Origin of the sequence: Microbacterium testaceum (assembly GCF_001476285.1) — a bacterium.
GTDB classification, from domain to species: Bacteria; Actinomycetota; Actinomycetes; order Actinomycetales; family Microbacteriaceae; genus Microbacterium; species Microbacterium testaceum_B.
The window spans coordinates 1-55,770 of the sequence record NZ_LDRU01000060.1; the positions used below are offsets into that span (position 1 = coordinate 1).

The window sequence follows — 55,770 nt, forward strand, 5'->3', positions numbered from 1 at the left end:
TGAGTGTCCAAAACACGCCGTAACTCGGGTCGAGGTTGCGGCGTGTTTTGGACACTCAACGGGGTGGCGCGTCTCAGGGGTGCCAGCCGGCCGTGCGGAGTGCGGCCGCGACCGGGGCCACGATGTCGCGTTCGGGGAACGCGAGGTGGTGAGCGACCACACGGACCAGCGTCCACCCCTGCGCAGCGATAGCGCGCCAGCGATCGGCATCTTTCCGAAACTGCTCAGCGTCCGCATGCTGTCGTCCGTCGTACTCGACCGCCACGCGGTGGTTTGGGTACGCCATGTCGAGCCGAGCGACGAATGTGCCAGACGGATCGCGGAGCGTCCAGTTCAGGTCGGGTTCGGGGAGCCCCGCCTGGACGAGGATGAGTCGAACGTGCGACTCGCGTGGCAATTCCGAGCCAGGGCGGGCGAGGCCCGCGGCCGACCGTAGCGCGACGATACCCCGGTGGCGGTGCTTGCCCGCGGCCACCGCAAGGGCGGATGAGGGAACGTCGTGGGCGAGGAGCCAGTCCCCGATCGCCACGAGGTCGGCCTCGCTGACCGCCGAGGCAAGGTGAGTCCAGGTTGCGACTTTCGCTGTGACGGGTAGGCCATCGAGTGTCACGATCTCGTCGGGAAGGAGGGCCAAGCGGTGACCCACGACGCCCTTCGTTCGGGGCTCTCTCGCGGGAGAGATGGCGCTGACGTGGATGACCTCGTCGTGCCCATAGGCCAACGGCATCCCCCAGAGGCGTGCTGCTGTCACGTGGCTGAAGAACTGGCCCGGGCGCAGCCTCGGGAGATAGGCGCGACAGCGTTCGAGAACGGAATCCCGGGGCGTATCCGCCGATGCGCGCACGCCATGGAAAGGTGCCTTCAGATCACGTGCGATCAGTCGACGACGAGGGACCTGGAGTCCATCGGCATCCTGCACATGGAACGCCGCGCCGAGGTTTGCGGGCAAGGGCCGGGGTGGTCGCATCGCGCCATCTCACCGGACTTCCGTCCGGCGTTTCGCTGTCCCCTCTCGCATGTGGATAGGACGCCGCCCTGTGCAGAAGGAGTCGCTGCGTCTGCTCCGATCGCGCCGTGGACGGCTGCCCCCCCGTCGAGTGTCCAAGACACGCCGTTATGGAAGGGGTAGTTACGGCGTGTTTTGGACACTCAATGAAGGAGAGGGGACGCGGCGCCGCGCGCCTACGCCGCGGCGAGCACCGCGGCGGCGCGCGCAGACGTCGTGCGGCGCCGGACGACCACCAGCGTCGTCACGATCAGCGCGAGCACGCCCCAGACCGCCAGCCCGGCGACACCGGCCCCGACGCCGCCTGCCGACGACAGGGCGCCGAGCATGGCGTCGTACGCGGGGGAGGTGGGCAGGAGCGACGCGACGCCGGCGAGCACGGGCGGAACCGTCGAGACGATCGTCGCGGCGAGGGCGAGGCTGCCGATGATCGCGGCGATCCATCGCCCGGCTCCGCCGAACAGCGCGATGAGCGCCTGGTGCACCGCGGCGAAGGCGACACCCGCGGCGACGCAGACGAGCGCGAACAAAGCCCAGTCGCCCCAGTCGTACTTGGATGCCACCTGCACCACTCCCGCGACCAGCAGACCCTGCACGGCGCCGACGAGCGCCGCGGGCGCGAAGCCGCGGAGGGCGACGAGCGCCGACGGGCGACGGCTGGTGAGCGCGCGGGCCGAGACGGCCTGGAACGCGACGAACGACGCCAGCCCACCGAACCACAGCACCGCCATCGCGAGCAGGGGGACGGCCGCGGCTCCGAAGAGCGAGTCGCTCGTCCCGGTCGCCGAGACCGGGTCGGCGACCACGTCGGCGAGGGTCGTCGCCTGCGCGTCGGAGTACTTCGGCAGCTGCGCCACGGCGCTGTCGAGGCCCGAAGCCAGCGACGAGGTTCCGGATGCCACCTGGCTCACGCCGTCGGCGAGCTGACCTGCGCCGGTCTCGGCGTCGGAGGCTCCGGATGCCAGCTGCGACGCGCCCGAGCTGAGAGCCGACGCGCCCGTCCCGAACTGCCGCGCGCCGTCGGCGAGCTGGTTCGCACCACCGGACAGCCCGTCGATGCCGCCGGCGATCGTGTTGAGACCCGATTCCGCGTCGCGCGCGCCGCCGGCCAGGCCGGTTGCGCCGTCCGCGAGCTTCTGGTTCGCATCCGCGATGGTGCGAATACCGGCGGGCAGCTGTGCCGCTTGCCCGGCGAGTTGCCCGATCTTCGTCACGGTCTCCGTCGCCTGCGGAAGAGCCTTGTTGGCGTCGTCGGACGCCTGTCGCAGCGCGGCGCACTGCTCGGCGGTGCCGGTGCACTCATCGGCGGCCTTCTGCAGAGCCGCGGCGGCGTCGACGAGAGCGGTGTTCACCTGCGGGGCCGCCTCCGACAGCTTGGTCGCCGCGTCCGCGAATCCCGGCGGGATCTGATCAGCGATCCCATTGATCTCCGTCGCGAGCTGCTGATTGCCCGCGGCGATGCCATCGGCTCCGGATGCCAGCTTCCCCACGCCACTCGCCGCGTCGCGCGTTCCGCCCGCGAGGGCGGTCGCGCCGCTGGCGATCTGCGACGCACCGTCCGCGAGGGGACCGGCTCCGGCCGCGAGCTGTCCGGCACCGTCGGCGAGCTGATCCGCACCGCTCGAGAGCTGCCCCAGGCCGTCTCGCAGGCCGTTCGCGCCGGTCGCGGCCTGGCCCGCGCCGTCGGCGAGCTGGTGCGCGCCGCTCGCGGCGCTGCCGAGCTGGTCGCTGAGGGTCGTGAAGCCGAGGAAGACGTTCTTCAGGTACTGCGACGACAGTTCGGTGCCGAAGACCGAAGAGGCGGTGGATGCCAGGGTCGCGGTGATCGCGCCGTCCACGACGCGCGCGTTGGGCGCGGTGGCGACGTCGATCGTGGCCTTCTCGGGCGTCTCGCCGGGGCGGGTCGACAGCGAGGCGGCCGTGAAGTTCTCGGGGATCGTGACGACCGCCGTGTAGGTGCCGTCCTTCAGACCCGCCGCCGCGTCCTCGTCGTTCGAGATGACCCAGTCGATGTTGCTCGCCTGGTCATCGGCTCCCTTGACGAGTCCGCCGGTGAGCTGACGACCGAGCGGCACCAGCTGGCCGTTGAGCTCGACGGCCTTGTCGTCGTTGACGACCGCGGCGGTGATGTTCTCGAGCCGGTCGGTCGGATTGTACAGCGCGCCGACCAGGATGCCGCCGATGACGGCGGGCAACAGAAGCACGCCGACGAGGGTGCGCCAGGTCACGGGGCGGCGTGAGCGCGAGCGCTCGACGGGGAGAGTCATGCGAACACCTCGGAGAGATCGGCGAAGGTTTCGGGTTCGGTGCGGTGCCGGCGCGGCGTCGGCAGGGCGAGGGATGCCACGTCGGGGCGCAGCGCCTCGGACAGGAGCGCGAGGGCACGGCGTTCGTCGCGCGCCGAGACGATGAGCGTGAACGGCGACGACGCGTCGCCCGAGCGTTCGCGTGCCTCGGTGGCGGCGCGCCGCAGCACATGCGCCACCTCGTCGCGGGCGTCGTCGTCGAGACGGTCGACGTCCGAGACGACCACGATGCGCGTGCCGCGACCCACGGCGTCGGCCACGGCGCGAGCCGCGTCGGCCGTGTCATCGAGCAGGGCAACTCCGACACGGGCTCGGACGGCCCCCGCGCGCTCGGGGACGAGCAGACCGTCGACGCGCAACCGCCCCTCGATACCGGCGAGGCGTCCCGACAGGGCGAGCAGGAGCGTGCGGGTCGTCCGACTCTCGCCGGTGACCAGCAGGGTTCCGCCGTATCCGAGGCGCAGGGAGATGTCGCGGAACACCGGCTGCTCGGCATCCGAGGATCCGACGGCGCTCAGCTCGTCGGCGGCGACGGCGATGGCGGGCTCGCTCGGCCAGTCGGCCAGGCGCACCTCGCGCTCGACCGCCTCGCCCTCGACGTCGAGCTTCGGCAGCAGACGGTCGAGCCAGCGCGGCATCCACCAGGCCTTGTCGCCCAGCAGGGCGAGCACGGCCGGGACGAGCGTCATGCGGACGAGGAACGCGTCGACGGCGACGCCGACGGCGAGGCCCAGGGCGATCGGTTTGAGGCTCGAATCCCCCTCGGGGACGAACGCGACGAAGACGGCGAACATGATGACGGCGGCGGCGACGACCACGCGAGCCGAGCCCACGAACCCGCTGCGGACGGCACCGAGCGCGACCTCGCGCGGCGTGCGACCCTCGCGGTTCGCGTGGACGTAGTCCTCTCTCATGCGCGAGACGAGGAACACCTGATAGTCCATGGCGAGGCCGAACAGCACGCCCATCACGACGATCGGCATGAAGCTGATGATCGGGCCGACCTTCGCGACGTGCAGGGCGTCGGCGAACCAGCCCCACTCGAAGACCGCGGCGACCACGCCGAACGACGCGGCGACCGAGAGCAGGTATCCGCCCGCGGCGGTCAAGGGGACCCAGATCGAGCGGAAGACGATCATCAGCAGGATCAGTGAGAGGCCGACGACGAAGATGCCGAACGGGAGGAGGGCGGCGCCGAGCTGGTCGGAGATGTCGATCGTGACGGCGGTGTAGCCGGTGACGAGCAGGCGCACGCCGAACTCGTCGTACAGCCGCTGCTCCTGCGAGCGCAGCTCGCGAACGAGGTCGGCGGTGCGCGGGTCGTCGGGTGCCGTCTCGGGGATGATCTGCACGATGCCCGTGTCGGCGGTCTGGTTCGGCGTGGCCAGGGCGACCTCGGCGACGCCGGGGATCTTCGCGATCTCGTCGCCGATGTTCTTCATGAGGTTCAGCGGGTCGTTCGAGGTGACGATCGTGCCGGTCATGATGAGCGGGCCGTTGGCGCCCGGACCGAAGTACTCGTCGGTCAGCTCGTAGGCGACGCGCGCGGGGTTGCCCGGGGGCAGCTGCCCCGCGTTGGGCAGAGTGAGGGCGAGGCTCGTGGCGGGGATCGCGGTGACCCCGAGCAGGCCGATGACCGCCACGGTGGTGACCAGCGGATGCCGGGTGACCAGGCCCACCCAGCGACGGGCGGGGCCGTTGCGCTGGGCGCGGATGGCCGCGGTCTCCGCCTTCTTCTCGCGCTCGGCGGCGGCCTCGGCCAGAGCATCGCTGTCTTCCTGCGCCGACATGCCCCGACGGCGCCGGGCGGATCGCGGCTTCTTGAAGCCCCACCCGACCACACGGTGCCCGGCGAAGCCGAGGAAGGCCGGGGTGAGCGTGAGCCCGACGCACACGGCGATCGCCACGGCGACGGATGCCGCGATGCCCATCGTGGTCAGGAACGGGATGTTCGCGAAGCCCAGACCGATGAGGGCGATGAGAACGGTGATCCCGGCGAACACGACGGCCGAGCCGGCGGTGCCGACCGCGCGGGCGGTCGACTCCTCGGGGTCCATCCCCGCCCGTGTCTGGTCTTGATGTCGCGACACGATGAACAGCGCGTAGTCGATGCCGACCGCGAGCCCCAGCATGACCGCCAGCAGCGGGGTCGTCGACGAGACGGTCGCGAAACCTGTCGCGATGAAGATCAGAGCCACCGAGAGGGCGACGCCGAGCAGGGCGGTGGCCAGCGGCATCCCGGCCACGAGGAACGAACGGAACGTCACCATCAACACGAGGGCGGCGATCACGACGCCCAGGGCCTCGGTGAGGGACGCTCCGGGGATCTCGGTGGCGAAGAGTTGTCCGCCGAGGATGGCCTGCGCGCCGGACGGGAGCGCGGAACCGAGCGCCGTCGTCGCCTCGTGCAGGGCGTCTTCCGTCGCCTGCGGCACGGAGGATGCCTCGCCCGCGAACTGGATGCGCACGATCGCGGCGCGGTTGTCGTCGGCAATGCTGCCGGAGATGTTCGCGTCGTAGGGGTCGGTGACGGCCTCGACGAAGTCGAGCTCGCCGATGTCGGTTGTCGTCTTCTGGATGGCGTCCTGGTACGCCTGGTCGCGCACGCTCCCACCGTCCGCCGCGACGACGATGATCTCGGCGCTGGCCCCGCTGACCTGGGGGAAGGTGCGGTCGAGCATCTCGAGACCGGCCTGCGACTCGGTGCCCGGGATGGTGAAGGTGTTGTCGGTTCCTTTCGCGAGCAGCGCGACGCCGCCGCCGGCGAGCACGAGGATGAGTAGCCACGCGCTGAGGACCCGCCACGGGTGACGGAACGACCAGCGGCCCAGGGTGTACAGGAAAGTTGACACGGTGGCGGCTCCCACGATCGGCGGACAGTCGATACATCGCCGTATCGGATACAACACTGTATCGTAGTCGCGAGAAGCGGACTCCAACCTGAGTCTCGCGTGTGAAGCAGGAGGACGCGGATGACCGATACGGCCCCGGCGCCGTCACGGCGACGAGAGAACACCCGTACGCGTCTCATGGATGCCGCGGCCGAGATGTTTGCGGAGGTCGGCATCGAGGCCGCCTCGGTCGAGGCGATCTGCGAGCGTGCGGGATTCACACGCGGCGCCTTCTACTCGAACTTCGCCTCGAAGGAGGAGCTGTTCCTCGCGCTGTGCGCGCGCTCCGCCCAGACGACCATCGCGTCGGTCCGCGCGCGCGTGACGTCGATCGAGGATCGGGGACTGGACGGGGCGGGCGATGTCATGCAGCTCGTCCAGGAGGTGCTCGAGGCGACCGGCGAGGACCGCCTGGATGTGCTCCTCGGGGCCGAGACACGTCTGCAGGCGCTGCGCAATCCCGAGTTCGCCGAGGCCTACCTGACGCTGAACCAGGGGCTCGGCGAGAGCGTCACACAGCTCGTACGCGACATCGCCGACGCGCGTGGGCTGGCTTTGCGGGTCCCCGCCGAGGTGGCGACGGAACTCCTGCTCGCGGTGTGGATCTCGACGTCCGAGACCGCTCTGCTGACCAACCAGGCGGCGACCGTGTCGCGCGTCCAGCTGGCCGAGCGGCTGTCCCAGGTGGTCGGTCTCATCCTCGAGTGAGCTCGAGCGCGGCGTGGCAGCGCCGCAGCCGGTCCAGCCACCAATCGCGACGATCGTCGTCCGCCGCGACGCGATCAAGATCGGCGGTCGTCGGGCGGGGGCGCTCGACGGGCAGGACTCCGCCCCGGGCGCGGAGCGGGGATGCCACCACGTCAGCCGTGAAGAGCGACGCGGTGCCGAGCCCGCAGTCGTAGTCGAGCACGGGGAGCGCCGCGGCCAGGGCGGCGCCCATCGAGAGGCCGATCGACGTGTCGAGAGCGCTCGAGACCACCGCGGGGAGTCCCGCCTGCGCGACGATGTCGAGCGCCGCATGCAGGCCGCCGAGCGGTTGCGCCTTGACGACGAGGAGGTCGGCCGCTCCCATCCGCGCCACCCGCAGGGGATCGTCGGCCTTGCGCACGCTCTCGTCGGCGGCGATCGGGATGTCGAGGTAGGCGATGCGCTCGCGCAGCTGCGCGAGCTCGTCGACCTCGGCGCAGGGCTGTTCGACGTACTCCAGGTCGAACTCGGCGAGGGCGTGCACGGCCCGTTCCGCCTCGTCGACGTTCCAGGCGCCGTTCGCATCGATGCGCACGCGACCCTCGGGACCCATCGCCGCACGGACCGCCCGCACCCGCGCGACGTCGTCGTCGAGCACCTGCCCCGCCTCGGCGACCTTGACCTTGACCGTTCGGCATCCGTCGTACCGAGCCAGGATCGACGGGACCTCGGATGCCGCCACGGCGGGCATCGTGGCGTTGACGGGGACCGCATCGCGCCGCGCCGTCGGTGCGGGGTTCCAGCCGAAGTCGAGGGCGGCCGCGAGCCACGTCACCGCCTCGGCGTCGGAGTACTCCACGAACGGCGAGAACTCCGTCCACCCCTCGGGCCCCTCGAACACGACCGCCTCGCGCGTCTCGATATTGCGGAAGCGAGCGGCCAGCGGCAGGGCGACGACCCGCGCCGTGGCGAGGACGTCGTCGAGCGGGGGGAGGGCAGCGGTGCTCATCCCTCCATCCTGGCCCCCGGGTCGGCGGCCGGGAATAGGCTGGCGCCATGCTCTTCGACACTCCGGTCCGCCTCGGCGTCCAGATCCAGCCGCAGCACGTCCAGTACTCCGACATCCGCGACGCCGTCTTCCGTCTGGAAGAGATGGGCGTCGACATCCTCTTCAACTGGGATCACTTCTTCCCCCTCTACGGCGACCCCGACGGCGAGCACTTCGAGTCGTGGACCATGCTCGCGGCGTGGGCCGATCAGACCGAGCGCGTCGAGTTCGGCGCGCTGGTGAACTGCAACAGCTACCGGAACGCCGACCTGCAGGCCGACATGGCCCGCACCGTCGACCACATCAGCAAGAAGGGCGGCGACGCCGGCCGCTTCATCTTCGGCACCGGCTCGGGCTGGTTCGAGCGCGACTACGACGAGTACGGCTACGAGTTCGGAACGGCCGGCTCGCGCCTGAACGCGCTCGCGACCGACCTCGACCGCATCGTCGATCGTTGGGGCAAGCTGAACCCCGCCCCCACTCGCAAGATCCCCGTGATGATCGGCGGCAAGGGCGAGCAGAAGACGCTGCGCATCGTCGCGAAGCACGCCGACATCTGGCACAGCTTCGTCACGCCCGACGAGCTGCCCCACAAGCTCGGCGTCATCGAGAAATGGGCCGAGACCGAGGGGCGCGACCTCTCGGGCCTCATCGTCTCGAACGAGCTCAAGGACCGCGACGAAGAGGTGGCGGATTCCCTCTTCGACGCGGGCACCCGCCTGTTCACGCTCGGGTTCTCTGGCCCCGAGTGGGACTACTCGCTCGTCGAGCGCTGGTTGGCCTGGCGCGACGGCAAGAACGCCTGAGCATCCCGCGCCCATAAACACGATTCGCTCGCGGAAACGCGTGCTCCCCGTGTTTATGGGCGCGGATCGCGTTTATGCGTGAGGCCGCGGCTCGCGCGCGTCGCCCGGAGCTCGGAGCGCTGAGCCCGGAGTGCGGAGTCCGGCGCGCGTCGCCCGGAGCCCGGAGCCCGGCTCCTCCGCGCGCCGCCGGTCTTAGGCTGGAACGGTGACCGTCTCCGAGCTGTTCGACCCCGCCGAGTGGACACTCGCGCCGGGTGCCGAGCGATACACCGACATCACCGCGCACGTCACCCACGACGGGAGGATCGCGCGCATCGCGTTCGACCGACCCGAGGTGCGAAACGCCTTCCGCCCGCACACCGTCGACGAGCTGTACACGGCCCTCGACATCGCGCGGCAGGACCACCGCATCGGCGTCGTCCTGCTCACCGGCAACGGCCCGAGCCCGAAGGACGGCGGCTGGGCCTTCTGCTCGGGCGGTGACCAGCGGATCCGCGGGCGAGACGGCTACAAGTACTCGCACGAGGAGCACGTCGTCCACGACCCCGGTCGCGCCGGACGCCTGCACATCCTCGAGGTGCAGCGTCTCATCCGCTTCATGCCGAAGGTCGTCATCGCCGTGGTGCCCGGGTGGGCGGCGGGCGGCGGGCACTCGCTCAACGTCGTGTGCGACCTCTCGATCGCCAGCGCCGAGCACGGTCGCTTCAAGCAGACGGATGCCGATGTCGGCTCGTTCGACGCCGGTTACGGCTCCGCCTACTTCGCGCGTCAGATCGGGCAGAAGTTCGCGCGCGAGGTCTTCTTCCTCGCGGAGGAGTACTCGGCGCAGCGCGCGTACGAGCTGGGGGCGGTCAACCGCGTCGTGCCCCACGCCGACCTCGAGCGCGAGGCCATCGCGATGGCCCGCACGATCCTGACCAAGTCGCCGACGGCGATCCGCATGCTGAAGTTCGCGTTCAACGCGGTCGACGATGGGCTCGTCGGGCAGCAGGTGTTCGCCGGGGAGGCGACGCGCCTCGCCTACGGCACCGACGAGGCGGCCGAGGGGCGCGACTCCTTCCTCGAGAAGCGCGACCCCGACTGGTCCGACGTTCCGTGGCACTACTGAGCGCCGGAGCCCGGGCGTGAGGCTCGAGGCCCCGGCATCCGCGGATCCTCGCGACGTCGTGCGAGCCCTCCGCGCGGCCGTGCTCGGTGCGGGTCCCGCCGTCGCGCTCGGCGGTGGGGACCTGGCCGGCGAGGCACCGGCGGGGACCGCGGCCGTCGTGACCACCTCGGGCTCGACCGGCGTGCCGAAATCGGTGGTGATCTCTCGCAACGCCCTGATCAGCAGCGCTTACGCGACGGCTGCGCGCATCGGCGAGGGGGCGTGGCTGCTCGCCGTGCCCGCGACCTACGTCGCCGGCGTCCAGGTGATCGTGCGAGCCCTCCTGGCCGATCGTGAGCCCGCCGTCGTCGCGGGTCCCTTCCGCCCCGAGCCGTTCGCGGCTGCGGCCCTCGGTATGGCTTCCCACATCGACGGCGCGCGCGTTCCGAGTTACACCTCGCTCGTCCCCGCGCAGTTGCAGAGACTCCTGGATGCCGCGGACCACGACGACACCGTCGCGCAGGCGCTGCGCTCGTTCGAGGCCATCCTCATCGGCGGCCAGGCGCTCGCCCCCGCGGTTCGCGAGCGCGCGGCGGCGGCCGGGGCGCGGATCGTGCGTACCTACGGCTCGACCGAGACCAGCGGTGGCTGCGTGTACGACGGGGTGCCGCTCGACGGCGTCGACGTCGCGATCGTAGAGGGGGAGGTGCGCCTGTCGGGCCCGACGCTCGCCGAAGGTTACCTCGGCGACCCCGAGCGCACGGCATCCGTCTTCCCGACCGACGAAGCCGGCCGGCGGTGGTACCGCACCGGCGACGGGGGAGAGCTCGTCGACGGCGTGCTGCGGGTGACCGGTCGTCTCGACAACGTCATCGTCTCGGGCGGGGTCAACGTGTCGCTCGACCGGGTCGAGGCGGCGGTGCGCGGCATCCGGGGTCTGGAATCGGCGGTGGTCATCGCGATCCCGGATGCCACCTGGGGGCAGGGGTCCGCGGTGATCGTCCCGGGACTCGCGCCCGACGCCGCCGCCGAGACGCTCGCGCGCGTGCGCGACGCCGTGGCCGAGCAGGTCGGGCCGGTGGCGCGCCCAGCGCGCGTGATCGCTGTCGACGAGCTGCCGACCCTGTCGTCGGGCAAGCCCGACCGGGCGGCGTTGGCGCGGCGGTTCGGCGGCGCGGGCTTAGGATGACCCTCCGTGGCAGCACAGTCTCGTAAGCGCTCGCGTCCCGCCCCGAAGCGTCGTCCGCACGGCAATCCGCAGAAGCCCCAAGGCGGGGCGCCGCAGGCCGTGGCCCCCGCGACCGCGCGCGACTGGATCGCCGCCGCCCGGCTTCGGACGCTGCCGCTCGCGATCACCCCGGTGCTGATCGGTACGGGGGCCGCGACCCTCGTCGACGATCAATTGCACTGGGTTCTCGCGCTCGCGTGCCTCGCTGTGGCGTTCGCGCTGCAGATCGGCGTGAACTACGCCAACGACTACAGCGACGGCATCCGCGGGACGGACGACGTCCGCGTGGGTCCGGGGCGTCTGACCGGCGGCAAGAAGGCGAAGCCGCGCACCGTGCTGATCGTCGCGCTCGCGTTCTTCGCGCTCGCCGCGCTCGTGGGGCTCGCGATCGTCGTGCGCACGGGCCAGTGGTGGCTGATCGCGGTCGGCGCGGTGTGCATCGTGGCTGCCTGGTTCTACACGGGAGGAAAGCGCCCGTACGGGTACAACGCGATGGGCGAGCTGTTCGTCTTCGTGTTCTTCGGCCTCGTCGCGACCCTCGGCACCACGTGGGTGCAGGTGCAGGAGATCCCGCAGGAGGCCTGGTTCGGGGCGGTGGCCGCGGGGCTCCTCGCGTGCGCGGTACTGCTGGCCAACAACCTGCGTGACATCGATCAGGACCGCCTCGCCGGCAAGCGCACGCTCTCGGTGCTGATCGGTCGCCGCGCGACCCAGGTGCTCTTCACGCTGTTCGTGCTCGTCCCGTTCGGGATCTCGGCGTTCCTCGCCCTGTTCTACCCCGTCGCCTGGCTGACGCTGATCGCCCTTCTCGGCGCGCTGTCGTCCGTGCTGATCGTGTGGACCTACCGCACGCCGCGCGAACTCATCACGGCGCTGCAGGTCACGAGCTTCACCTCGGTGGCATATGGCGCGCTTCTGTTCTGGGCGTTCGTCGCCTGAGTCGAGGAGCGGGGACCGGGCTCATCGGCCGGACGCGTCGGGCTTCGTGCGAGCAGCGGAGCCGGGCGGGGCTCAGCGCTCGGGCGCGTCGGGCTTCGTCGGTTCTGCCGCCGCGTCGACCACCGCGTCTTCCGCATCGGCGTCTGCCTCAGCACCCGAGCGGCGACCCGTCGTCGCGCGAGCGGCGCGACGCTCGGCGAGTCCGCCGGTCACGTCGTCGAGCGGGCGGCGGAGGAAGAGCAGCGAGAGGCTGAGCCCGATCAACGCGGCGAAGACGGCGGCGAGCCAGGGGAGTTCTTGGAACACCGGGAACAGCAGCAGGATGCCGAGCGGCACGAGGAACGCGAGCAATCGCAGGACCGTGTAGACGAGGGCCGAGCGAGCACGCATTGTCCCATTCTACGGCGGGGCGCGGGCTCGGCGGCGCCCGGCCCGCGTCCAGCCGACGCACGTAGAATCGGTTCATGGCACGGCTGCTTCTGGTACTGGCGCTCGTGGCGACCGCCTTCTGGGTCTACACGATCGTCGACTGCGCGGTGCAGCCCTCGACGCGACACCGCGGGGTCAGTAAGGGCGCCTGGATGGTCATCGTCATCCTGCTGCCCGTTCTCGGCGGCATCCTGTGGTTCCTCGTCGGCCGTGGTCGTGCGGGTGCCCCGGCGCTCCGCCGCGCGCCCGATGACGACCCCGAGTTCTTGGGACGCCTCTCGCCCGCAGCCCGAGCCGACCAGGACGAGCGCATCCGACGCCTCGAAGAAGAGCTCGCGCAGCTCGACTCCGAGGCTGACGACCCGCGCGATGCACGCCCTGAGACCCGGGACGACCCCGGCGACGACGATGCCCGCGGACAGCGCGGCGCCGTCAGCTGACCCGTGAGCACGCCCATCGAGCGCGCCGCGGCGCCCGCGACCGACGCCGCATCCGCCCTTCTCGCCGGCCTCGTCGCCCGCGGGGTCCGTCACGTGGTCGTCAGCCCCGGCTCGCGATCGCAGGCCCTGGCCCTCGTGGCAGCAGACCTCGAGCGGGCGGGCCTCGTGCACCTGCACGTGCGCATCGACGAACGCGTGGCCGGATTCACCGCGCTCGGCATCGGTCGCGAGACCGGCATGCCCGCCGTCGTCGTCTGCACCTCGGGCACCGCCGTCGCCAACCTGCTGCCCGCCGCCCTCGAAGCCCATCACGCCGGTGTGCCTCTGCTTCTGCTCACGGCCGACCGTCCCCCTGAGCTCCGCGGCGTCGGCGCGAACCAGACGACCCGCCAGCCCGGGCTGTTCCGCGCGGCCGCGCGCTTCGAGGCCGACCTTCCCGTTCCCGAGGCCGTCGACCACGACGGCACCGCCGAGCAGACCGCCGAGTTCGACGCGGTCGCCGCGACGGCGCTCGCCGCGTCCCTCGGCGAAGGGGCGCGAGCGGCGGGTCCGGTCCACCTCAACGTTCCGTTGCGTGAACCGCTGGCGGGCGCCGCGCCGGAGTGGCTGCTCGAGCGCGCCATCGCGCGGCCGGTCGCTCCGCCCGTCGACCTCGAGAGCGACGGCGAGGCCGAGGCATCCGGTGCTCTCTACCAGGGCGGAGGCGGAATCGGGGTTGCGGACGTCGCACCCGAGACCGAGGCCGCCTTCCCACTCGAGCTCGGACCGCGCACGGTCGTCGTCGCCGGCGCCGACGCGGGTCCGGCAGCCGAAGAGCTCGCCCACCGCGGCGGTTTCCCGCTCGTGGCCGAGATCGTCAGCGGGGCACGGTTCGGGCGTCAGGTCGTGCACGGGTACCGCGCCCTGTTGCGTGACCCCGAGCTCGGCGGCCGCATCGAGCGCGCGGTGGTGCTCGGCCATCCGACCCTCAGCCGTGAGGTCGCGATACTCCTGGGACGCGAAGACGTCGAGGTGATCGCGGTGCGCGGGCCCGGCGAGCCGGTCAACCTCAACGGCGCGACCCAGGGGGTGGATGCCATCCGCGTCGCGGGTGGCGAGATCGACCGCGCGTGGCTCGGCGCGTGGATGCGGGCGTCGCGCGAGGCGGCGGTCGATCTGTCTCCGCCCGCCCCGGATGCCGACGGTCTCGCCTCGGCCGTGCCGCACGAACGCCTCGGTGCGATCAACGCCGAAGTCGAGGTCATCCGCGCCCCCCTCGACCGCGCCGCTCTCGTCGACGCGCTGTGGCGGGCGACGTGGCCGCACGACCGCCTGATGTTCGGCTCGTCCCGCCTAGTGCGCGTCGCCGACGAGCTGCTGGGCGGCAAGAAGGTGTCGGTGCACGCGAACCGGGGGCTCGCCGGCATCGACGGCACGGTCGCCACGGCCACCGGGATCGCGCTCGCGAGTCAGATCGAGGAGCGCCCCGGCGTGACCCGCGTGCTGCTGGGCGACCTCGCGTTCCTCCACGATCTCGGCGCCCTCCTGCTGCCCCCGGGTGAGGAGGAGCCGCGCCTGCAGGTCGTCGTCGGCAACGACGGCGGAGGGACGATCTTCGACGGCCTCGAGGTTGCCGCCGTGGCCGGCGCCGACGCGATGGAGCGCGTCCAGTACACACCGCAGACGGCACGCCTCGAACAGCTCGCCCTCGCGTTCGGCTGGGAATACCACCGCGTCACCACGCGCGTCGCCCTCGACCAGGTGCTCACGGCCCCGGGTGGCGGTCGGCAACTCATCGAGGTCCCGCTGCCGCGCTGAGCTTATGCCGCGCTGCCCCCTCGCGGGATCACCCTCCGCGTCAAGGCGTGGCGCGATGTCGGTGGTTCGCGCCACGATGGCGCGATGAGCACGAGCGAAAGATGGTCCGTTCCCGCGTCCGAGGCGCTGAGCGTCGTCCCGGGATTCCGCCTCGCCGACATCGACACCCGGGCCACCCCCGGGTACGACGGGAAGAAGGCCGACGGCCAAGCCGATCTCGAGGCGGGGATCGCTCCGCTCTCGGGTCTGCAGGAGCGCCTGTTCGCCCAGAGTGTGGCCGGCACGGCGACCGGGTCCGTCCTGCTCGTGCTGCAGGCCATGGACACCGCCGGCAAGGGCGGCATCGTGCGCCACGTCGTCGGCTCCGTCGACCCCCAGGGCGTCGAGCTCGCGTCGTTCAAGAAACCGACCGCCGAAGAGCTCTCGCACGATTTCCTCTGGCGCATCCGCAAGCGGCTCCCGGATGCCGGCCGGATCGGCGTCTTCGACCGCTCCCACTACGAAGACGTGCTGATCGGTCGTGTCCGCCAGCTCGCCCCGGCGGACGAGATCGAACGCCGGTACGGAGCGATCGTCGGATTCGAGGCCGAGGCGGCGGATCTCGGCATCCGGCTCGTGAAGGTCATGCTGCACATCTCGAAGGACGAGCAGCGCGCACGACTCGCCGAGCGCCTGGAGCGGCCCGACAAGCACTGGAAGTACAACCCGTCCGACGTCGACGAGCGCGAGCTCTGGGACGACTACATGGACGCCTACCAGGCGGCGATCGAGCGCACATCGACGCCGCTCGCGCCGTGGCACGTCATCCCCGCCGATCGCAAGTGGTACGCGCGCCTCGCCGTGCAGCGCCTGCTCATCGACGCTCTCACCGACATCGACCCGCGATGGCCGACGGCCGATTACGACGTCAAAGAAGAGAAGCGTCGGCTCGCGGCATCCTGACCCGAAGAGGGATCAGGCGAGCGCGTCCACGATGGGCCGGAACTTCACGCGCGTCTCGAGCAGTTCCGACTCCGGAACGCTGTCCGCGACGATCCCCGCACCGGCGTAGGCGGTGATCGGCGCGGTCGGCGACGACGGGGCGGCCCGGTCGATCTGGGCGCAGCGCAGGGCGATCGCCCACTCGCCGTCGCCCGAGGCGCCGATCCAGCCGACGGCACCGGCGTAGCGCCCACGGTCGAACGGCTCGAGTCGGCGGATGACGTCGATCGCGACGTCGGTCGGCGTCCCGGCCACGGCCGCGGTGGGGTGGAGCACGCCCACGAGGTCCAGCGAGGATGCGGCCTCGCTGAGCACGCCCTCGACGTCGGTGGCGAGGTGCCACACGTTGGGCAGCTTGAGGGTGAAGGGCTGCTCCGCCGCCGCGAGCGCCGACGTGTGCGGGCGGAGCGCCGTGAGCACGCTCTGCACGGCGAATCGGTGCTCCTCCTGGTCCTTCGTGCTCTCGGACAGAGCGAGGGATGCCGCGGCATCGGTGTCGGCGTCGGCTCCGCGGGCCACGGTCCCGGCGAGGACTCGCGCGGTCACCGTCCCGCCCGACACGGTCACGAGGGTCTCGGGACTCGCGCCGATCAGCCCGTCGACCGCGAAGACCCAGCAGTCCGGGTACCCCTCGTGCAGCGACCGCACGAGACGGCGGAGGTCGGAGCCTGCGGGAATCGTGCCGGTGATGTCGCGCGCGAGGACGACCTTTCCCACCTCGCCGGCGTGGATCGCCTCAACGCCGAGGCGGACGGCATCCTGGTACGCCTCAGCGGTCTGGCGGCCAGGGCCGAGGGTCGCCGACCAGTGCGGTCCGAACGGGGAGCGGGGCGGCAGCTCGGGTTCCGGCTCGTCCGGGGTGTCGTCGAACGCGAGACGCGTGACCCACGCGCGTCCGCTGTGGCGGCCGACGATCGTTCCGGGCACGCGCAGGACGCTCTCGCGCTCGGAGCGGGGGTCGAAGACGAACGATCCGAACGCCACGAGTCCCGTGCCGGGGAGCTGCACGGGGTCGTCGACCTCGGCGGCCGCCGCGATCGCGCGCCACCGGTCGGCGACGCTCGCGTCGCCCGGACGTGCGCCCCGATAGCGCAGGGTGAGCAGGTCACCGAACGCGGCGAGGGACTCTCCGCGACGACTCCAGAAGAGCGGGTCGTAGGGGGTGGTGTACGCGAGCACATCGTCCATCGGGGGCAGCTCGCGCGTCACCACGCGCAGGCGCGGCACGGCGTCATCCGCGGGTTCGATCACGTTCTCGAGCGTAGACCCGCTCTCGGCGGGGCTCTCGGCAACCGTTCGCCGTCGACATAACGCCGTGCATCCGTGTCCGTGACCGTTTCGGGCATGCGTGTCGGTGCAGGTGCCACCGGCGCGTCGGGCGCGCGGCGCCGCGGGATGCGCCCGGCTGTCGGTGGCCCGTTTTAGACTCGCGACATGTCCTCCCGTCCCGCTCCCGGCACGCGCCTGATGTTCCGCTGGCGCAAGTGGGACGGCTCACCCCACTGGGTACAGGACAGCGTCTACCTCGGATCCGACGACTGGGGTGATTGGTTCGGCCAGCAGGTGGGCTGGCGCAGCGCGCGCCCCGGGGCCGAGTTCGTGTGTCGCCAGCCCAACGTCACGCTGGTTCCCGCGAGCGGCGACTGGGCCTTCACCCACAACGCCGCCCCGCACCCGGTGGCCGTGTACATCGACCTCGCGTGGGACATCCGGTGGAGCGACGACGGGGTGCCCGGCGGCATCGACATGGATCTCGACGTCGTCCGCCGCACCGACGGTCGCGGCACGTGGATCGACGATCGCGACGAGTGGGACGAGCACCGCGTGCAATACGGCTACCCCGGCGACATCGTCGCGCACCTCGAGGCCACCGCCGTCGAACTCGAGCACCGCGTGCGCGAGGGCATCGCGCCGTTCTCCGACGCCGTGACCGGGCCGTGGCTCACGCGTCTGGCCGAGCTCGCAAGCCCCGAAGACCCGCCGCGCCCGCCCGCCTAGACTCGACGGGTGAGCAGCGACCCCAACCGCGCCGACCTCGGCAAGGACCCGCAGCGTGTCAGCGGCATGTTCGACCAGGTGGCCCCCGCCTACGACCGCACCAACACCGTGCTGAGCCTCGGCAACGACCGCTTCTGGCGCGCCGCGACCCTGCGAGCGGTCGCCCCGAAACGGGGCGAGCGCATCCTCGATCTCGCCGCGGGCACCGGGACCTCGTCGATGGCGTTCGTCCCCAGCGGTGCGCACGTCGTCGCGGCGGACTTCTCGAGAGGGATGATCGCCGAGGGACGCCGTCGCCACGGAAACGTTCCGAACCTCGAGTTCGTGCAGGCGGATGCCACCGACCTGCCGTTCCACGATGAGGAGTTCGACGCGGTCACGATGTCGTTCGGGCTGCGCAACGTCAACGATCCGCGGCGCGCTCTGCGCGAGTTGCTCCGCGTGACCCGTCCCGGCGGCCGGATCGTGGTGTGCGAGTTCTCGCACCCGCCGTCCCGCGCGTTCAACGGCCTTTACCGCTTCTACAACGACCGCGTCCTGCCGATCGCCGCGCGCGCTGTCAGCTCGAACGCCGAGGCGTACGACTACCTCAACGAGTCCATCCGCGACTGGCCCGATCAGCCGACGCTCGCCAGCTGGATGCGTGACGCGGGCTGGGATGCCGTGGCCTACCGCAACCTGTCGTTCGGCATCGTCGCTCTGCATCGCGGCATCCGTCCCGCGTGATGCGCGCGACGCGACCGACCGCCGCACGTCCGACCTCGCTCCGCCGAAGCCTGTCAACCGTCGAGATAGCCGAGGGACGGCGCGAGCGCGCCAGGATAGGCTGAAACCGTGACCCCGAGACTGCCCGCGGCCAGCACTCGCCTGTCGGGCAAGCTGGGCCTGAGTGACCGCATCTTCGCCGGCCTGCGATCGCGCACCCTGCTGTCGACCGTTGAGGCGGGTCTCGCGCGCGTCGAGGGAACGCTCGAAGAAGAGGTGCGCAGCGCCGATCGCCTCGCCGACGTCACCGCCCGGTACCTGTACGAGGCCGGCGGCAAGCGAGTCCGGCCGATGCTCGCGATCCTCACGGCGCAGCTCGGGCGCGGAACGACGCCCGAGGTCATCGAGGTCGCCACCGCTCTCGAGCTGACGCACCTCGGCTCGCTGTACCACGACGACGTCATGGACGGTGCCGACAAGCGCCGCGGGGTGCCGAGCGCCCAGACGGTGTGGGGCAACAACATCGCGATCCTCACCGGTGACCTGCTCTTCTCGCGCGCGAGCCAGCTCATGGCCCGTCGGGGCGAGCGGGCGATCCAGCTGCAAGCCGACACCTTCGAGCGCCTCGTGCTCGGCCAGATGCATGAGACCGTGGGCCCTGCGGAGGGCGACGAGCCCGTCGACTTCTACCTGAAGGTCCTCGCCGACAAGACCGGTTCGCTCATCGCCGCGGCCGCGCAGTGCGGTGTCATCTACTCCGGTGCCCCCGAGGAGTTCGAGGAGCCCATGGTGGTCTTCGGCGAGAAGGCGGGCGTCGCCTTCCAGCTTCTCGACGACGTCATCGACCTGTCGCCCGATCCGTCCGAGACCGGGAAGGTGCCCGGCACCGACCTGCGCGCGGGTGTACCGACGATGCCGTACCTGCTGCTCGGGCATCGCTCCGACGAGGCATCCATGGATCTTCGTGCCCGCATCGACGAGGGCCAAGAGCGCATCGCCGCGGGAGCCGACCCGTCGGTGCTCGACGGCCCGCTCGCCGAACTGCGCGATCACGAAACGACGAGTGAGACCCTCGCTCTCGCTCACCAGTGGTCGCAAGAGGCGATCGACGCCCTCGCGCCGCTGCCCGACGGTGCCGTGCGCGAGGCGCTGACGCGCTTCGCCCGCGCGGTCGCCGATCGCTCGGCCTGACTTTTCCACCACCCCCCGATCCCGATCGAGAGGACCCCATGACGAAGCTGCGCCTCGCCATCGTCGGAGCCGGCCCCGCCGGCATCTACGCCGCCGACATCCTGCTGAAAGCCGAGCGTCAGTTCGACGTCTCGATCGACCTGTTCGAGCAGCTTCCGGCTCCCTACGGTCTGGTCCGTTACGGCGTGGCCCCCGACCACCCGCGCATCAAGGGCGTCATCACGGCGCTGCGCGAGGTGCTCGACCGCGGCGACATCCGCATCTTCGGCAACGTCCGCTTCGGCGAGGACATCACGCTCGACGACCTCAAGCAGCACTACAACGCGGTGATCTTCTCGACCGGCGCGATCCGCGACGCCGACCTGGACATCCCGGGCATCGACGCGCACGGCTCGTACGGCGCGGCCGACTTCGTCAGCTGGTTCGACGGTCACCCCGACGTGCCGCGCGAGTGGCCGCTCGAGGCCGAGTCGGTCGCCGTCATCGGCAACGGCAACGTCGCCCTCGACATCACGCGCATGCTCGCCAAGCACGCCGACGACCTGCTGCCCACCGAGGTTCCCGACAACGTATACCAGGGGTTGAAGGCCTCGCCCGTCACCGACGTCCACGTCTTCGGGCGCCGCGGTCCCGCGCAGGTGAAGTTCACCCCGCTCGAGCTCCGTGAGCTGGGCGAGCTGCGCGACGTCGACATGGTCGTCTACGACGAGGACTTCGACTACGACGAGGCCTCGCTCGCCGCGATCCAGACGAACAAGCAGGTCAAGGTCATCGACCGTGTGCTGCAGGAGTGGCGTACCCGTCCGGGCGTGAACAACGCCGGGGGAGAGGCATCCCGTCGCCTGCACCTGCACTTCTGGGCCAAGCCCGTCGAGGTCGTGAAGGATGCCGAGGGCCGCGTCGCCGCGTTCCGATACGAGCGCACGAAGCCCGACGCCGAGGGCGGCGTCGTCGGCACCGGTGAGATCCGCGAGGTGCCGATCCAGGCGATCTACCGCGCGGTCGGCTATTTCGGCTCCCCGCTGAAGGACATCCCGTTCGACGAGCGCCACGGCGTGATCCCCAACCACGAGGGCCAGGTGCTCTCGGCCGAGTCGAACGAGCGCATCCCGGGCGTCTACGCCACGGGATGGATCAAGCGCGGCCCCGTCGGCCTCATCGGACACACCAAGTCGGATGCCATGGAGACCGTGCGCCACGTCATCAACGACCAGGGCGAGTGGTGGCGCCCCGCTCACCCCGAGGAGGAGGCGATCCCCGCCCTGCTCGAGGAGCGCGGCGTCCGGTGGACCGACCTCGACGGCTGGCACCGCCTCGACGAGCACGAGATGGCGTTGGGTGCCCCGCACGAGCGTGCGCGCATCAAGGTCGTGCCCCGCGACGAGATGATCGCGATCTCGCGCGGCGAGTGATCCTCATCGAACCGCCCCGTCTTCGGACGGGGCGGTTCGTCGTTCGCGCGAGTACCACCCCCCGATCGGCGGGGGCAACCCTCATGCTCGGATTCGCCCCGCCTCGTCAGGATGGAAGCCACGACGCCGGGCACGGACGCCCGCACCGAGGCGAGGGGGCCGGATGCGAAACCTGAGACGGATCGTGGCCGGGGCCTCGGCCCTCGCGCTCGCCGGTACGCTCGGCGCCTGCTCCGCGGGCGACGGGGTGCCGACCCTCACCTGGTACATCAACCCCGACGACGGTGGTCAGGCCGAGATCGCGGCATCCTGCACCGAAGCCGCCGACGGCGCGTACCGCATCGAGACCTCGCTTCTGCCGCGAGACGCCGCCTCGCAGCGCGAGCAGCTCGCGCGGCGCCTCGCAGCCAGTGACCGCTCGCTCGACATCATGAGCCTCGACCCTCCGTTCATCCCCGAGCTCGCCGAGCCCGGATTCCTCGCTCCGGTTCCCGACGAGCTGCAAGACACCGACGGGATCGTCGAGGGGGCGGTGCAGTCCGCCAGCTGGAACGGGGAGCTCGTGACGGTGCCGTTCTGGGCCAACACGCAGCTGCTCTGGTACCGCAAGTCGGTCGCCGAAGCCGCCGGTCTCGACATGACGCAGCCGGTCACGTGGGACCAGATCATGCAGGCCGCGGAAGACCAGAACAAGCAGCTCGGGGTGCAGGGCGCGCTCGCCGAGTCGCTCACGGTCTGGATCAACGCCCTCGTCGCCTCGGGTGGTGGCAAAATCCTCGAGGATCCCGAGGCCAAGCCCGACGAGATGCAGCTGGGCCTCGAGTCCGACGCGGGCAAGAAGGCGGCCGAGATCATCGGGCGCATCGGCTCGTCGAACCTCGGCGGCCCGGGGCTGCCGACGGCCGACGAGAACGCGAGCATGAACCTCTTCCAGGGCGACAACGGATCGTTCATGGTCAACTGGCCGTTCGTCTACCCGGCCATGCAGGGCGCGGCACCCGAGGTCGTCGAGGACCTCGGCTGGGCGGTCTACCCCCGAGTGGATGCCGGGACCCCGGCCGCCCCTCCCGTCGGAGGGATCAACCTCGGCGTCGGTGCGTACAGCGAGCACACCGACCTGGCCTGGCAGGCCGTGAAATGCATCGTCAGCCCCGAGAACCAGGCGCAGTACTTCGTCACCAACGGCAACCCGCCCTCGAACCTCGCCGCGTACGACGACGCCGAGGTGAAAGACAAGTTCCCGATGGCCGACACCATCGCGGAGTCGTTGCAGCTCGGCGCGCCGCGACCCCAGACGCCGTACTACAACGAGATCTCGATCGGACTGCAGCGCACGTGGCATCCGCCGAACGCCGTGAACCCCGACACGACGCCGCAGACCTCGACCGACTTCATCCTCGCGGTGCTCAGAGGGGAGCGACTGCTGTGACCGATACGATCACCCGCGCCACGAGGCGCGAGCAGCCGGCGGAGCCCAAGAAGAAGCGGCGCTCCGACCGGGCCCGTGCCGAGGCGCGCCTCGGGTGGATGCTCGCCGGCCCCGCCTTCGGCATCATGCTCCTGGTCACGCTCTACCCGATCGTGCAGGCGCTGTGGGATTCGCTGTTCAGCCTGCGCCTCACCGCGCCCGACGACCGCGAGTTCATCTGGTTCCGCAACTACCAGGTGATCCTCGGCGATCCCGCGTTCTGGCAGTCGATGGGCGTGACACTGTTCATCACGGTCGTCACCGTGCTGCTGGAGCTCATCATCGGCTTCGGCTTCGCCCTCGTCATGCACCGGGCGATCAAGAAGCTCCGCGGTTTCGCCCGCACGGCGATCCTCGTGCCGTACGGCATCATCACGGTCGTCTCGGCGTTCGCGTTCTTCTACGCCTTCGACATCAACTCCGGCGGCTATGTGAACAGCTGGCTGTCGTGGATCCCCGGTTTCGACGAGAACCTCAACTGGTTCGCCTACCAGGGCACCTCGTTGACCGTGATCATCCTCAGCGAGGTGTGGAAGACGACGCCGTTCATCTCGCTGCTGCTGCTCTCGGGTCTCGCGCAGGTGCCGGGAGACCTCGAGGAGGCGGCGAAGGTCGATGGGGCGACCGGCTGGGAGGTGCTGCGCCGCGTCATCCTGCCGAACATGAAGGCCGCGATCATGGTCGCCGTGCTCTTCCGCACGCTCGAGGCGTTCCGCATCTTCGACAACATCTTCATCATGACCGCGGGTGCCAACGACACCGAGGCGCTGTCGCTGCTGGCCTACAACACCTCGATCGGGCGGCTGGAGATCGGCCTCGGCTCGGCGATCTCGGTGCTGCTCTTCCTCAGCGTCCTCATCATCGCGGGCATCTTCATCAAGGGCTTCAAGGTGGACCTTTCCGCAGGGAGGAATGGATGATGCGTGCAATGACCTGGCCCCAGCGGATCATGTGGCTCGTGATCATCGCGGTCGTGCTGGTGTGGTCGCTCTTCCCGGTCTTCTCGATCCTCATGACGTCGTTCAAGACGCAGGCGGGCCTGTTCTCCGGCACGCTGCTGCCCACCGAATGGACGCTCGACAACTACGCCACGATCCTCGCGCCCGGCGGCAGCGCGCAGGACCTCTTCCTCCCGGCGCTGCGCAACTCGATCGGCATCTCGCTCATCGCGACGTTCGTCGCCGTCGTGCTGGCGACGCTGTGCGCGTACGCGATCGCGCGCCTCGACTTCCCGGGCAAGCGCATCATCCTCACCACGGCGCTCGCGGTGTCGGTGTTCCCGATCGTCTCGATCGTGACGCCCCTGTTCAACCTGTGGCGCGTGATCGGTCTCTACGACACGTGGCTCGGCCTGATCATCCCGTACCTGTCGCTCACGCTGCCGATCTCGATCTGGACGCTCGCGGCGTTCTTCCGGCAGATCCCGTGGGAGCTCGAGCAGGCGGCGCAGGTCGACGGGGCGACCCCGTTCGAGGCGTTCCGCAAAACGGTCGTCCCTCTCGCGGCCCCCGGAGTCTTCACCACCGCGATCATCGCGTTCTTCATCGCGTGGAACGACTTCGTCTACGGCATCTCGCTGACGTCGACGGATGCCGCCCGCCCGGTGCCCGCGGCCCTGTCGTTCTTCACCGGGGCCTCGCAGTTCGAAGAACCCACCGGCGCCATATCGGCCGCCGCCATCGTGGTGACGATCCCCATCGTGATCGTCGTCGTCATCTTCCAGCGTCGGATCGTCTCGGGCCTGACCCAGGGCGCGGTCAAGGGTTAAAGGAGCAGCACGTCATGGCATCCATCACTCTGAACAGAATCGTCAAGACCTACGACGACGGTTTCACCGCGGTCAAGGGCGTCGACCTCGACATCGCCGACGGCGAGTTCGTGATCCTCGTCGGCCCCTCGGGGTGCGGCAAGTCGACGCTGCTGCGCATGATCGTGGGGCTCGAGGACATCTCGGACGGCGAGCTCAAGATCGCCGATGAGGTGGTCAACGACAAGGCGCCGAAGGATCGCAACCTCGCGATGGTCTTCCAGAACTACGCGCTGTACCCGCACCTGACCGTGTACGAGAACATCGCGTTCCCGATGCGGCTGAAGTCGAGCGACCTCGACGACAAGGAGATCGACGAGCGCGTGCGCCGCGCCTCGAAGCTGCTCGAGCTCGACGAGCACCTGGAGCGCAAGCCCGCCAACCTCTCGGGCGGTCAGCGCCAGCGCGTCGCCATGGGCCGCGCGATCGTGCGCAACGCGAGCGCGTTCCTGTTCGACGAGCCGCTGTCGAACCTCGACGCGAAGCTGCGCGGCCAGATGCGCACCGAGATCGCGCGCCTGCAGCGCTCGCTCGGCATCACCACCGTCTACGTCACGCACGACCAGACCGAGGCCATGACGCTCGGCGATCGGGTCGCGGTGCTGCGCCGCGGCGAGCTGCAGCAGGTCGCGAGCCCCCGGGGGCTCTACGACCAGCCGGTGAACCTCTTCGTGGCCGGATTCATCGGCTCGCCGCCGATGAACTTCCTCAGCGGAACCGTCGACGGGGACGTGCTGCGCCTCCCGATCGCCGACGTGCCGCTCGACGACCGGCTACGCAAAGCCGTCGAGGGCCGAGACCTCGTCATCGTGGGCGTGCGCCCCGACGCCTTCGAGGACGCCGACTCGACCGAGCGCGATCTCACCGGCGGGGTCACGGCCGAGCTCGACATCGAGATGACCGAGTGGCTCGGCGAGGTGCTCTACGCCTACGTGCCATACGAAACCGACGCGACGGTGAAGGACAAGCTGTCGGAGCTCGACCGCGACCTCGACGGCGAGAGCTTGCGCACCGAGCTCGTCGTCGCCCTGGATGCCATGAGCTCGATCCGCGCCGGGGATGCCGCGCGCCTGTGGTTCTCACCCGACTCACTGCACCTGTTCGACCCGGAGACGGGCGTGAACCTGACGCGCGACGAGGCGAAGGCCGAGAAGCTCGAGGAGGACGCCCGCGCGGCGCGCAAGCGCGCGCTGGAGCGGGCGAAGGAGCGCGCCGCCCGAGAGGACGCGTCGGCGTCGCGCTGACCGGTGGCGGTGCCGCGCTGAGCGGCGGGCCGAACTCCTGAGATTTCGGGGCCCGCGGACTCTCCACGACACTCCCGACGCCGGGAGACGCCGTTCTCTCAGGAGTTTCGCCCGCGTCAGACGGTCGAGCCGACCTGTCCCACCCAGCTGTAGAACGCGACGAACGCGGTCGCGCCACCGAGGGTGACGAGACTGCCGAGAATCCCGGGTGTGATCCGCGGACGCGCAGCCGCGACGGTCGAGAGCACCAGGGCGACGCCGAGCACGAGCTGCGCCACCCAGTAGACCGGGCTCGTCGTCTCGCCGACGACCGTGAGACCGTACACGCCCTCGCCGATGAGGACCGCCGCGACGGGCGCCGCCGCGAACGGCTTCCACGAACCCGGCCCCCAGCGCAGGAGCGAGGCGGACAGGCCGATGACGGGACCGGCGAAGAGTCCGATGATCGTGAAGGTGTCCTGGAACGGTTCGGCGTAGTAATAGCCCCGCCAGCCGGAGACGATCCGGTACCCCTCGATGAGCAGCACGAACGACACGACGCCGAGAGCTGCGGCGAGTGGGGGCCGCGCCCGCGTCAGCCAGACGAGACCGAACGCGAGGATCGTCCAGCCGCCGGCCGAATTGGCGAACGACACGAGAGCCTCGGGGAGGACGCTCTGGCCGACGCTCGTGAGCCCGCCGAGGGCGATCGAGGCGGCGGCGACGGAGAGGGCGGGGACGAGCCAATGGCGGGGGTGCACATTCCCACGCTAGGAATCCGCGGACGCGCGGGCATCAGCCGAGGGAGGGCAGGAAGTCATCCTCGAGACGGATATCGCCGCCGTAGGCTGGGGCGATGGGGGAGTGGCATCCGGACATCCTCGGTGGGGGCTTCGAGCAGCAGACGCTGCCGCTCGGTGACGATGTCGACGGGGAGGTCGTCGCGACCGTCGTGCGGTTGCGGCCTCATCCGGGAGCCCGCTTGTTCGGTGAGTTGCGCGACACCGACGTGCTTTATGTGCACGGATGGTCGGACTACTTCTTCCAGACCGACCTCGCCCGGTTCTTCACCGACCGCGGTGCCCGCTTCTACGCCCTCGACCTCCGCAAGTACGGTCGCAGTCTGCGATCCGACCTCGCGCCCGGATACGTCGCGTCTCTCGACGTGTACGACGCCGACATCGCCGCGGCTCTGGATGCCATGGCCACCGTGCGCGAGGGGCGCCGGCTCGTGCTGTTCGGGCACAGCACCGGCGGTCTGACGCTCACGCTCTGGGCGGCTCGGCACCCCGGGGTCGCCGACGCGCTCATCCTGAACAGTCCCTGGCTCGAACTGCAGCTCGGGCCGCTCGGGAGGCAGGCCCTCGCCCCGCTCGTCAACGCTCGCGCGCGGTTCGACCCCCTCGGCACGCACCCGGTCGTCGACCTCGGCTTCTACACCCGCGCGCAGCGCGATCTCGGGACGCTTCCCGACAGCCCCGAGGGCTGGCGCCCCGCTCAAGGCTTCCCCACCCACCCGGGCTGGTTGGCCGCCATCATCGCGGGGCACGCGCGGGTGGCATCCGGTCTCGATGTCGGCTGTCCGACCCTCGTGCTGCTGTCGGCCCGCTCGACGGTGGCGTTGAGCTGGAGTGACGCGATGCGCGAGACCGACTCGGTACTGGTCGTCGACGACATCGCTCGGGCGGCGACCCGCATCGCCCGTACGGTCACGATCTCCCGCGTCGAGGGGGCCCTCCACGACGTGTTCCTGTCGGCACCCGAGGCGAGGGATGCCGCGTACGCGGCGCTCAGGGACGGGATGCGAGGGCTAGCGTAGAACGCGATCGAAGGAGACCCATGACCCTCACCGCCACCGAGCGCTACCGCGCCGCCCGCGACGAACTCCTCGCGGCCAGGACCGACCCCGACCGCGCGGCGGCGTTCACCTGGCCACGGTTCGAGGGACCCTTCAACTGGGCGATCGACTGGTTCGACCCGATGGCGCGCGGCAACGACACTCCGGCTCTGATCGTCGTCGACGATGACGGCACCCACCACCAGCGCACCTTCGATGAGCTCGCCCGCCGATCGGATCAGGTGGCCGCGTGGTTGGCATCCCGAGGCGTCCGTCGCGGAGACGCGGTGCTGCTCATGCTCGGCAACCAGGTCGAGCTGTGGGAGGCGATGCTCGGCATCATGAAGCTCGGCGGCGTGATCGCGCCGACGACGACCGCTCTCGGCGCCGGCGACCTCGCCGACCGGATCGAGCGGGCCGAGATCCGGCACGTCATCGTCGGAGCCTCGGATGCCGAGAAGTTCGACGACCTGCCCGAGGGTCTCGGCCGCATCGTGGTGGGCGGTCAGCACGCGGGATGGGCCGCGTACGGCGACGCGTTCCTCGCCGAGGCGGAGCCCGCGCGGCATCCGGAGACCGTCGCCGACGACCGCCTGCTGCTCTACTTCACGTCGGGGACCACGTCGAAGCCGAAGCTCGTCGAGCACACGCACGCGTCGTATCCCGTGGGGCACCTCTCGACGATGTACTGGTTGGGTCTCCAACCCGGCGACGTGCACCTCGCCATCAGCTCGCCGGGGTGGGCGAAGCACGCGTGGAGTCTCTTCTTCGCGCCGTGGATCGCCGGGGCCACCGTGCTCGCCCTCAACTACTCGCGCTTCTCGGCCGAGCGTCTGCTCGACGAGCTCGAGCGCGACCGGGTCACGACGTTCTGCGCTCCGCCGACCGTGTGGCGCATGCTGATCCAGGCCGACCTCACCGGGCGGCGAGGGGCGCTGCGCGAGGTCGTCTCGGCAGGCGAGCCGCTCAACCCCGAGGTCATCGCGACCGTGCAGCGCGCGTGGGGCCTTGACATCCGCGACGGCTACGGCCAGACCGAGATGACCGCCGTCGTCGCCAACACCCCGGGTGCGCAGCTCGTCCCCGGGTCGATGGGACGCCCGTTGCCGGGCTGCCCCGTCGTGCTGATCGATCCGGTGACCGGAGAACCGGCCGACGAGGGCGAGATCTGCCTCGACCTGTCGGTGCGGCCGCTCAACCTCATGACGGGCTATGTCGGCGACCCGGAACGCAACGACGAGTCCACCGCGAACGGTCTGTTCCACACGGGCGACGTGGCGCGCCGCGACGACCTCGGCACGATCACGTACATCGGCCGCACCGACGACGTGTTCAAGTCTTCGGACTACAAGATCAGCCCCTTCGAGCTCGAGAGCGTGCTCATCGAGCACCCCGCCGTGGTCGAGGCGGCCGTCGTTCCCGCCCCCGACGACCTGCGTCTCGCGGTGCCCAAGGCCTATGTCGTGCTCGCCGCGGGCTTCGAGGCCGGCGAAGAGGTCGCGATCGACATCCTCCGCTACGCCCGCGAGAAGCTCGCCCCGTTCCAGCGGCTGCGCCGCGTCGAGTTCCTCGAACTGCCGAAGACGATCTCGGGCAAGATCCGCCGCGTCGAACTGCGTCAACGCGAGGAGGCCGCGGTGCGCGGGGAGGTCACCCCGGTGGAGTGGCGCGACGACACGCTCCGGGGATGACCCGGCGCGCGTGGACCATCGCGGCGTCGCTCGTCGGCGTCGCCGCGGTCGTCGCCGCGTCCCTCGTGCTCTCGCACGGGGCGACACCGGATGCCATGCCCTCCGCATCCGCGACGGCACCGTCCGCGACTTCCACGCGCACTTCGTCGCCGCGTCCCTCGCCGTCGATGACGCCCACGCCGTCCCCGACACCGTCCCCGTCGACCTCGGGGCTGCTGCGGATCCCGCGCGACGCGAAGGGCAACGCGCGCGTGCTCGTCACGGGTGACTCGCTCGCGGCCGGATTCTTCGCCTCCACCGAGGCGCAGGGCTTCTCGTCCCTCGTCACGGGAGCATTGGGGCGTGTCACGCCGACGACGGTGTCGCGCGCGCATCAAACCCTCTCGACGGTCGCGGGTGTCACCGAGGTCCCGCCCGACCTCGATCTGGCGGTGATCGAGCTGGGGACCAACGATGTCGGCATCCCGACCCCGCTCGCGGATTTCGAAGCGCAGTACGGCGATCTGCTGGGGCGGATCCGGACGTCGTCGCCGGACGCTGCCCTCGTCTGCCTCGGCACCTGGACCGCCGACGGTGCGGCCTACGACGAGACGATCGCGCGTGTCTGCGCGGCGAACGCCGGGCGATACGTCTCGCTCGCGGGTCTGTTCGCCCTGCCCGAGCTGCACGGGCCGGACGGCCGGGACACCTTCGCCGGACCGGGGGACGACTTCCACCCCAACGACGCGGGACACCGAGCGATCGCCGACGCCGTTCTCGCGGTCCTCGCGCGCTGATGGTTGCGCACGGCGCCTCCGGTGCCGAGAATCGCGTGGTGAGCGAGATCCTGGATGCCGGTCCCTTCTTCCACGGAACGAAAGCCGCCCTGCGGGTCGGTGACCTGCTGACCCCGGGCTTCCGATCGAACTATCGGCCCGAGATCGTGATGAATCACGTGTACTTCACCTCGCGTCTCGACGGGGCGGGGCTGGCCGCCGAGATCATTCCGGGGGACGGACCCCCGCGCGTGTACGAGGTCGAGCCGACGGGAGAGTTCGAGGACGACCCGAACGTCACCGACAAGAAGTTTCCCGGCAACCCGACGCGGTCGTTCCGCAGCGCCGCACCGTTGCGGATCGTCGCCGAGCGCGACGACTGGACCCGCTTGACCCCCGAGGCTCTCGAGACGTGGCGGCGACGCCTGACCGAGATGCGCGACGAGAGAGCCGAGATCATCAACTGACCGCCCGGTTCACACCGGCTCGGTCGTGCGGATCAGTCCGCAGTTCACACACGACCACGCGACGAGGAAGCGTTCGTCGTCGAGGATCTCGAACGACAGCGGATCTCCGCACGTGGGGCACCGGCGCGGATCGGGAGTGCGCTGACGCATGACACTCAGGCTGCGCGCGGTGTCGCACGAGTGGGTCGATAGGCTCGGGGGATGCCGGACGCCCCTCGCCCCTCCGACGCGCGGACGCTCCACATCGTGGCGCTGGTGCTGGCGGTTCTGTCGGTCGTGGCGTTCTTCACGCTGACCGGCGGGGTGATCGACTATCTGATCATGATCGCGTGCGCGGGAGCGGCGGTGTTCTTCGCCATCAGGGGAGTGCTCCGCCCCGGGACGCTCCGGTGGGTCGTGCTCGCCGCCGGGATCGTGTCGACGCTCATACTCGTGACGTCGCTCGGTCTGCTCGTCATCCGCGTGACGCGGGTGCTGACGTCCGACGCCCCGTTCTAACGGGCGTAGTTGACGTGGATGACGCCGCTCTCGGCGACCTCCGACGTCACGGCGTAGCGCTGGTCGAGGCCGCGCAGGCCGTCCCACAGGCGGTCTCCCTGTCCGAGGATCACCGGGCGGACGGCGACGTGCAGGCGGTCGACGAGATCGGCCTCGAGCGCGGACCGAACGGTGGACAGCCCGCCGCCGATCCGGACATCCGCATCACCGGCGAGTTCGCGAGCCCGGGCCACGGCATCCGTGATGTCGTCTGACGTGAACTCGAACCGCGTCCCGTTGTCGAACGTGATCGGTGCGCGCTCCCGGTGGGTCAGAACGAGGACGGGAACGCGGAACGGCGGCTCGTCTCCCCACCAGCCACGCCAGTCGGGATCGTCGGGGAACGAGTGGAGTCCGAACATCGCCGCGCCCATCACCTCAGCGCCGATGCCCTCGAAGTACGCCGCGGCGTAGCGGTCGTCGACCCCGGTGGTGCCGGCGCCCGAGGTGTCGCCGAAGACGCGGGCGCGGAACGTCCGCGTCGCCATGTAGTCCTCGACGAGCCGGCCCCAGTCCTCGCCCATCGGATTCTCGGGCGTCGGGTCGGCGGGCGCCGCGACTCCGTCGAGCGAGATGTTCAGATCGACGCGGACGGCCATGGCATCCCCTTTGCGGAACCGGTCAGTGGTGATGCGTGAATCGTACGCCGGTGGCCCTATCCCGCCGAAAGGGGGACAGACATCGGCCATGCTCCGCCGTACGGTGGATCCCTTACTCGCTTCGACGACGCAGCGCTCCCCGCACGATCTGACCGTTCAGGAGCACCGATGTCTCGCCCACGCACTGTCACCCACGCGTACCGAATGCCGGGCGGGTGGGAGAAGATCGATCGGCAGGCTCTCACCGCCGACCACGCGGAGGCGCTTCGCGGCGAGGGTTTCACTCTCGTCCGCGCTCGCCGCGGCTGGTCCGATACGCGGGAGATCTCGCTCAGCCTCTTCCTGGCGAAGCACGGCTAGATCGAGCGGCTCCGGGTCCCCGCGCGAGTCCCCGAATCGGGCCGTACTCGTCGGCGGCGAGCTGACGGCTTCTGGTGGCCGACTGGTCGGACCCGCTGCGCATGCTGCACCGCGTCCAACTACCATGGAGGCATGACCCCGCGAGACAGGCCGACTCTCGCCGATATGACGTCGTGGGTTCATCACTACGACGAGCACATCGCTGCCACGCCGGCTCGAGTGGTCGCGCACGGCGATCCTACGCAGGAGGGCCCGGGGATCGTTCTTGTCTATCTGAAGTACGCGCCCGCAGCCGTTTACCTCCAACTCAACGCGAACGGCAAGTGGGCGGCCACCCTCACCGAGCGCACCGACGAGCTGACGGGCACGTCGCTCGATCTCATCGGTCTCGGAGAGGAAGTCACGGCCGCGGGGCGGCTGTGCGCGTACCTGCAGGAACGCACGGACGCACTCGTCTGAGCTCGCTGCTCGGCACATTCATCTGCCGACCTCGCTGCTCGCGGGCACGAGATGCGACGTGGCATCCGCCGCGGCTGCAGTCGTCGTTCACGCTGAACACGTACGCCCACCTGTGGCCGTCCGCGGAGGGAACAACGCGAGCGGCGACCGCGGACCTCATGGTCTCCATCGCCGCTCTTGCGGACTGTCCGCGGGCTCCGGGCGAAAAGCCCGGGTCAGCGCGACTTCTTACCGGTAGTTCGTGAACTGCAGATCCACGTCGAGGTCGGCGGCCTTCAGCAGACGCTGAACCTCTTGCAGGTCGTCGCGCGACTTCGACTGGACGCGCAGTTCGTCGCCCTGGATCTGCGACTTCACGCCCTTGGGGCCCTCGTCGCGGATGATCTTGCCGATCTTCTTCGCGATCTCCTGCGAGATGCCTTCCTTGAGCGTGGAGGTGATGCGGTATTCCTTGCCGCTCTGCACCGGCTCGCCGCTCTCGAGGCTCTTCAGCGAGATGCCGCGCTTGATGAGCTTGGTCTGGAAGACATCGAGCACCGCGTTCGCGCGCTCTTCGGAGTTCGCTTTGATGACGATCGACTCGCCGCTCCAGGCGATCGACGCGTCGGTGCCTTTGAAGTCGTACCGCTGCTCAACTTCTTTGTGAGCCTGGTTCAGGGCGTTGTCGGCTTCCTGTCGATCGATTTTCGAGACGATGTCGAATGAGCTGTCGCTTGCCATCCCACCAGTTTACAACCGCGGAAAATCAGGCCTCGGGGACTTGTGCCCGACGACGATGAGAGCCACGCATACCCGAGGGCACCCCGGATCGCGGATACTGCGCCTGCTACAGCGGCAGCCCCTGCGACTGCCCCGGCGGCTAGGGCGCGTGCGGCGCTGCGTGTCCGACCGCGTCCTGCGTGTCCGGCCAGCCGGGCTTCGGGGAGCGGTCGTCGTCGCGCCCGAGCGCGCCGGTCCAGGATGCCGACTGCCCGCCGTCGCGTCCGCGTACCTGCCCCGGTTGCACGCCCGTGTAGCGGAAGCCGCTCTTCTGGGCCACGCGCATCGACGCGACGTTGCCGAGGACGCACTCCCAGAGCACCTCGTCGATGGCCGTGCGCGCGAAGGTGGCGTCGATGACGGCGTCGAGGGCCTCGGGCATCAGGCCGCGACCACGGTGCTCGGCCCCGAGCCAGTAGCCGACCATGCCCCACGGGACGCGGACGCCGATCACGCCGCGCAGGGGGCCGGCATCCGAATCCCGGATCGCCCAGGTCCACTCACGGTCCTCGGCCCAGCCGTCGGCGACGTACCCCTCGATGAATCCGACCGCGTCGTCGCGGGTGTACGGCCACGGGGTGGTCATGTAGTGCTCGAAGACCGGGTCGGCGCAGTACCGGGCGATGTCGTCGACATCGGCGAGCGTGGGCTGATTCAGGACCAGGCGTGCGGTGCGCAGCGAGAACGGCGTCATCGCCGCAGCCTACCGATGCGCTCGTAAACTCGGATGCCATGCGAGCACTCACCGAGAACGAGGTCCGGGACGCGTTCATCAACGCCACCCCCGACGAACTGCGTGTCATCGCGATGCCCCACGATTTCGTGCTGACGGATTGGGATCACCTCGACTTCTTCGCGTGGCGCGACCCGAGAACCCGTGGGCGCGGATACGTCATCGCTGAGCGCGACGGCGAGCCCACCGGTGTGGTGCTGCGCGCCGCCGAGGGGCAGTCGCGCGCGCGGTCGGCGATGTGCAATCTCTGCCACACGATGCAGCCGGGGGATCAGGTGTCGCTGTTCACCGCCCGCAAGGCCGGGGCGGCGGGGGAGCAGGGCGACACGGTCGGCACGTACATGTGCGTCGACCTCTCGTGCCACGAGACCGTCCGCCTCGCCGCGCCCCTCGCCCCGAGCGAGATCCGCGCCAGCGTGGATCGCAGGATCGACGGAACGAAGCGGCGGACCGAGGAGTTCGTCGATCGCGTGCGCGAGGTCGCCGACATCGCACGGTAGGCACCCGGCATGGGATGCCCAGGGTGGTTGGAGGCATCCCTTCCGGGATAGTAGAGTGGTCTATCGCGCCTCCGGTCGACTGCCAAAGCCGGGCGGGTGCGCACTTGGCGAGTTACCCAAGCGGCCAAAGGGATCTGACTGTAAATCAGACTGCATTGCATTCGGGGGTTCGAATCCCTCACTCGCCACCAGCGTGACGTCCCGCGACATGAGGTTTATGTCGCGGGACGTTCTGGTTTCCGAATCTTCGCGTCAAAGCTGAGCGACCGCGTTCTCGATGCGGCTTTCCATGACCGCGATGCTGTTCTGTTCTCAGTGCCTCAGCGACGCGAGAGCCTCGGCACGCGGCAGGGGCACGTCCTCGGTCACCGCGTCGTACCGCCGGATGCGACCCGCTCGGTCGAAGGCCGACCAGCCGGGGTCGCCCGTCTTCGCGAAGCGGACCCAGTCGGCGTGCATGTGATCGGCGAGCTCTCGCGGCGCATCCGTGCCCGTCATGCGCTGTGCCGCGGGGTCGTCGAGCGCGTCGAAGGCGAACGCGATGTCGAGCGCGTGCGCCGCGCCCAGCTCGGGGAGGGGGCTCGGCCACGCGAATTCGTACACGAAGGTCGGCGCCGTCCGCGCTGTCGCGATCTCCACCGCGGGTGCCCGCAGGAGGTGATCGGTGAGGATCTGGCCGATGACCTCCCCGTCGCTCGCGTGCGGAAAGGCGCGTCGGTACGCGCCCCAGGTTCCGCGCGGGAGGCGTTTCGCCATCGCGAGGAGCGCGTACGCGCGACCGTTCAGTCGCGCGAGCGCGTCGGCGGAGAGGAACAGGCGGTACTCGTCGGTCGTCGTGCCGATGACCACGGGCACCTCCGCCGTGCGGAGCGCGCGCCGCGGCGACGTGGGGAGCGAGGCGGGATCGACGCTGGCGGCGAATCCCGGAGCCCCGCGGAGGAACGTTCCCCCCGCGACCAGCCGATCGCGCGTCTCGACCAGCCGCTCCGGTGAGACCTCCCGCAGAGCGGCGGCGGTTGGCGGGATGCCGAGGGCTCGGGCGATATCGCGCGTCGGACGGGCGGCGCGCCGAGGCGTCTCCGCGTCGAGAGGCCCCGACTGGATGATCGCTCCGGCGATCAGGGGGCGGAGGTCGTCGCGAGCGAGGAGTGCCGCGACCATCGCCCCGCCGGCGGACTCGCCGAAGATGGTGATGCGAGACGGGTCCCCGCCGAAGCGGTGGGCGTTGCGATGGGTCCATCGGAGGGCCTCGGCGGCATCGGCGACGCCGAGGTTGCGCGGCGCGTCGGGTAGCACCGAGAAGCCCTCGGCCCCGAGTCGGTAGTTCGCCGAGACGAAGACGACGCCGTCGCGCGCGAACGGGAAACCGTCGTAGGTGCTCAGCGCGGCGGTTCCGCGCTCGAACGCGCCGCCGTGGAACCACAGCATGACAGCGGCCCCCTGCGCCTCCTCCGGACGCCAGACGTTGACCGTGAGGATGTCGTCTCCCGGAACGATCGTCGAGGCGAGGTAGGTGCCCGCCAACCCCGTGTACGGCGACTGGGGAGACGTGGGCCCGAAGGCGGTCGCGTCGCGCGCGCCGCTCCATGCAGAGGCCGGCACGGGGAGGGCGAACCGGCGTTTCCCGAACGGGGCCTCGGCGTAAGGAATGCCGAGGTAGTGTTCGACGCCGTCGCTCGCCTCTCCGACGACGGTCCCCGACTCGATCTCAGCGATGGGTCTTGGCATCCGGACGTCCTTTCTTCGCGGTGAGCGCCGAGTCCAGAGTCAACAGCACGAGGCTCGCCCACACGAGCGCGAAGCCGATCCATCTCTCGGCGGTCATCGGCTCCCCGAGAACCCACACGCCGATGGCGAACTGGAGGAGCGGTGTGACGAACTGCAGCAGACCGATCACCGTGAGGGGTACGCGCCGCGCGCCGGCGGCGAACAGGAGCAGGGGGACGGCGGTGACCGCCCCCGCGAGAAGCAGAAGCACGGCGTGAGGGAGCCCGGCGTGGCCGAGGGTCAGGCCGCTCGTGGTACCGACGATGATCAACTGGACTACGGCGACGGGGAGGAGCCAGAGGGATTCGAGCGTGAGCCCGCTCACCGCGTCGACGGCCGGGCCGATTGTCGTCTTCACGAGCCCGTAGAGGGCGAACGTGGCAGCGAGGATCAACGCCAGCCACGGGACGCGACCGTAGCCCGCGACGATCACGGCGACGGCGACGCCCGCGATGCCGATCGCGATCCAGGGGAGCACGCGGAGGCGTTCGCGCAGCACGATCACCCCGAGCAGCACCGTCATGAGAGGGCTGATGAAGTACCCCAGGCTCGCCTCGATCACCTGACCTGTCAGCGTCGCGATGACGTACGTCTGCCAGTTCGCGTAGATGAGCACTCCCGCGGCGACGGTGAGGCCGCGAAGGCGGGGTCGGCGAAGCACCTCGACGACCTTCCGCCACGTGCGCGTCATCGTGAGCAGGAGCGCGCAGAACGCGAACGCGAGCGCGATGCGCCACGCGACGAGCTCGAACGGCCCGGTCGGCGCGAGGAGGACGAAGTACAGCGGGAGCAGGCCCCAGAGGATCTCGGCGGCGAGGGCGGAGAGCGCGCCCCGCGTTCGGCCGCTGGGGGCAGGGGAGGAGAGCTGCGTCCCCCGCTGAGCGCGGAGCGTCATGTGGCCGCCTCGTGCGTCTCGTCGGTCCCGAACGCGCGGCGGATGACCGGGCGAGGGAGGATGGGGCCATGCCGCGTCGCCCCCATACCGCCCTCATCCTCGAAGCGAACGCCGAGACCCTTGCCCCGGTCGTCAGCGCGGACGGGCTCAATGCCCGCGGAGCGATGCAGGCCTTCATCACCTGGGCGACGTCGACATCCCGCCGGGAGGAGCTGATCCGGCGAAGCGCCTTCCCCGTTCCCGACGACATGCTCGCGTTCCTCGTCGTCAGCCAGCTCGCCTATCAGGGCTCGGCCCGGCCGACCGAATTGGCCAACGCGACGCGGACCGGGCGCTCGAACCTCAGCAAGGTCCTGCGCCGCCTCGAGGAGGTCGAGTTGGTGGGACGCATGGTCAACCCCGACGACGGGCGCGAGACCAGGGTCGCGCTCACGCCCACCGGCCGCGAGGTGGCAGAACGAATCATCGCCGCGGCGGAGACCGACTACGCCGATGCGACCGCGGAATGGACCGAGGAGGAGCGCGTCGTCTTCAACGACCTCTTCGTTCGCCTGGTCCTCGACCTCGACCGCCGCGTGGGGGGCGAGATCCGACGCTTCTCGGGCGCGCCGTGGAGTGTGTCGCCCCGACCGTGGGATCCGCGTTCGTAGGGCGATCGTCACGAGGCTCCCTTCCTCCGAGGTCCCTCTGGCAGAGGGTTGATTGTCCTGGCGACAATTACGATAGCCTCTTCACGCTCCGGACGCTGCACTGCGTCCGTGGCATCCCCGCGTCTCCTCGGGCGCGTGAGGGTCATCGCATCCGGCAGTCGCCAGAAAGGAATTCACTGTGACCACTTCCCCCTCCCCGACCACGCGCGTTTCGCAGCCCGCCCCGTCGGGAGATTTCCCCGGGCGAACTCTGGGGATCGTCGGCTTGATCGTGTCGTTCTTCGCGAGTCTCGTCGGCCTGATCATCTCGATCGTCGCCTTGAAGCAGTCGAAGGACGCCGGCTACAAGAACACTCCCGCTCTCGCGGGCATCATCGTCGGCTCCGTGACGCTCGTCCTGGCGGTCATCTTCTTCGCCACGTCGCTCGCTGCCCTTTCCGTGGGGTCGACCGGCTACTGACGTGGCGGCGTCCTCGCCGGCACGGCGCGATGGCGGGCAGGGGGGCGGCGAGTGCGATGTTCCGTGTCGGCGAGGGCGCGCGACATCGCGCGTGACGGGCTGTGGATCGATGGGGGCGTCGGTCGTGCCGGTGCCGATCGCGGGGCGAGGCCCGGCCGGCTCAGCGCGCCTGTTCGAGGAGAATGCGGGACTTCGACTCGAGGAAGCACAGGAGCGAGCCGAGCACGGTCACCTCGTGCCCGAGGTTGACGAGGTCGGCGGCTCCGAGCTCGATCACCGCCTCGCGCGGCTCCATCGTGACCTTCCACGTGCCCTCGCCGCCCGTGACCGGCTGCAGGTAGCTGATGGTGTTGGCGCGGCTGAGGTCGACGACGATCAGTCCCGCGTCGGGGTCCTGGTCGTCGTCCTGCTCGAGGACGCGGATCTCGCTGCCGGTCAGATAGCCGCGCGCGAGGAACTCCGCGAGCCACTCATCGAGTGTCTCTTTGTCGAGCAGTTTCCGGACCGGCACGGGCGTCTCATTTCTCGCGAGAGAACGAGAAGACCCGTTCCCACCGTCATTATGACGGTCGGAACGGGTCTCGCGTGCGGTGTGCTATCAGGCGGCGCGGACCGGCCGCGTCGAGGGTCTCGCCGGCGAGGCCGACGCGGAGGTTCGCGCCGGCATGCGGGAGGCCTCTTCGGCTGCTTCCCACGTGCGCACGTCGACGTTGAGGCCTGTCGCGGAGTTGGACTGGTCGGCGAGAGCGCGCAGGTAGTCGCCGCTGAGTTGCTCGGGCTCGGGGGAGTCGAAGACGAAGCGAAGCGGGATCGACGGCTGGAGCCAGATCGTCGAGCGGCCGGTCTCGTCGTCGGCTCCCGACCACGTGAGGGTGAAGGACTCTCCGCGTCGGAGCTTGGTGGCCGTGATGACCTTGATGTAACCGAGCAGGCGGTCCGGCAGGGTGACGGGCGCAGTGTCGGATCCGTAGTAGAGCTTTGCCATGGCGATCTCCTTCTCTGGGTCGTTGGGCGGGGCTAACTGCTAACTTAGCAGGTAATTCACGAATTTAAATAAATTCATGAAACGTTCAGCGATCTGGCTATGCTCGAAGAGAGGCCAGCCGGGGCCGCAAGGGAGATCGACCATGTCCGATGCGTCATCCGCCCTCATCGAAGCCCTCGCCGAGTACGTGGAAGCGGGGCAAGATGCCCTGGTGGCGGCCCGGAAATCACTGAGCGTCAGCGAGCTCGAGGCGCGTGCGATCCGCAGTATCGGCGCTCATCCCGGCATCCGTCCGTCCCTGCTCCGAGAACACCTGGATGTCACCTCGGCCGGTGTCACCACGCTGGTGGATCGGCTGGTCGGCCGGGGTGTGCTGCGCCGCGAGCTCGACGTCGAGGACCGTCGGGTGAATCACATCTTCCTCGAAGTCGATCTGGATGCCGAGCCGTGGTCGGCGCTCGGGCGTTTCGACACCGAGGTGCACGCCGCCATCCGCGCGGAGTCGTCCGAGGCGTTCCACGGCTTCGCCGACCTGCTCCGCCGCGTCACCGCGCGGGCGCAGGCGCGGATCTGACGCGACCGCCCTCGAGGCGGACGAGGTGTGTTGCGCAGGCGATGAGCGCCTCGTCGTGGCTCACGCAGACCACGCTCGTCCCGCGTCGCGTCTCGTCCGTGATCGCTGTGCGAATGAGTGCGCCGCTGTGGGTGTCGAGTCCCGTGGTCGGCTCGTCGAGGAGGAGAAGATCGGCGCCGGACGCGAGCCCCTGCGCGAGCAGCGCTCGTTGCCGTTGACCGCCCGAGAGGGAGGAGAAGGGATGTCGGGCGAGCGGCGTGATGTCGAGTCGCGCCATCGCGTCGTCGACGGCCTGTCGTCTCGCGGGTGATGACGGCCGGCGGGGGGAGGGTGCTCCCCATGTACCCACGGCGACCATCTCCCGAACGGTGAGTGGCAGGCGGTCCGAGATCGCGGCGCGCTGAGGAACGAAGGCGCGGGTGCGTCCTCGCGGGTCGACCTCGCCCGCGGTCGGCCGTCGCGCGCCGGCGAGCACTTCGAGGAGGGTCGATTTCCCTGCGCCGTTCGGGCCGACGATCGCGGTGAGGGCTCCCGCGGCGATGTCGAGATCGACGTCGTCGACGGCGCGAACGCCGGAGAACTCGACACGGATGCCGCGGAGCGACGCGGAGAGGGGGGTCATGGCATCCATCCTATGAGTTTGAGAATCGTTCTCATCAACGCTACGGTCGTGCCTCGTGTCCTTCCTCACCGATCCGTTCTCGTTCGAGTTCGTGCAGCGCGCGTTCTGGGGCGGCTCGCTCGTGGCGATTCTGTGCGGCATCGCCGGGACCTGGGTGATCGTGCGCGGGATGGCCTTCCTCGGTGAGGCTCTCGCGCACGGGATGCTGCCCGGCGTCGCCCTCGCGACCGTGCTGGGGGTGCCCGTCCTCTTCGGCGCCGCCGCGAGCGCGGTGGTGATGAGCCTCGGCATCGGGGCGCTGCAGCGCCGCGGACGCCTGTCGTACGACACGAGCATCGGTCTGCTGTTCGTCGGCATGCTCGCGCTCGGCGTGATCGTCATCTCGCACGCCGGGAGCTTCGCGACGGATGCCACCGCCATCCTCTTCGGCGACATCCTCGCCATCGGGGTCGACGACCTCGTCGTGCTCGCGGTCGCCGTCGCGCTCGGGGTGGTGACGGCGGTCGCCGCGCATCGCCACCTCGTCGCGCTCGCCGTCGACGAGCGGGTCGCGCGCGTGCTCGGTCTGCGTCCCCGGCTCGCGCAGACCGCGCTCATCGGGCTCGTCACGCTCGCGGTCGTCGCCTCGTATCAAGCGGTGGGGTCGCTCCTGGTCGTCGGTCTGCTCGTCGCTCCCGCGGTCGCCGCTCGTCCGTGGACCCACCGCATCCCGACCACGATGGCGCTCGCCGCGGTGATCGGCGTCGCCGCGGTCTTCGTGGGACTGGTGGTCTCGTGGCACGCCGCCACCGCGGCCGGCGCGACCATCGCCGCCACCGCCATCGCCGCCGCCGGGGTCTCCGGCGCGCTGCGCTCCGTCCTCTCGCCGCTCCGGCGCCGGGTCGTCTCGGCCGTTCCTGTTCCCGTCTGACGCAGAAAGCCCCCATGCTCCACCGCTCTTCCCCCCGTTCGTTCCTTCCCACCGCCCTCCTGCTCTTCGCGCTCACCGGTTGCGCGGCCCCGACGGCTCCCGCGTCAGAGCCCTCGCGCGACACCCACGGCGACATCGACGGCGCAGCGGAGCTCGCCGAGCCGGCGCTCGGCCTCACCTCGATCGACGGGGACGGGCGCGTGTCGCACCTCGATCTGCTCGACGAGACGACGGCCGATCTCGGCACCGTCCGCGCTCCCGTCGCGACGCACTCCGACGGGCGCTATCTCTTCTCGGCCGACGACGCCGGGGTCTCGATCGTCGACAGCGGCGTCTGGACCTGGGATCACGTCGACCACTTCCACTACTACCGCGCCGAGGCGCGGATCCTCGGCGATGTCGCGGGGGAGGGAGTCGCGACCGTCGCCACCTCGAACTCCTCGACGACCGGCGGAACGGGTCTGTTCTTCCCCGGGTCGGGGGAGGCCGTGCTCCTCGACACCGAAGCGCTGTCGAAGGGCGAGATCGCCGAGACGTTCCGGTTGACCGTCGACCCCGGACCCGGACTGGTCGTGCCCGCCGGGTCGTTCGCCGCGGTGGCCGCGGGCGACGAGGTCACGCTTCACGCCGCGGACGGCACACGCGTCGGCGATCCGACCGCGTGCCCGAGTCCCGCCGGCACGATCACCACCCGCGTGGGCGCGGTCATCGGATGCCAAGACAGTGCCCTCCTCATCGCGGTCGAAGACGAGCAGCCCGTCGTCGAGCGCATCCCTTACCCCGCGGGGTCGACCGCTCCGCGCGCGACCGCGTTCGCCAACCGCGAGGGCCGACCCACGGTCGCGGGCGTCGCCGAGGGCGCGGGCGTGTGGCTGCTGGACACCCGCGAGCGGACATGGACGCTTCTGCCGACGGCCCAGCCGGTCCTGCAGGCCGTCGCGGTCGACGACAGAGATGCGAACGTGCTCGTGCTCACGGCCGACGGCAGCGTGCGGGTGCTGGACGGGGAGACGGGCGCGGAGCGCGCGGCATCCGTCCCGCTCGTCGCAGCCAGTCTCGCCGCGGGGCTTCCGGTGAACCTGGTCGCCGACCAGCAGCGCGCCTACCTCAACGGCCCGGCCGAGGACCGGCTGTGGGAGATCGACTTCGCCGACGGGGCGCGCGTCGCCCGGGAGTTCGCCCCCGAGCGCTCTCCGCTGTTCTTCGCCGAGACGGGACGCTGACATGAACAAGCTTCTGGCCGCAGCCCTGACCGGCGCGCTGCTCCTGCTGACCGGGTGTGCGGGGAGCGCGGGATCCGATCGTCCGCTCGTCGTCGTGACGACGAACATCCTCGGCGACGTCGTCTCGCATCTCGTCGGCGACGATGTCGACGTCATGACGCTCATGCGTCCCGGCGCCGATCCGCACTCGTTCGAGATCTCGGCGGCGGAGGCCGCGCGCATGCGCTCGGCCGACCTCCTCGTGGCCAACGGCCTGGGGCTCGAGGAGGGGCTCCAGCAGCACCTCGACGCCGCGGCGTCCGAGGGGGTGCGCACTTTCGTCGCGGGCGACGCCGTGCCGGTGTTGCCGTACACCTCGACCGACGCCGGCGGTGCCGACGATCCTCACTTCTGGACCGACCCGGCGCGCATGATTGCGGTCGTCGACGCGCTCACCCCGGTGCTCGCCGACTTCGGGGGCGCCGCCGTCGCCGACCAGGCCGCCGCGTACCGCGCCGACCTCGAGGATCTGGATGCCGAGATGACCGCCGCGTTCGCCGCGATCCCGGCCGAGCGACGCGCCCTCGTCACCAATCACCACGTGTTCGGCTATCTCGCCGACCGCTTCGGCTTCCGCGTGGTGGGGGCGGTGATCCCCGGCGGCACCACCCTGGCCGCGCCGAGCGCGAGCGACCTCGCCGACCTCGTGGCGGCGATCGACGACACCGGCGTTCCCACGATCTTCGCGGAGTCGTCATCGCCCGATCGGCTCGTCCAGGCGCTCGCCGACGAGGCCGATCGCGATGTCGAGGTGATCGAGCTCTTCACCGAGTCGCTCACCGACGTCGACGGGGGCGCCCCCGACTACCTGACCATGATGCGCGTCAACACGGAGCGCATCGCCCGCGGTCTGTCGCCCTGAGCGACGGCCCCTCCCGAAAAGAAAGAGAAATCACATGCGCAGTTCTTCCTTCCGCGCGGGTCCCCTCCGCCGCGCGGGCCTGCTCGCGCTCGCGGTCGGTGCGGCCGTCGGACTCACGGCGTGCGCCGGGGGTGCCGGCTCCGCCGCGCCCGCGTCGAGTGCCCCGGCCGACACCGGTACTCGCGTCGCCCTGTCGTACCCCGGTGGCATCGTCGTGCTCGACGGCGAGAGCCTCGAGACCCTCGCCGACGTCGCCTCCGAGGAGTTCACGCGCCTGAACCCCGCGGGCGACGGCCGCCACGTCATGGTCACCACGAGTGAGGGCTTCCAGGTACTGGATGCCGGGACCTCGGCCACCGAGCCCGAGCTCACCGACCTCGTGTTCCCGGCATCCAAGCCCGGCCACGTCGTGACGCACGGCGGCACGACGGTGCTCTACGCCGACGGCACGAGCGACTCCACGATCTTCGACACCGATGCCCTTCTGGCATCCACGGACGCGCTCCCCGAGGTCGAGACCATCGCGGGTGTCGAGGCGCACCACGGTGTGTCGATCGTGCTCGAGGACGGCTCGTTCGTCACGACCGTCGGCAACGCCAACGGTCGCACGGGCATCGTCGTGAAGGACCCGTCGGGTGCCACCGTCGCCGAGAACGCCACCTGCCCGGGCGTCCACGGCGAGGGGACCGCGAAGGGCGAGGTCGTCGTCTTCGGCTGCGAGAACGGCGCCCTGATCTACGCCGACGGCGAGATCACCAAGGTCGACGCTCCCGACCAGCCCTACGGTCGCATGGGCAACATCTTCGTCACCGACACCAGCTCCCTCGTGCTCGGCGACTACAAGGACGACCGGGATGCCGAGGGCTACCTGCTGCACCGCGTCGCGGTGATCGACACCGACGCCAAGACGCAGAAGGTCGTCGACATGCCGGAGGGTGCCGAGTACACGTTCCGCGACCTGGCGCGGGGTCCGGGAGACCTCGGCTACGTCCTCGCCTCGGACGGTGCGATCCACGTGTTCGATCTCGAGAAGGGCGTCTTCACCGATTCGTTCCCCGTCATCGGCGCGTGGGAGGGTCCCGTCGAGTGGCAGGACGCCCACCCCGCCATCAAGGTCTCGGGCGACATCGCCTACGTGACCGAGCCGGCGAAGAACGCCGTGCACGCGGTCGATCTCACCTCGGGCGAGGTCGTGAAGAGTGCGACGCTCGACGTCACCCCGAATGAGATCGCGCTGACCCGCTGATCCTCACCGACCGCCCCGGTCGTACGCCACCTGCAGTGCCGCGCGCACGGCGCGTACGCCGGGGCGGTCGGCCGTTCCGCGCCGGACGGCCGTGAACACCTCGCGGCGCGGCTCGCCCGGCAGGTCGACCAGCCGCACCGCCGGAGCGTCGCCGGCGAAGACGAGGTCGGGGATCATGCCGACGGCGTGACCGGATGCCACGAGCCGCACGTGCGCGGTCAGGTCGGCCATCTCGAACCGCACGTCGGGCTCGAACCCGGCGGCTCGGCACTGCTGGGTCGCCCACTGCCGGGCGGCGGTGCCCACCGGCTCCATCACCCAGGAGCGGTCGCGCAGGTCGTCGAGCCGCCGCGCGGGATCGTCGCGAGAGACGGCCAGGCGGATGGCATCCCGCCCCAGCAGGCTCCGCTCGATGCCGTCGCGGTGCTCGCGCGTGTGGCCGGGGTACTGCTCGGCGACGGCGAGGTCGAAGCCGCGCGCGGCCACCTCGAACAGGCCCTCCTCGGGAGCCAGCTCGGCGACCTCGATGCGCATCCCCGGCTCGCTCTCGGCGAGGGCGTCGAGGGTGCGGGGGAGCAGACCGTGGGCGGCGGACTGCATGACGGCGACGCGCACGGGCGCGAGGGACGGGCGGAGGCGTTCGAGCTCCGCGCGGGCGGCTTCGTCGGCCGCAAGCATGCGCGCGGCATGGGCGGCGAGGGCCGCGCCCTGCGCGGTGAGGCGGAGGCGGCGGCCGTCGGGCTCGAGCAGCGGGACACCGGCCTCCTTCTCGAGGAGCGAGAGCTGCTGCGAGATCGTCGAGGGGCTGTAGGAGAGGGCCTCGGCGACGGCGGCGAGGGTTCCGCGGATCGACAGTTCGTGCAGCAGGCGGAGACGGCGCAGATCGAACATGGCATCCCTTCGCTTTCATCGAAGATAACCCATCGCTATTGATCGCTTTTCCCGATGAGATGCGGGCTGCACACTGAGGGCATCCGAGGAAGGATCGCCATGTCGCTCACCGACCAGCACGCCCCCGCCACTCCCGCCGCCCTCGTGTCTCCGCACGAGCTCGCCGACGAGGCGATCGCCCTCGTGCGCCGCTGGCTCGCCGAGAGTCGTGAAGAGCCCATCGACGTCTCGGCCGAGCGTCTCGCCGGCGTGCTGCGCGATCCGCACGGCCTCGACTTCACGGTCGGTTTCGTCGACGGTGTCGTGCGCCCCGAGGACGTGCGGGTCGCCGCGCGCAACCTCGCCGCGCTGACGCCGCTCATCCCGGGGTTCCTCCCGCTGCACCTGAAGGCCGCGATCCGTCTCGGTGCTCTCGCTGCGCCGATCCTGCCGCAGGTCGTGGTTCCCGCCGCCCGCCTCGCGCTGCGGTCGATGGTGCGTCACCTGATCGTCGACGCGAGCGATCGCAAGCTCGGCGCGGCCATCACCGCGATCCGCGGCCGGGGCGACGGCATCCGTCTCAATGTGAACCTGCTCGGCGAGGCGATCCTCGGCAAGAAGGAGGCCGCGCGCCGGCTCGCGGGTACCCGCAAGCTCCTCGCTCGCGACGACGTCGACTACGTCTCGATCAAGGTCTCGTCGACCGTCGCCCCGCACACGCCGTGGGCGTTCGACGCCGCCGTCGCCGATGCCGTGTCGGCCCTGCGCCCGCTGTACCGCGTGGCGAAGCAGACCGGCACCTTCCTCAACCTCGACATGGAGGAGTTCAAAGACCTCGACCTCACCCTCGCGGTGTTCGAGACCCTGCTCGGCGAGCCGGAGTTCCACGGTGTCGAGGCCGGCATCGTGCTGCAGGCCTACCTGCCCGATGCCTTCGCCGCGATGATCCGCCTGCAGGAGTGGACCGCCGCGCGGGTGGCATCCGGGGGCGCGCCCATCAAGGTGCGCGTCGTCAAGGGTGCGAACCTGCCCATGGAGCGGGTCGATGCCGACGTGCACGACTGGCCGCTCGCGACCTGGCCGTCGAAGCAGGCGACCGACGCCTCTTACAAGGCGGTGCTCGACTACGCGCTCCGGCCGGAGCACACGAAGAACGTGCGGATCGGCGTCGCGGGACACAACCTGTTCGACGTCGCGCTGGCCTGGCTGCTGGCGGAGCGGCGGGGCGTCGCGGAGGGCATCGAGATCGAGATGCTCCTCGGCATGGCGAGCGCCCAACAGGCGGTGGTTCGTCGGACGGTGGGCTCGATCCTGCTGTACACGCCCGTCGTCCACCCGCAGGAGTTCGACGTCGCGATCGCGTACCTCATCCGACGGCTCGAGGAAGGTGCGTCGAGCGAGAACTTCATGTCGGCGGTGTTCGACCTCGACACGCACGAGGCGCTGTTCGCGCGTGAGCGTGATCGCTTCCTGGCATCCCTCGCCGAGATGCACTCCGGCGTTCCCGCCTCGAACCGCGTGCAGGACCGAACTGCGCCTGCGGTTCCCGCGTCGTCGCACGGGTTCCGCAACACCCCGGACTCCGATGCGGCGATCGCGGCGAACCGGCGGTGGGCCGCGGGAATCGTGGCGCGCATGCGGGACTCCGACCTCGGCCGCGCGACCATCGCCGCCCACACCGTGACCGACGAAGACGCCCTGAACACCCTGATCCAGGATGCCGTGGACGCCGCCGCCGCGTGGCGCGCGCTCGGTCCCGCGGGTCGCGCGGAGATCCTGCACCGCGCCGGCGATGCCCTCGAGGCGCGTCGCGCCGACCTCATCGAGGTCATGGGCGCCGAGTGCGGCAAGGTCATCGAGCAGAGCGACCCCGAGGTGTCGGAGGCGATCGACTTCGCGCACTACTACGCCGAGCAGGCGCGGGCGCTCGGGGCGGTCGACGGAGCACGGTTCACCCCCGTCGGTGTCACCGTCGTGACCCCGCCGTGGAACTTCCCCGTCGCGATCCCCGCAGGCTCCACTCTCGCGGCGCTCGCCGCGGGCTCCGCCGTCGTCATCAAGCCCGCGGCACTCGCCGAGCGCTCCGGTGCCGTCATGGTCGAGGCGCTGTGGGAGGCGGGCGTTCCGCGCGAGGTGCTGAAGCTCGTGCAGGTGTCCGAGAACGATCTGGGCCGGCAACTGCTGACCCACCCCGCCGTGGAGCGCGTCGTGCTGACGGGCGCCTACGAGACGGCCGAGCTGTTCCGCTCCTTCCGCCCCGACCTGCCGCTGCTCGCCGAGACGAGCGGCAAGAACGCCGTGATCGTCACCCCGAGCGCCGACCTCGACCTCGCGGCGAAGGACATCGCGATGTCGGCGTTCGGGCATGCCGGACAGAAGTGCTCCGCGGCATCCCTCGTCGTCCTCGTCGGCTCCGTCGCCCGCTCGCGCCGCTTCCGCGACCAACTCGTCGACGCGGTGACCTCGCTCGAGGTCGGGATGCCGTGGGACGAGGCTTCGCGCGTCGGCCCCCTCATCGAGCCCGCACAGGGCAAGCTGCTCACCGCACTGACGACGCTCGAGCCCGGCCAGCGCTGGGTCGTCGAGCCGCGCCGCCTGGACGACGAGGGTCGGCTGTGGCGTCCCGGCATCCGCGAGGGCGTTCAGCCCGGCAGCGCCTTCCATCGGACGGAGTACTTCGGTCCCGTGCTCGGCATCATGACCGCCGAGACGCTCGACGAGGCGATCGAGATCGTCAACGCGATCGAGTACGGCCTCACCTCCGGTCTGCACGCGCTCGACGCCGCCGAGATCGACACGTGGCTCGCGCGCATCGAGGCGGGCAACGTCTACGTCAACCGCGGCACCACGGGAGCGATCGTGCAGCGCCAGCCCTTCGGCGGCTGGAAGAAGTCGGCGGTGGGTGCGGGAACCAAGGCCGGCGGACCGCACTACCTGTTCGGGTTCGGGTCGTGGGCGGATGCCGAGGGCGGGGCCGCCGCGGGTCCGGACGCACTCGCCGCCCCGGCGCTCGCCGCCGTGCCCGCCGCGGACCGCGCGTGGCTGGCATCCGCTCTCGCGAACGACGCCTCCGCGTGGGCGTCGGAGTTCTCGCTCGCCCGCGATGTGACGGGGCTCGAGTCGGAGCAGAACGTGCTGCGGTACGCGGCGGTGCCGGTGACCGTGCGGGTGGAGGAGGCGTCGGAGACGGCGCTGGTGCGGGTCGTCGCCGCGGGGATTCGCGCCGGTTCCCCCGTCGTCGTGAGCTCCGCGCGAGAGCTGTCGCCCGCGGTGCGCGCGTGGCTCGAGGGAGCGAGCGTCCGCTTCGCCGTCGAGGACGCCGCGGAGTGGGGACGTCGCGCCGCGCGTCTCGCGCGTTCGGGTGGCCGCGTGCGTCTGCTGGGCGGGTCGATCGCCGCGGTCGCGGAAGCCACCGGGGGCTCGCCCTCCGTGGCCGTGTACGCGGGCGAGGTCACCCGCGCCGGGCAGGTCGAGCTGCTGCCGTTCCTGCGGGAGCAGGCCGTGTCGATCACGGCGCACCGCTTCGGAACGCCGCGGCGGTACGCGGTGCCGTCGCTGGTGTCTGCTGGCTGACTTCTCGCGCGCCGTCGGGCATTGCCGCGGGGCCGGAACCCGCCGCGGCTCAGGCCGTGCCCGAGGCCGTCACCCGCGCGGCTGCCCGTTGAACCGAGGGCGGAACCGGCGTCCCTCCCCGCGTCTGAGGGGACGTGACCGGTTCGCCCACGCTCATCCGTAGCGGCAGGGTTCCGGCCCAGACCGCGCGGTCCTCGCCGTCGTCGTCCTCCTCGACCATCGATCCGGCGTTGTCCTTCACGCTGGCCGTGGCGAGCGGAATACGCAGCACCATCGTCGCGGCCAGCTCCCGCGTCGTCATCGGCCGCACCTCGAGGCCGCGCCCCGGCATGAGGTGCTCAGACAGCGTCAGGAGCGCCGCCTCCTTCTCGTCGGCGGGGACCACGGATGCCACCCCGTGCACGACCGCGCACCGGTATCGCATCGAGCTGTCGAAGAGGGAGCGCGCGTACTTCAGACCCAGGAGGTGCGTCACCGTCACGCACACCGGCGCGCCCGCGGCGATCCGGCGGAAGAAGTCGCTCCCGGTCGATCCGTGGATGAGGAGGTCGTCTCCGTCGCGGCCGATGCCTATGGGGAGCGCCACGGGGCGATCGTCGCGCACGATCGCGATGGTGCCGGAGAGGGCACCGTCGATCACGTCGTACAGGGCCGCGCGGTCGGTGACCTGGTGGTGGGCTTCGCGGCGGATGCGGGTCTGAGCGGTGAGAGGGAGGTCGATCATCCTCCGATTCCACCGGGTCGACTGGTCTAGGACATAGGCCAGTTCACACCGTTTCTGATGGACCAGTGACACACTGTCCCGGTGATCTCCCTCGGCATCCTGGATCGACGCTCCATCGTGCCCCTGCACGAGCAAATCGCGCACGGCGTGCGAGCCGCCGTTCTCGAGGGGCGCGTGAGAGGGGGAGAGCCCGTGCCCTCGACGCGTGCCCTCGCCGCCGATCTAGGGGTCGCACGGGGAACCGTCGTGGCGGCGTACGAGATCCTCGCGGGCGAGGGCTACCTCCTCGCTATTCCGGGAGGAGGGACGGTCGTCGCCGATGTCGTCCCCCGTTCCGCCGAGCGACCCGCGTCGACGGTGGCCCCCGCGGCCGCGTCGCATGACGACGTCGTTCTCAGTCCCGGTCGTCCCCGCACCGAGGGGCTCTCCGACGCAGCCTGGCGTTCGGCCTGGCGGCGGGCCGCAGCCCTCGATCCGGCGTCGGATGTCGACGACGTTCAGGGCCTTCGCGCGCTGAGGACCGAGATCGCGCGACACCTCGGGCGCACCCGCGGTCTCGGGGTCGCGGTGGACGACGTCATCGTCACCGCCGGCACGAGCGATGCGATGCTGCTGACCCTGCTCGCGCTCGGATCCGAGCGCGGTCGGGGGCGACTCCGCGTGGGCATCGAGGACCCGGGCTACCCTCGCGTGCGCATGGTCCTTCGGCGTCTCGGTATCGACTCTGTGCCGATCCCCGTGCGCGTGGGATCGGGGCTGGCTCTCGACGCCCTCGCTCAGCACCGCGATCTCGATGCGCTGATCGTGACGCCGAATCACCACTACCCGCTGGGCAGCCGACTGGATGCCGAACAGCGGGCGGTCCTTCTGGCCTGGGCCGCAGAGGAGAACGTGATCGTCGTCGAGGACGACTACGACAGTGAGTTCCCGCACGGGCGGGCACCCCTGCCGCCCTTGGCGCTCCTGGATCCGTCGCGCGTGGTGCTGATCGGCAGCATGTCGAAGGTCCTGGCGCCGGCGCTGCGGTGCGGGTGGGTCGTTGCCTCCGGGGCGGTGGGTGAGCGCATCCGCGCGACACGGGAGGACCTCGATCTCCCGGTCTCTCTCGTGCAGCAGCATGCGCTCGCGCTGTACCTCGCTGAGGGTGCGCTCGCCCGCCATACGGCCCGACGGCGGCGCGACTACCGGCATCGCCGACGGCTGCTGCTCGAGGCGTTCGCGAGCGTGCCGGGGGTCGAACTCGTGGCGACGGACGGTGGACTGCACGCCGTGGTCCTGCTCCCCGGACAGGGACTCGACACGGAGCGCGCGATCGTGGCCGGCATGGCTGAGAGCGGTGTGCGGGTCGAACCGCTGTCACGGTATGCGGCTGGCGTTGCGTCTGCGCCGCTTCCCGCGGGTTTCGTGTTCGGGTACGCCGAGCCGTCGACCGTCGTGTTGATGCAGGCGGTCGGCGCCATGATCGACGTCCTCCGGGCACATGTCGCGGGCGACGAAGGGGAAGAGGAAGGGATAGAGGCGCGCTGACGGCCTGGCAAGACTTCTCGCCTCGCTTCCGGATACGTCTGTTCGAGGTTGTCGCTTCCGGTCAGAACGGCGCGGCGTCCGGCGGGGTCGAGGTCCCTGTCGTGTGGCCCTCGCCCGCTCCGTCGGAATCCGGAAGGAACATGATCCGCGGCGGCGGAGTCTCGGTCACGCGCTGCCCGAGGGGACTGCGGAAGTGGAGCGTGCCGTCAGACTCCTGAGTCACGCTCCACGCCGTCTCGGTCTTGAGGGTGTGGTGCCGCACGCACAGGTGGCACAGGTTCGTGAGCGTGGTCGCGCCGCCGTGCTGTGCTTCGTGATTGTGATCGAGCTGGCACCGGGTCAGCGGTGCACGGCACCCCGGAGCGCGACAGTGCTGGTCGCGCGCAGCGAGGTAGCGGCGCTGGGCGGCGGACGGGCTGTAACGGTCGACCTCGAGCACCGTGCCCGTGACGGGGTCGCACAGGACGCGATCCCACCCCGGAGCGTGGGCAGCGAGGTGCCGTGCCGACTCCGGGTCGATGGGACTTCGCCCGGCGACGGCCGCACCCGCGTCGGTGTGCCCGAGGAGCGTCAGCACGGGCACGGTGATCTGGATCTGAGCGCGAATCGCGCCGAGCCCGCCGGGACACGTCGCCTCGGTCGTCGGGTCGATCGTCGGAGCGGCCGTCAGGAGAAGGTCGGCGCAGAGATCGGCCCCGATCTGCGCGAGCGTCCGCTCGTCAGGGGAAGCGCGAGGGGTGTCCGCCCGTGAAGCGGTCGCGCGATCGGCCGCTGTCGCGGTGTCACCGGGGAGCCTGCCCGTCGCCGAATCAGGGTCGCCATCAGAGCTCGCGTGAGACGGTCCGCCCGTCGCGAGCTCGTCGGTTCCGCCATCTCCAGCCACCGCTCTGCTCGACGCCCGGATCACCGCGGCCTGTCGGCGCAGACGGTCCCGGATGCCATAGGCCACGGTCGCGGGCAGGATGACGCTCAGCTCGGCCATGCCGTCCGCGAGGTCGCGAACGCTCACTCCCCGCGCTCGTGCTGCGCGGGCATGCCGAGTTGTCATCCCCTCCGGCTGAACACTCTCCGCGAGTTCGCGCGCGAAGGCCCGCACGCGCGCCGGGGAGTCTCGTTCCGCGCGGGAGAGAACGACCTCCTCCCACCCTCTTCGCGTCTCGTCGTCGTCGATGACGACCCCTGTCTCGAGCACCGCCTGAACATGCCGGAGCGTGATGCGACCCGATTCGAGCGCATCGACCGTTGAGCTGAATTTCTCGGTCAGCGTGTACGCGTCGTCGAGCTCTCGCTGGACGGTCAGGTCGTGCGACTTCGTCGCCACCGCGATCTCGAGAGCCGCCGAACGGATCGGCATCTCGCGTTCTCGTGACGCGCGGGAGCCTGCCCGTGCGACCTCTGCGAGCGCGATCTGCATGACCTCTGCTCGCCGCCTGATCAGCGTGGCCTGCAGGCGCGCGACATCGGCGGTGACCGCGCGGATCTCGGCGACCAGCGCGCGGAGGCGGTCGCCGTCGTCGGGACTCGGCCCCATGGGAGAGGGGGGAGCGAGGAGATCGGCCATGTCTCCACGATAGAAATTATGTTCGAATGTCTGTGGCGAACTCACCCCGCTGTCGCGGAATCTCACCCGCGTAGGCGTGGGCCGTGGGCATCGCAGTCGAGCCCCGGCCACGCCCCCGTTGCCCACGCCCCACGGACCCGGCCCCGCCTCCTCACCCCGCGAGAATCTCCAACGCCGCCATCGCCGCGTTCTGCCCGCCGATCCCGCTGACCGCGCCGCCGCGCTGCGCGCTCGACCCGCACAGCAGGACGCGCGAGTGAGCGGTCGCGACGCCCCAGCGCGCGGCCGGCGTCGCGGCGGGGGCAGGCAGCCAGGGCCACGACAGTCCGCCGTGGAAGATGTTCCCGCCGACCATGTTGAGCGATTCCTCGAGATCCGCCGTGGTGCGCGCCTCGATGCACAGACGGCCGTCCGGTGCCCGCAGGATGCAGTCCCGCAGCGGTTCGTCGAGCACCGCGTCGAGGGACTGCTGCGCCGCCGCCAACAGGCGCGCGCCGGCAGCCACGGGGTCGTCGCCGTCGATGAGGCGATGCGGCACGTGGAGGCCGAACAGCGTCAGGGTCTGCGCCCCGCTCGCGCGCAGCTCCTCGCCGAGGATCGACGGATCGGTGAGCGAGTGGCAGTAGATCTCGAGCGGCAGCGGGTCGGGCAGCATCCCTCCCGTCGCCGCGACGAAGGCCGAGTCGAGCTGCGTCATGGTCTCGTTGACGTGGAAGGTGCCCGCGAACGCCGCCTCGGGCGAGACGGAGCGATCGCGGAGACGCGGAAGCCGCGACAGCAGCATGTTGACCTTCACCTGTGCCCCCTCCGGCTCGTCGACCGAGGTGGGCGTCCCGCCGGCGGTCAGGAGCCGCGCGAGCACTGCTTCTCCGACACCGCTGAGCACCAGTGAGCCGTAGAACACCTCGGGCCGGTCGGTCACGCCGTGCACTTCGCCGTCGGGCGAGACCGACACGACGTCGATCCCCGTGACGATGTCGGCTCCCGCCTCGCGCGCGACCCGCTCGAGCTCGGCCGTGACGGCGCCCATCCCGCCCACGGGGACGTCCCAGTCGCCGGTCTCGCCGCCGATGACGTGGTAGAGGAAGCAACGGTTCTGATCGAGCGACGAATCGTCCGACGACGCGAAGGTCCCGATGAGCCCGTCGGTCAGCGCGATCCCGCGGACGAGGTCGCTCTCGAACGACGATCGCAGCAGGTCGCCGAGTGGTCGCGAGGTCAGGGCGGACCACAGCTCGTCGTCCCCCAGCCGTTCCCGGACCTCGTCCTCGGTCGGCAGCGGCTCCGTCATGGTCGGGAAGACCGCGCGCGCCAGCGGCGCCAGTCGCTCTCCGAACGCTGCGTACCGCTCGGCCTCGCGGGCGTCGCCGAACGTCCGGGTGAACGAGGCGGCGGTCGCCTCGGCATCCTGTGTGTCGATCAGGATGCCGCGCGACGGATCCGCCGGATCAGGCGTGTACGACGAGTATCGGCGGCGCCGCAGGTCGATCCGCAGGCCGAGGTCGTCGATGATCCTCTGCGGGAGCAGGCTCACCAGGTACGAATACCGCGACAGGCGTGCATCGACCCCCGCCCACGGTCGTTCCGATACGGCGGCGCCGCCCACGGCATCCGCTCGCTCGAGAACCACCACCGATCGCCCTGCCCGGGCGAGGTAGGCCGCGGCCACGAGGGCGTTGTGCCCTCCTCCCACGATGACGACGTCGTACCGGCGAGTTTCCGAAGCGGTCATGCCCCCACGCTAACGACGACGACGGATTCGACCGAGGGGGTGGCGCAGTAGCGTGGATGCCATGACCCTCGCCGCGGAACTGCTCGACATCGCCACCCGCATCGCCCGAGAGGCCGGTGACCTCGCACGTCGCCGCCGAGAAGAAGGAGTGACGGTCGCCGCGACCAAATCGGCCGCTGCCGACATCGTCACCGCCGCCGACCGCGAGGTCGAGGCGTTCGTGCGCGCCGAGCTGGAGCGCGTGCGTCCGGGGGACGGGTTCTTCGGCGAGGAGTCCGCGGCCACGGAGAGCGCCACCGGGGTCACGTGGGTCGTCGACCCGATCGACGGCACCGTCAACTACGCCTATGGCATCCCGGCGTGGGCGGTCAGCATCGCCGCCGTCGAGGGTCCCGCCGATCCGGCCGAGTGGGTCGCGCTCGCCGGGGCGGTCTACAACCCCCTGACCGGCGAGATGTTCCGCGCCTCACGCGGCGGGGGCGCCTGGCTCGGTGACACGCGTCTCGCGGTGACGAACGATGTGGGGGAGGCGGGAGGTCTCGTCGCCACCGGTTTCGGATACGACCCCGCCACGCACGCGCCCACCCTCGCGCAACTCGGCCGCGTCATGCCCATCGCGCGCGACGTGCGACGCATCGGGGCCGCCTCGCTCGACCTCGCCTCGGTCGCCGCCGGACGAATGGATGCCTATTACGAGAAGGGCACCAATCCCTGGGATCACGCGGCGGGGGCGCTCCTCGTCGAGGAGGCGGGCGGGGTGCTCGGCGGTGCTCCCGGAGGCCGTCCGGGCAAGGGAATGGTCATCGCCGCGGGCCCCGCGTTCTTCCCGCGCCTCGAGGAGCTGCTCGACTACGACAGGTGAGATCGGGGCCGTACTCATGGCATTCACAGTCCCGTCGGGTTAGTCTGTTTACCCGATCGTTATTTTCGCGACCCGAACAAGCGGAAATGGCAGAAGCCCCGAAAGCCCGAAGCCGTCGCGCCTGCGACACGACACGAGAGCCATCGCGCGTTGCCGTCAGAAGCCCCAGAGACTGAGCCCGCCCGCACCCGGCGATCCAGTCGACCCACCGCCGTGCCCGCCTCGACCCCGCAGCTCACGCGGGCCGAGATGCGCCGCCGCACAGCTCCCGCCGTCCTGGATGAGTCGACTCCGGATGCCGCCACCCCCAGCGAACCCGCCCCGGTCGATGCCGAGGTGGCCGGCCAGTCGGCCATGGTCGAGCAGGTCGCCGCGGCCGTCGTCGAGACGGTCATCGCGGCGACGATCGAGCCCACGCTCCCTCCCCGCCGCCGGTCGACCCGTGCGGCCGAGGTGACCCCGGTTTCCGAGCAGCGCCCCGCCGAGGCCGGCGTCGAGGTCCTGGCATCCGAGTCCTCCTCCGCCGACGCCGACGCCGATGC

54 protein-coding genes, 1 tRNA gene and 1 pseudogene are annotated in these 55,770 nt (G+C 70.6%); 36 read left to right on the top strand and 20 right to left on the bottom strand.

Annotation, left to right across the window (positions count from 1 at the left end):
* Positions 1 to 73: 73 nt before the first annotated feature.
* The 3 genes from NS283_RS10670 to NS283_RS10680 form a co-directional block, all read right to left on the bottom strand.
* Positions 74 to 751, bottom strand: a complete 678-nt coding sequence (locus NS283_RS10670; protein ID WP_153003340.1) for an endonuclease domain-containing protein — start codon at positions 749 to 751, stop codon at positions 74 to 76.
* Between the two features lie 431 nt (positions 752 to 1,182).
* Positions 1,183 to 3,273 (bottom strand): YhgE/Pip domain-containing protein, encoded by a 2,091-nt coding sequence (locus tag NS283_RS10675; RefSeq protein ID WP_058596851.1) that lies wholly within the window; start codon positions 3,271 to 3,273, stop codon positions 1,183 to 1,185.
* On the bottom strand, positions 3,270 to 6,164 hold the full coding sequence (locus NS283_RS10680; RefSeq protein WP_058596897.1) for an MMPL family transporter: 2,895 nt from the start codon (positions 6,162 to 6,164) through the stop codon (positions 3,270 to 3,272). Before NS283_RS10680 ends, NS283_RS10675 begins: the two co-directional genes overlap by 4 nt.
* A gap of 120 nt (positions 6,165 to 6,284) precedes the next feature.
* On the opposite strand from NS283_RS10680, the gene NS283_RS10685 reads away from it, so the two are divergent.
* Positions 6,285 to 6,911 carry a TetR/AcrR family transcriptional regulator gene (locus NS283_RS10685; RefSeq protein ID WP_058596852.1) on the top strand — a complete coding sequence of 209 codons (627 nt, stop codon included), beginning with the start codon at positions 6,285 to 6,287 and terminating at the stop codon, positions 6,909 to 6,911.
* Here the strand turns inward: NS283_RS10685 and NS283_RS10690 are convergent.
* The gene (locus tag NS283_RS10690; RefSeq protein ID WP_058596853.1) at positions 6,898 to 7,899 is read right to left on the bottom strand and encodes an o-succinylbenzoate synthase; all 1,002 of its coding nucleotides are present in this window, start codon (positions 7,897 to 7,899) and stop codon (positions 6,898 to 6,900) included. The two genes, NS283_RS10685 and NS283_RS10690, sit on opposite strands and share 14 nt — an antisense overlap.
* A gap of 47 nt (positions 7,900 to 7,946) precedes the next feature.
* Here NS283_RS10690 and NS283_RS10695 point away from each other — a divergent pair, with 47 nt between their 5' ends.
* From NS283_RS10695 to NS283_RS10710, 4 genes are all read left to right on the top strand, one after another.
* Positions 7,947 to 8,744, top strand: a complete 798-nt coding sequence (locus NS283_RS10695; protein ID WP_058596854.1) for an LLM class F420-dependent oxidoreductase — start codon at positions 7,947 to 7,949, stop codon at positions 8,742 to 8,744.
* Between the two features lie 205 nt (positions 8,745 to 8,949).
* Positions 8,950 to 9,852, top strand: coding sequence for a 1,4-dihydroxy-2-naphthoyl-CoA synthase (locus NS283_RS10700; protein WP_058596855.1), 903 nt, complete (start codon positions 8,950 to 8,952; stop codon positions 9,850 to 9,852).
* A gap of 16 nt (positions 9,853 to 9,868) precedes the next feature.
* On the top strand, positions 9,869 to 11,020 hold the full coding sequence (locus tag NS283_RS10705; RefSeq protein ID WP_058596856.1) for an AMP-binding protein: 1,152 nt from the start codon (positions 9,869 to 9,871) through the stop codon (positions 11,018 to 11,020).
* 6 nt (positions 11,021 to 11,026) lie between these two features.
* The gene (locus NS283_RS10710) at positions 11,027 to 11,998 is read left to right on the top strand and encodes a 1,4-dihydroxy-2-naphthoate polyprenyltransferase (protein ID WP_058596857.1); all 972 of its coding nucleotides are present in this window, start codon (positions 11,027 to 11,029) and stop codon (positions 11,996 to 11,998) included.
* Positions 11,999 to 12,070: 72 nt separating this feature from the next.
* Here the strand turns inward: NS283_RS10710 and NS283_RS10715 are convergent, their stop codons facing one another.
* Positions 12,071 to 12,388: a DUF4229 domain-containing protein gene (locus tag NS283_RS10715; RefSeq protein WP_058596858.1), complete on the bottom strand. Its 318-nt coding sequence runs from the start codon at positions 12,386 to 12,388 to the stop codon at positions 12,071 to 12,073.
* Positions 12,389 to 12,462: 74 nt separating this feature from the next.
* On the opposite strand from NS283_RS10715, the gene NS283_RS10720 reads away from it, so the two are divergent.
* The 3 genes from NS283_RS10720 (at position 12,463) to NS283_RS10730 (ending at position 15,606) form a co-directional block, all read left to right on the top strand.
* Complete coding sequence (locus tag NS283_RS10720; protein WP_058596859.1) at positions 12,463 to 12,867, top strand: PLD nuclease N-terminal domain-containing protein; 405 nt, start codon at positions 12,463 to 12,465, stop codon at positions 12,865 to 12,867.
* Positions 12,868 to 12,870: 3 nt separating this feature from the next.
* The gene (menD, locus tag NS283_RS10725; protein ID WP_153003341.1) at positions 12,871 to 14,664 is read left to right on the top strand and encodes a 2-succinyl-5-enolpyruvyl-6-hydroxy-3-cyclohexene-1-carboxylic-acid synthase; all 1,794 of its coding nucleotides are present in this window, start codon (positions 12,871 to 12,873) and stop codon (positions 14,662 to 14,664) included.
* A gap of 84 nt (positions 14,665 to 14,748) precedes the next feature.
* Complete coding sequence (locus tag NS283_RS10730) at positions 14,749 to 15,606, top strand: polyphosphate kinase 2 family protein (protein WP_058596860.1); 858 nt, start codon at positions 14,749 to 14,751, stop codon at positions 15,604 to 15,606.
* Between the two features lie 12 nt (positions 15,607 to 15,618).
* On the opposite strand, the gene NS283_RS10735 is transcribed toward NS283_RS10730, so the two are convergent.
* The gene (locus NS283_RS10735; RefSeq protein ID WP_058596899.1) at positions 15,619 to 16,833 is read right to left on the bottom strand and encodes an isochorismate synthase; all 1,215 of its coding nucleotides are present in this window, start codon (positions 16,831 to 16,833) and stop codon (positions 15,619 to 15,621) included.
* A gap of 246 nt (positions 16,834 to 17,079) precedes the next feature.
* Here NS283_RS10735 and NS283_RS10740 point away from each other — a divergent pair, with 246 nt between their 5' ends.
* From NS283_RS10740 to NS283_RS10775, 8 genes are all read left to right on the top strand, one after another.
* Positions 17,080 to 17,643: a DUF402 domain-containing protein gene (locus NS283_RS10740; RefSeq protein ID WP_058596861.1), complete on the top strand. Its 564-nt coding sequence runs from the start codon at positions 17,080 to 17,082 to the stop codon at positions 17,641 to 17,643.
* A gap of 9 nt (positions 17,644 to 17,652) precedes the next feature.
* Positions 17,653 to 18,369 carry a demethylmenaquinone methyltransferase gene (locus NS283_RS10745; RefSeq protein WP_058596862.1) on the top strand — a complete coding sequence of 239 codons (717 nt, stop codon included), beginning with the start codon at positions 17,653 to 17,655 and terminating at the stop codon, positions 18,367 to 18,369.
* Positions 18,370 to 18,477: 108 nt separating this feature from the next.
* Entirely contained in the window at positions 18,478 to 19,539 is a 1,062-nt protein-coding gene (locus tag NS283_RS10750; protein WP_058596863.1) for a polyprenyl synthetase family protein, read from the top strand.
* Positions 19,540 to 19,577: 38 nt separating this feature from the next.
* Positions 19,578 to 20,951: an FAD-dependent oxidoreductase gene (locus tag NS283_RS10755; protein ID WP_058596864.1), complete on the top strand. Its 1,374-nt coding sequence runs from the start codon at positions 19,578 to 19,580 to the stop codon at positions 20,949 to 20,951.
* 163 nt (positions 20,952 to 21,114) lie between these two features.
* Complete coding sequence (locus NS283_RS10760; RefSeq protein ID WP_058596865.1) at positions 21,115 to 22,380, top strand: sugar ABC transporter substrate-binding protein; 1,266 nt, start codon at positions 21,115 to 21,117, stop codon at positions 22,378 to 22,380.
* Complete coding sequence (locus tag NS283_RS10765) at positions 22,377 to 23,339, top strand: carbohydrate ABC transporter permease (RefSeq protein ID WP_058596866.1); 963 nt, start codon at positions 22,377 to 22,379, stop codon at positions 23,337 to 23,339. The genes NS283_RS10760 and NS283_RS10765 overlap by 4 nt, the downstream gene beginning before the upstream one ends.
* The gene (locus NS283_RS10770; RefSeq protein ID WP_058596867.1) at positions 23,339 to 24,187 is read left to right on the top strand and encodes a carbohydrate ABC transporter permease; all 849 of its coding nucleotides are present in this window, start codon (positions 23,339 to 23,341) and stop codon (positions 24,185 to 24,187) included. The genes NS283_RS10765 and NS283_RS10770 overlap by 1 nt, the downstream gene beginning before the upstream one ends.
* Positions 24,188 to 24,201: 14 nt before the next feature.
* On the top strand, positions 24,202 to 25,470 hold the full coding sequence (locus NS283_RS10775) for an ABC transporter ATP-binding protein (RefSeq protein WP_058596868.1): 1,269 nt from the start codon (positions 24,202 to 24,204) through the stop codon (positions 25,468 to 25,470).
* 116 nt (positions 25,471 to 25,586) lie between these two features.
* Here NS283_RS10775 and NS283_RS10780 read toward each other — a convergent pair whose 3' ends face one another.
* Entirely contained in the window at positions 25,587 to 26,210 is a 624-nt protein-coding gene (locus NS283_RS10780; RefSeq protein WP_058596869.1) for a DUF6518 family protein, read from the bottom strand.
* Between the two features lie 95 nt (positions 26,211 to 26,305).
* On the opposite strand from NS283_RS10780, the gene NS283_RS10785 reads away from it, so the two are divergent.
* From NS283_RS10785 to arr, 4 genes are read left to right on the top strand one after another with little or no spacing between them, the layout of a single operon-like run.
* Positions 26,306 to 27,268 (top strand): alpha/beta hydrolase, encoded by a 963-nt coding sequence (locus NS283_RS10785; protein WP_058596870.1) that lies wholly within the window; start codon positions 26,306 to 26,308, stop codon positions 27,266 to 27,268.
* 20 nt (positions 27,269 to 27,288) lie between these two features.
* A complete protein-coding gene (locus NS283_RS10790) occupies positions 27,289 to 28,977 on the top strand; it encodes an AMP-binding protein (protein WP_058596871.1) in 1,689 nt (562 codons plus the stop codon).
* A complete protein-coding gene (locus tag NS283_RS10795; RefSeq protein ID WP_058596872.1) occupies positions 28,974 to 29,753 on the top strand; it encodes an SGNH/GDSL hydrolase family protein in 780 nt (259 codons plus the stop codon). Before NS283_RS10790 ends, NS283_RS10795 begins: the two co-directional genes overlap by 4 nt.
* Positions 29,753 to 30,199, top strand: coding sequence for an NAD(+)--rifampin ADP-ribosyltransferase (gene arr, locus NS283_RS10800; protein WP_428838667.1), 447 nt, complete (start codon positions 29,753 to 29,755; stop codon positions 30,197 to 30,199). Before NS283_RS10795 ends, arr begins: the two co-directional genes overlap by 1 nt.
* A 9-nt stretch (positions 30,200 to 30,208) precedes the next feature.
* Here the strand turns inward: arr and NS283_RS18915 are convergent, their stop codons facing one another.
* Entirely contained in the window at positions 30,209 to 30,349 is a 141-nt protein-coding gene (locus NS283_RS18915; RefSeq protein ID WP_167539374.1) for a hypothetical protein, read from the bottom strand.
* 51 nt (positions 30,350 to 30,400) lie between these two features.
* Here NS283_RS18915 and NS283_RS10805 point away from each other — a divergent pair, with 51 nt between their 5' ends.
* The gene (locus NS283_RS10805; RefSeq protein ID WP_058596873.1) at positions 30,401 to 30,697 is read left to right on the top strand and encodes a hypothetical protein; all 297 of its coding nucleotides are present in this window, start codon (positions 30,401 to 30,403) and stop codon (positions 30,695 to 30,697) included.
* On the opposite strand, the gene NS283_RS10810 is transcribed toward NS283_RS10805, so the two are convergent.
* Positions 30,694 to 31,335 carry a dihydrofolate reductase family protein gene (locus tag NS283_RS10810; protein ID WP_058596874.1) on the bottom strand — a complete coding sequence of 214 codons (642 nt, stop codon included), beginning with the start codon at positions 31,333 to 31,335 and terminating at the stop codon, positions 30,694 to 30,696. The two genes, NS283_RS10805 and NS283_RS10810, sit on opposite strands and share 4 nt — an antisense overlap.
* 168 nt (positions 31,336 to 31,503) lie before the next feature.
* On the opposite strand from NS283_RS10810, the gene NS283_RS18410 reads away from it, so the two are divergent.
* On the top strand, positions 31,504 to 31,695 hold the full coding sequence (locus tag NS283_RS18410) for an alternative tryptophan synthase beta-subunit (protein ID WP_081317381.1): 192 nt from the start codon (positions 31,504 to 31,506) through the stop codon (positions 31,693 to 31,695).
* A 132-nt stretch (positions 31,696 to 31,827) separates the two neighbouring features.
* Positions 31,828 to 32,154 carry a hypothetical protein gene (locus tag NS283_RS10815; protein ID WP_153003342.1) on the top strand — a complete coding sequence of 109 codons (327 nt, stop codon included), beginning with the start codon at positions 31,828 to 31,830 and terminating at the stop codon, positions 32,152 to 32,154.
* A 228-nt stretch (positions 32,155 to 32,382) separates the two neighbouring features.
* Here NS283_RS10815 and NS283_RS10820 read toward each other — a convergent pair whose 3' ends face one another.
* Both NS283_RS10820 and NS283_RS10825 read right to left on the bottom strand, forming a co-directional pair.
* Complete coding sequence (locus NS283_RS10820) at positions 32,383 to 32,874, bottom strand: YajQ family cyclic di-GMP-binding protein (protein ID WP_013585459.1); 492 nt, start codon at positions 32,872 to 32,874, stop codon at positions 32,383 to 32,385.
* A gap of 139 nt (positions 32,875 to 33,013) precedes the next feature.
* The gene (locus NS283_RS10825; RefSeq protein WP_058596876.1) at positions 33,014 to 33,607 is read right to left on the bottom strand and encodes a GNAT family N-acetyltransferase; all 594 of its coding nucleotides are present in this window, start codon (positions 33,605 to 33,607) and stop codon (positions 33,014 to 33,016) included.
* A 38-nt stretch (positions 33,608 to 33,645) separates the two neighbouring features.
* Between NS283_RS10825 and NS283_RS10830 the strand changes: the two genes are divergently transcribed.
* Positions 33,646 to 34,146, top strand: coding sequence for an FBP domain-containing protein (locus tag NS283_RS10830; protein ID WP_058596877.1), 501 nt, complete (start codon positions 33,646 to 33,648; stop codon positions 34,144 to 34,146).
* Between the two features lie 106 nt (positions 34,147 to 34,252).
* Positions 34,253 to 34,337 (top strand) — tRNA-Tyr (locus NS283_RS10835).
* Positions 34,338 to 34,458: 121 nt separating this feature from the next.
* Here the strand turns inward: NS283_RS10835 and NS283_RS10840 are convergent.
* Positions 34,459 to 35,874: a carboxylesterase/lipase family protein gene (locus NS283_RS10840; protein ID WP_058596878.1), complete on the bottom strand. Its 1,416-nt coding sequence runs from the start codon at positions 35,872 to 35,874 to the stop codon at positions 34,459 to 34,461.
* The gene (gene rarD, locus NS283_RS10845) at positions 35,855 to 36,808 is read right to left on the bottom strand and encodes an EamA family transporter RarD (protein ID WP_058596879.1); all 954 of its coding nucleotides are present in this window, start codon (positions 36,806 to 36,808) and stop codon (positions 35,855 to 35,857) included. Before rarD ends, NS283_RS10840 begins: the two co-directional genes overlap by 20 nt.
* A 68-nt stretch (positions 36,809 to 36,876) precedes the next feature.
* Between rarD and NS283_RS10850 the strand changes: the two genes are divergently transcribed.
* A complete protein-coding gene (locus NS283_RS10850) occupies positions 36,877 to 37,458 on the top strand; it encodes a MarR family winged helix-turn-helix transcriptional regulator (protein WP_058596880.1) in 582 nt (193 codons plus the stop codon).
* A gap of 178 nt (positions 37,459 to 37,636) precedes the next feature.
* Positions 37,637 to 37,918, top strand: a complete 282-nt coding sequence (locus tag NS283_RS10855) for a DUF4190 domain-containing protein (protein ID WP_153003343.1) — start codon at positions 37,637 to 37,639, stop codon at positions 37,916 to 37,918.
* A 160-nt stretch (positions 37,919 to 38,078) separates the two neighbouring features.
* Here the strand turns inward: NS283_RS10855 and NS283_RS10860 are convergent, their stop codons facing one another.
* Together NS283_RS10860 and NS283_RS10865 are read right to left on the bottom strand one after the other, a co-directional pair.
* On the bottom strand, positions 38,079 to 38,429 hold the full coding sequence (locus NS283_RS10860) for a hypothetical protein (RefSeq protein ID WP_058596882.1): 351 nt from the start codon (positions 38,427 to 38,429) through the stop codon (positions 38,079 to 38,081).
* Between the two features lie 87 nt (positions 38,430 to 38,516).
* Positions 38,517 to 38,903 carry a DUF7882 family protein gene (locus NS283_RS10865; RefSeq protein WP_058596883.1) on the bottom strand — a complete coding sequence of 129 codons (387 nt, stop codon included), beginning with the start codon at positions 38,901 to 38,903 and terminating at the stop codon, positions 38,517 to 38,519.
* Between the two features lie 142 nt (positions 38,904 to 39,045).
* Here NS283_RS10865 and NS283_RS10870 point away from each other — a divergent pair, with 142 nt between their 5' ends.
* Entirely contained in the window at positions 39,046 to 39,477 is a 432-nt protein-coding gene (locus tag NS283_RS10870; RefSeq protein WP_058596884.1) for a MarR family winged helix-turn-helix transcriptional regulator, read from the top strand.
* On the opposite strand, the gene aztA is transcribed toward NS283_RS10870, so the two are convergent.
* A complete protein-coding gene (gene aztA / locus NS283_RS10875) occupies positions 39,449 to 40,099 on the bottom strand; it encodes a zinc ABC transporter ATP-binding protein AztA (RefSeq protein ID WP_058596885.1) in 651 nt (216 codons plus the stop codon). The genes NS283_RS10870 and aztA overlap by 29 nt on opposite strands.
* Before the next feature lie 55 nt (positions 40,100 to 40,154).
* Between aztA and aztB the strand changes: the two genes are divergently transcribed.
* From aztB to aztD, 4 genes are read left to right on the top strand one after another with little or no spacing between them, the layout of a single operon-like run.
* Positions 40,155 to 41,009, top strand: coding sequence for a zinc ABC transporter permease AztB (gene aztB, locus NS283_RS10880; protein ID WP_058596886.1), 855 nt, complete (start codon positions 40,155 to 40,157; stop codon positions 41,007 to 41,009).
* A 14-nt stretch (positions 41,010 to 41,023) separates the two neighbouring features.
* Entirely contained in the window at positions 41,024 to 42,232 is a 1,209-nt protein-coding gene (locus NS283_RS10885) for a hypothetical protein (RefSeq protein ID WP_058596887.1), read from the top strand.
* A gap of 1 nt (position 42,233) precedes the next feature.
* On the top strand, positions 42,234 to 43,133 hold the full coding sequence (aztC, locus tag NS283_RS10890; RefSeq protein ID WP_058596888.1) for a zinc ABC transporter substrate-binding protein AztC: 900 nt from the start codon (positions 42,234 to 42,236) through the stop codon (positions 43,131 to 43,133).
* A 34-nt stretch (positions 43,134 to 43,167) separates the two neighbouring features.
* On the top strand, positions 43,168 to 44,379 hold the full coding sequence (aztD, locus tag NS283_RS10895; protein ID WP_058596889.1) for a zinc metallochaperone AztD: 1,212 nt from the start codon (positions 43,168 to 43,170) through the stop codon (positions 44,377 to 44,379).
* A gap of 3 nt (positions 44,380 to 44,382) precedes the next feature.
* Here the strand turns inward: aztD and NS283_RS10900 are convergent, their stop codons facing one another.
* Positions 44,383 to 45,270, bottom strand: a complete 888-nt coding sequence (locus NS283_RS10900) for a LysR family transcriptional regulator (RefSeq protein ID WP_058596890.1) — start codon at positions 45,268 to 45,270, stop codon at positions 44,383 to 44,385.
* A gap of 99 nt (positions 45,271 to 45,369) precedes the next feature.
* Here NS283_RS10900 and NS283_RS10905 point away from each other — a divergent pair, with 99 nt between their 5' ends.
* Complete coding sequence (locus NS283_RS10905; protein WP_058596891.1) at positions 45,370 to 48,822, top strand: bifunctional proline dehydrogenase/L-glutamate gamma-semialdehyde dehydrogenase; 3,453 nt, start codon at positions 45,370 to 45,372, stop codon at positions 48,820 to 48,822.
* A gap of 49 nt (positions 48,823 to 48,871) precedes the next feature.
* Here the strand turns inward: NS283_RS10905 and NS283_RS10910 are convergent, their stop codons facing one another.
* Entirely contained in the window at positions 48,872 to 49,546 is a 675-nt protein-coding gene (locus NS283_RS10910) for a pyridoxamine 5'-phosphate oxidase family protein (RefSeq protein ID WP_081317383.1), read from the bottom strand.
* An 81-nt stretch (positions 49,547 to 49,627) separates the two neighbouring features.
* Here NS283_RS10910 and pdxR point away from each other — a divergent pair, with 81 nt between their 5' ends.
* Positions 49,628 to 51,073: a MocR-like pyridoxine biosynthesis transcription factor PdxR gene (pdxR, locus tag NS283_RS10915; protein ID WP_058596892.1), complete on the top strand. Its 1,446-nt coding sequence runs from the start codon at positions 49,628 to 49,630 to the stop codon at positions 51,071 to 51,073.
* Positions 51,074 to 51,134: 61 nt separating this feature from the next.
* Here the strand turns inward: pdxR and NS283_RS10920 are convergent, their stop codons facing one another.
* A complete protein-coding gene (locus tag NS283_RS10920; RefSeq protein ID WP_058596893.1) occupies positions 51,135 to 52,634 on the bottom strand; it encodes an HNH endonuclease in 1,500 nt (499 codons plus the stop codon).
* Positions 52,635 to 52,785: 151 nt separating this feature from the next.
* Positions 52,786 to 54,366 carry a phytoene desaturase family protein gene (locus NS283_RS10925; protein ID WP_058596894.1) on the bottom strand — a complete coding sequence of 527 codons (1,581 nt, stop codon included), beginning with the start codon at positions 54,364 to 54,366 and terminating at the stop codon, positions 52,786 to 52,788.
* 61 nt (positions 54,367 to 54,427) lie between these two features.
* Between NS283_RS10925 and NS283_RS10930 the strand changes: the two genes are divergently transcribed.
* Entirely contained in the window at positions 54,428 to 55,228 is an 801-nt protein-coding gene (locus NS283_RS10930; protein WP_058596895.1) for an inositol monophosphatase family protein, read from the top strand.
* Positions 55,229 to 55,441: 213 nt separating this feature from the next.
* Positions 55,442 to 55,770, top strand: a pseudogene (locus NS283_RS10935) (hypothetical protein); the annotation flags it as partial.

Bases quoted from the DNA above. Each gene is read 5' to 3' on its own strand.
- NS283_RS10785 (WP_058596870.1), top strand. From the start codon at position 26,306: ATGGGGGAGTGGCATCCGGACATCCTCGGTGGGGGCTTCGAGCAGCAG.
- NS283_RS10685 (WP_058596852.1), top strand. From the start codon at position 6,285: ATGACCGATACGGCCCCGGCGCCGTCACGGCGACGAGAGAACACCCGT.
- NS283_RS10770 (WP_058596867.1), top strand. From the start codon at position 23,339: ATGCGTGCAATGACCTGGCCCCAGCGGATCATGTGGCTCGTGATCATC.
- NS283_RS10755 (WP_058596864.1), top strand. From the start codon at position 19,578: ATGACGAAGCTGCGCCTCGCCATCGTCGGAGCCGGCCCCGCCGGCATC.
- aztA (WP_058596885.1), bottom strand. From the start codon at position 40,099: ATGACCCCCCTCTCCGCGTCGCTCCGCGGCATCCGTGTCGAGTTCTCC.
- NS283_RS10775 (WP_058596868.1), top strand. From the start codon at position 24,202: ATGGCATCCATCACTCTGAACAGAATCGTCAAGACCTACGACGACGGT.
- NS283_RS10885 (WP_058596887.1), top strand. From the start codon at position 41,024: ATGCTCCACCGCTCTTCCCCCCGTTCGTTCCTTCCCACCGCCCTCCTG.
- NS283_RS18915 (WP_167539374.1), bottom strand. From the start codon at position 30,349: ATGCGTCAGCGCACTCCCGATCCGCGCCGGTGCCCCACGTGCGGAGAT.
- NS283_RS10840 (WP_058596878.1), bottom strand. From the start codon at position 35,874: ATGCCAAGACCCATCGCTGAGATCGAGTCGGGGACCGTCGTCGGAGAG.
- NS283_RS10690 (WP_058596853.1), bottom strand. From the start codon at position 7,899: ATGAGCACCGCTGCCCTCCCCCCGCTCGACGACGTCCTCGCCACGGCG.
- NS283_RS10695 (WP_058596854.1), top strand. From the start codon at position 7,947: ATGCTCTTCGACACTCCGGTCCGCCTCGGCGTCCAGATCCAGCCGCAG.
- NS283_RS10930 (WP_058596895.1), top strand. From the start codon at position 54,428: ATGACCCTCGCCGCGGAACTGCTCGACATCGCCACCCGCATCGCCCGA.
- rarD (WP_058596879.1), bottom strand. From the start codon at position 36,808: ATGACGCTCCGCGCTCAGCGGGGGACGCAGCTCTCCTCCCCTGCCCCC.
- NS283_RS10870 (WP_058596884.1), top strand. From the start codon at position 39,046: ATGTCCGATGCGTCATCCGCCCTCATCGAAGCCCTCGCCGAGTACGTG.
- NS283_RS10825 (WP_058596876.1), bottom strand. From the start codon at position 33,607: ATGACGCCGTTCTCGCTGCGCACCGCACGCCTGGTCCTGAATCAGCCC.
- NS283_RS10760 (WP_058596865.1), top strand. From the start codon at position 21,115: ATGCGAAACCTGAGACGGATCGTGGCCGGGGCCTCGGCCCTCGCGCTC.
- NS283_RS10905 (WP_058596891.1), top strand. From the start codon at position 45,370: ATGTCGCTCACCGACCAGCACGCCCCCGCCACTCCCGCCGCCCTCGTG.
- NS283_RS10730 (WP_058596860.1), top strand. From the start codon at position 14,749: ATGAGCACGAGCGAAAGATGGTCCGTTCCCGCGTCCGAGGCGCTGAGC.
- NS283_RS10720 (WP_058596859.1), top strand. From the start codon at position 12,463: ATGGCACGGCTGCTTCTGGTACTGGCGCTCGTGGCGACCGCCTTCTGG.
- NS283_RS10735 (WP_058596899.1), bottom strand. From the start codon at position 16,833: ATGGACGATGTGCTCGCGTACACCACCCCCTACGACCCGCTCTTCTGG.
- NS283_RS10865 (WP_058596883.1), bottom strand. From the start codon at position 38,903: ATGGCAAAGCTCTACTACGGATCCGACACTGCGCCCGTCACCCTGCCG.
- NS283_RS18410 (WP_081317381.1), top strand. From the start codon at position 31,504: ATGTCTCGCCCACGCACTGTCACCCACGCGTACCGAATGCCGGGCGGG.
- NS283_RS10795 (WP_058596872.1), top strand. From the start codon at position 28,974: ATGACCCGGCGCGCGTGGACCATCGCGGCGTCGCTCGTCGGCGTCGCC.
- aztD (WP_058596889.1), top strand. From the start codon at position 43,168: ATGCGCAGTTCTTCCTTCCGCGCGGGTCCCCTCCGCCGCGCGGGCCTG.
- NS283_RS10805 (WP_058596873.1), top strand. From the start codon at position 30,401: ATGCCGGACGCCCCTCGCCCCTCCGACGCGCGGACGCTCCACATCGTG.
- NS283_RS10810 (WP_058596874.1), bottom strand. From the start codon at position 31,335: ATGGCCGTCCGCGTCGATCTGAACATCTCGCTCGACGGAGTCGCGGCG.
- NS283_RS10740 (WP_058596861.1), top strand. From the start codon at position 17,080: ATGTCCTCCCGTCCCGCTCCCGGCACGCGCCTGATGTTCCGCTGGCGC.
- arr (WP_428838667.1), top strand. From the start codon at position 29,753: ATGGTTGCGCACGGCGCCTCCGGTGCCGAGAATCGCGTGGTGAGCGAG.
- NS283_RS10715 (WP_058596858.1), bottom strand. From the start codon at position 12,388: ATGCGTGCTCGCTCGGCCCTCGTCTACACGGTCCTGCGATTGCTCGCG.
- NS283_RS10925 (WP_058596894.1), bottom strand. From the start codon at position 54,366: ATGACCGCTTCGGAAACTCGCCGGTACGACGTCGTCATCGTGGGAGGA.
- NS283_RS10900 (WP_058596890.1), bottom strand. From the start codon at position 45,270: ATGTTCGATCTGCGCCGTCTCCGCCTGCTGCACGAACTGTCGATCCGC.
- NS283_RS10830 (WP_058596877.1), top strand. From the start codon at position 33,646: ATGCGAGCACTCACCGAGAACGAGGTCCGGGACGCGTTCATCAACGCC.
- NS283_RS10820 (WP_013585459.1), bottom strand. From the start codon at position 32,874: ATGGCAAGCGACAGCTCATTCGACATCGTCTCGAAAATCGATCGACAG.
- aztC (WP_058596888.1), top strand. From the start codon at position 42,234: ATGAACAAGCTTCTGGCCGCAGCCCTGACCGGCGCGCTGCTCCTGCTG.
- NS283_RS10675 (WP_058596851.1), bottom strand. From the start codon at position 3,273: ATGACTCTCCCCGTCGAGCGCTCGCGCTCACGCCGCCCCGTGACCTGG.
- NS283_RS10920 (WP_058596893.1), bottom strand. From the start codon at position 52,634: ATGGCCGATCTCCTCGCTCCCCCCTCTCCCATGGGGCCGAGTCCCGAC.
- NS283_RS10910 (WP_081317383.1), bottom strand. From the start codon at position 49,546: ATGATCGACCTCCCTCTCACCGCTCAGACCCGCATCCGCCGCGAAGCC.
- NS283_RS10815 (WP_153003342.1), top strand. From the start codon at position 31,828: ATGACCCCGCGAGACAGGCCGACTCTCGCCGATATGACGTCGTGGGTT.
- NS283_RS10850 (WP_058596880.1), top strand. From the start codon at position 36,877: ATGCCGCGTCGCCCCCATACCGCCCTCATCCTCGAAGCGAACGCCGAG.
- NS283_RS10790 (WP_058596871.1), top strand. From the start codon at position 27,289: ATGACCCTCACCGCCACCGAGCGCTACCGCGCCGCCCGCGACGAACTC.